Origin of the sequence: Desulfofundulus salinus, assembly GCF_003627965.1 — a bacterium.
GTDB lineage: Bacteria > Bacillota > Desulfotomaculia > Desulfotomaculales > Desulfovirgulaceae > Desulfofundulus > Desulfofundulus salinus.
Map to the genome: position 1 here is coordinate 511,514 of NZ_RBWE01000001.1, position 57,671 is coordinate 569,184.

Sequence of the window (57,671 nt, forward strand, 5' to 3'; positions counted from 1 at the left end):
AGTGCGGCAACTGCATGCAGAAGTGCAAGTTCGGCGCTGTGGAAAAGGCGTAAGCAAGCGCTGGCCGTTGGGGTGATACCATAAGGGAACGGTTAAAGGGGGGAAAGTTTTCAGTGGCCAATGTCACTTTAACCATAGACGGGAAAAAGGTGACCGTACCGGCCGGCACCACCGTGCTGGATGCGGCCCGGTCGGCGGGAATTTTCATCCCCACCCTGTGCCACGACCCACTTCTTCCTGGTTGGGGAGCCTGCCGGCTGTGCGTGGTGGAAATACCGGGTATGCGCAACCTGCCGGCCTCCTGCGTGACTACCGTGGCCGAGGGGATGGTGGTCCACACCGCCTCGGAAGCGGTAATTGAGGCGCGGCGTACCATTATCGATTTGCTGCTGGCCAACCACCCCCAGGACTGCCTGACCTGCGAAAAAAACGGCGACTGCCGTTTGCAGGATTATGCTTTCATGTACGGGGTTCGACAGACCAGCTTTCACGGCGAGAGGAAAAATTACCCCCTGGATGATTCCAACCCCTACATCATCAGGGATCAAAATAAGTGCATCCTGTGCGGCAAGTGCGTGCGCACCTGCCAGGCCGTGCCCGGGCGCAGCGTGATTGACTTCGGCTACCGGGGCTTTAACACCAGGGTGGTTACGGCCATGGACGTACCCCTGGGCGAGTCGGATTGTGTTTATTGCGCCCGCTGCGTGGCCGTCTGCCCGGTAGGGGCGTTGACCTACAAGCCCATGGCCGGGAAAGGGCGCACCTGGGAAATGCAAAAGGAACCCGTCACCTGCACTTTTTGTGAAAGCGGCTGTACCTTTGAGCTGAACATCAAAGACGGGAAAGTGATCGGCATTACAGCAAAAGAACCTGGCCCCGGCCGGCCCCTGTGCCTCAAAGGCCGCCTGGGCCTGGAGCTGCTCTACGTGGAAGAACCAATGACCCCCATGCTGAAAAAGGACGGCCGGTTTGTCCCTGTTTCCTGGGCTGAAGCCCTGGGATTGGAGGGCGTCGTGGCCAGGATGAAGGAAGTGGAAGGTAAGTAGACACCCATGGCGCTTTCGGCGCCACCACAGAGGTACGGCGCTGTTCTGAGTGAGGATGATAACAGTGATAAGAAATCATGCCGAAAGGGGGTACCTAAATTGGCGGAAGTCACCTTAACCATAGACGGGAAGCAGGTGACCGTACCGGCCGGCACCACCGTGCTGGATGCGGCCCGGTCCGCGGGAATTTTCATTCCCACCCTGTGCCACGATCCGGAACTCACCCCGTGGGGCGGCTGCCGCCTGTGCGTGGTGGAAATAGAAGGCATGCGCAACCTGCCGGCTTCCTGCGTCACCACTGTCACCAGCGGCATGGTGGTGCATACCGCCTCGCAGGCGGTAGTGGAAGCCCGGAAAACCATCATTGAGTTGCTTTTGGCCAACCACCCCATGGACTGCCTGACCTGCGGGCGAAACGGCGACTGCCGCCTGCAGGATTACGCCTACATGTACGGCGTCCGGGAGGCCGGTTTTGTTGGGGAGCGCCACAGTTACCCCATTGAAGATGATAACCCCTTCATAGTGCGGGACTTGAATAAATGTATCTTGTGCGGCAAGTGCGTGCGGGCCTGCGCCGAAATCCAGGGCAAAAACGTAGTGGATTTTGCCTACCGGGGTTTCAACACCAGGGTTACCCCGGCCATGGACAGTACCCTGGCCGGTTCCGACTGCGTTTTTTGCGGCAACTGTGTGGCCGTCTGCCCGGTGGGGGCCCTGCAGGAAAAGGGCCTGCGTGCGGCAGCCCGCACCTGGGAAGTCAAGAAGGTGCGGACCACCTGCCCCTACTGCGGCACCGGTTGCACCTTTGATCTCAATGTAAAGGACGGCCGGGTGGTGGGGGTAACATCCTGTGACGGTGAAGTCAACGGGCGGGCCCTGTGCGTGAAAGGCCGTTTTGGTTACGGCTTTATTCACCACCCCGACCGCCTCACCAGGCCCCTCATCAAGAGAAACGGCGTTTTTGAGGAGGCCACCTGGGAAGAAGCCATCAATTTGGTGGCCGAAAGGCTGGGGGCAATTAAAAAAGAATACGGTTCCGGCGCACTGGGAGTCCTGAGCTCGGCCCGGTGCACCAACGAAGAAAACTACTTGATGAGCAAGTTCACCAGGGCCGTACTGGGGACCAACAACATCGACCACTGTGCCCGTCTCTGACACGCGCCTACTGTCGCCGGTCTGGCGGCAGCCTTTGGCAGTGGTGCCATGACCAACCCCATCGATGATATTGGGGGAGCCGACTTTATCCTGGCCATAGGGACCAACACCACCGAGTCGCACCCAATTATCGGCCTTCAGGTGAAAAAGGCCGTGCGCAACGGCGCCACCCTGGTGGTGGTGGACCCCCGCAGGACAGAGGTGGCCGGTCTGGCCCACCATCACCTGCAGTTGAAGTCGGGCACGGACATCGCCCTTTTAAACGCCCTGGCCAATGTGATTATTTCCGAGGGCCTGGTAAACAAGGAATTTGTGGACACCCGTACCGAGGGGTTTGAAGCCCTGAAAGAGGCGGTGGCCAAATACACCCCCGAATATGTGGCGGAAATTACCGGTATCAGCCCCGATGTGATCCGGGAAGTGGCCCGGGGTTACGCCACGGCCAGAAACGCCACCATTCTTTATACCATGGGCCTCACCCAGCACATCTGCGGCACCGACAACGTCCTTGCCGTGGCCAACCTGGCCATGCTCTGCGGGCACATCGGCAAGCCCCACAGCGGCGTGAATCCCCTGCGGGGGCAGAACAACGTCCAGGGAGCCTGCGACATAGGCGCCCTGCCCAACGTCCTCACAGGTTACCAGAGCGTTACCCTGGAGGAAGTGCGGGCCAGGTTTGCCGCGGCCTGGGGGGTAGACGAGCTGCCGGCCACGCCCGGGCTTACCGTGGGCGAAATGATCGAAGCCGCCGCCCGGGGAGAAATCAAGGGGATGTACATCATGGGCGAGAACCCCGTGCTCTCCGACCCCGATGCGGACCACGTAGTTCACGCTTTAGAAAAGCTGGACTTTTTGGTGGTGCAGGACATCTTCCTTACCGAGACTGCCCGCCTGGCCGATGTGGTTTTGCCCGCAGCCAGTTTTGCGGAGAAGGACGGCACCTTTACCAACACCGAGCGGCGGGTGCAGCGGGTGCGCAAGGCCATTGAGCCCGTAGGGGAAGCCAAACCCGACTGGCAGATCATCTGCCTGGTGGCTACGGCCATGGGTTATCCCATGCAGTACGGTTCGCCGGCGGAAATCATGGAGGAGATTGCCCGCCTCACCCCCTCCTACGGCGGCATTTCCTACCAGCGCCTGGAGAGCGGCAGCCTGGTCTGGCCCTGTCCCGCCCCCGATCACCCGGGAACGCCCATCCTGCACGCGGGCAAGTTTGCCCGGGGGTTGGGCAAGTTCCACCCGGTAGAATACGTTCCCCCGGCCGAGCTGCCGGACGAAGAATATCCGCTCATCCTGAATACGGGGCGGCGGCACTTCCACTACCATACCGGGACCATGACCCTGCGTACCGGGGCCCTGGAGGAGTACTACGGCCGGGAGCACCTGGAGATCAATCCCGCCGACGCCCGGACCCTGGGCATTGCCGACGGCGACCGGGTGCGGGTTATCTCCCGCCGGGGACAGGTGGAAGTAACCGCCCGGGTTGTGGATACCGTGCCGCCCGGGGTGGTCTTTACCTCCTTCCACTTCCCGGAGGTGGCCATCAACAAGCTGACCAACACGGCCCGGGACCCGGTGGCCAGAATACCGGAGTTAAAAGTCTGCGCCGTGCGGGTGGAGAAGATCGCCTGAGAGCATTTAAATAGGGGACCCAGCTTTCACCAGGGCTGGGTCCTGTTTATCACGGACTTGTAAAAAGGTGCGCCGGTCACAAGTCACTGGCTTACGGCCGGCGCACCGCTTAGTTCGTCCAGGGGAGGGATTCATCTGAGGGAGGTATTTGCATTACTTGATCCCGTACCCGTGGGGTTGTTGCTGGTTGATGCCGGGGGAAGGGTGGAGTTTTTGAACCGGGTCGCCGAAGACCTCCTGGGTGTAGAAAGAAGTGCGGCTGCGGGGAGGCAACTTGGCGACGTATTACCTGCCGTCCTGGTGGAGCAGTTATGGCCGCAGGACGGTTCGCCTTTAGGCAGGAAGGTGGAAATAAACGGCCGGAAGGTGGCCGTGCAGGTCAACCCGCTGGTGGGGGAAGAGGGCGCCGGCGGGACGATGCTGGTTTTACAGGACATTTCCCTGTGCGAATCCTTGAGGGAAGCCAAGGAAGAGCTGGAAGCCATCTTTAACTCTTCTTACGACGAAATTTACGTTGTCGACGGCGAGGGCTACACCCGCAGGGTCAACAAAATTGGAGAAAGCTACTACGGGGTGGAAGTGGAAAAGATAATAGGCAAACATTACAGCGAAATGGAGGAGGAGGGTTATTTCAACCCATCCGTTTCGCGCCGGGTTTTTGAGGAAAGACGGCGGGTGACCATGGTCCAGCATACGAAGACGGGCAAGACTCTCATCGTTACAGGAAATCCGGTCTTTGACGATTCGGGCAGGATCACCCGTATAGTGGTCAACTCCCGGGATGTTTCCGAGCTGATCAATTTAAAGCAGCGCCTGGAAGACACCGAACAGCTGGTGGACAACTACCGCCGGCTGGTGATGTACCTGCGGCAGGAAAAGCTGGAAAACACAGAAATTATTGCGGCCAGCCCTCAAATGAAACAGGTCCTGGACCTGGTGGACCGGGTGGCCCAGGTGGATTCCACCATCCTGATTACCGGCGAATCCGGTGTGGGCAAGGGCGTTATTGCTTCCCGCATTCACAAGTTGAGCAGGCGGCATAAAGGTCCCTTTATCACCATCAACTGTGGAGCCATACCCGAGAACCTGCTGGAATCGGAGCTGTTCGGCTATGAGCCCGGGGCCTTCACCGGGGCCAGGCGTGAGGGGAAAAGGGGCCTAATTGAAATGGGTGACGGGGGAACCGTTTTTCTGGATGAGGTGGCGGATCTGCCTTTGAACCTGCAGGTCAAGCTGTTGCAGGTAATCCAGGAAAAAAAGTTAATGCGTGTCGGGGGAAGCCAGCAAATCGCGGTGAATGTGAGATTTATCGCCGCCACCAACCGCGATATTCAGAAGATGGTCAGGGAAGGATTGTTCCGGGAGGATCTTTACTACCGGTTGAATGTAGTCCCGGTCACCATTCCTCCCCTGCGGTATCGCAAAGAAGATATTGTGCCCTTGATTGAGCATTTCGTCAATAAGTTTAATCTGAAATATGACATGAATAAACATTTTTCACCGGAAGTCCTGGACGTACTGGTGAAATACCACTGGCCCGGTAATATAAGGGAAGTGGAAAACCTGGTGGAGCGGTTGATGGTTACCACCGACAGCAACCTTATTGAGACGGTGCATATTCCCGATTATATTATCAACTCCAGCGGCGAGCTTCCCGGCAGGGTATATGTGCTGGGGATATGCCCCTTGAAACAGGCCGTCGACGAGGTGGAAAGGCAGTTAATTATGCTGGCGTCACAGCGTTGCAAAACCACCTACGAAATGGCCAGCGCCCTGCAGGTCAACCAGTCAACCATTGTCAGGAAGATCCAGAAGTACCGCGTGTACCCCACGGGGAGCAAACAAAAGAAGCTCATGAAAAACACAAAATAATGCAATTGCGCATCATATATAATCCTGTGTTGCATTATCAAAAAGGGACAGAGTGCAGAGAAGTGCCCGGTATCCCGGTTTTGTGTTAATTTGGGAAAATGCATATTTGCATCCATTCATTTATAGTAAAAATTACAGAAGTCTTAAAAATGTTGCGCCAATTAAGATTATTAAGCCTGGCATGCTTCTTGCGCCCTTAAAGGGTAAAGCCTCCGGAGGGAAAGCTTCCGGGGCAAACCCTTAAGGGGAGTGATTTGATGAGCAAGCGGTTGAACAGTTTTGAACTGGCATGTAACCACGTCCTGTCGGCGGTGAAAAGGCTCAACCTCAACCCGGCGGTTTACGAAATTCTGCGCAACCCGGAGCGGGTACTGACGGCGGCCATACCGGTGAAAATGGATGACGGCAGCATCAAGGTTTTTACCGGCTACCGGGTGCAGCACTGCAGTGTACTGGGTCCTTTTAAGGGGGGAATAAGATTTCACCCGGATGTGGATATGGGCGAGGTGAAAGCCCTCGCCCTGTGGATGACCATGAAGTGCGCCGTACTGGGGCTGCCCTACGGCGGCGCCAAGGGTGGAGTGACCTGTGACCCCAGGGAAATGTCCCTCGATGAACTGGAAAGGCTGAGCCGGGGTTACATCAAGGCCATGTACCCGTTGCTGGGCCGGGAAAAGGACATTCCTGCCCCGGACGTTTACACCAACGCCCGGGTGATGACCTGGATGATGGATGAGTTTTCGGAGATCAAAGGGTATAACGAGTTTGGGGTTATTACCGGCAAGCCGCCGGTGGTAGGCGGATCCCTCGGGCGGGAAGAGGCCACGGCCAGGGGTTGTGTCATTGCCGTGCGGGAAGCGGCCGCGGCGCTGGGGATCAGCTTAAACGGCGCTGCCGTTGCCGTGCAGGGTTTTGGCAACGTAGGGAGCATTGCCGCCAGGCTGTTGCACGAAATGGGCTGCCGCATTATTGCCGTATCCGACTCTTCCGGCGGCATTTACAACCCCAGGGGGCTCGACCCGGTGGCGGTGCTTCAATTCAAGAAGAATACGGGAACCGTGAAGGGGTATCCGGGCAGCCGTCCCATCAGCAACGAGGAGTTGCTGGCCTTAAGCTGTGACATTCTCATCCCGGCGGCCCTGGAAAACCAGATTACCGAGCAAAACGCCCGCAATATTAAAGCCCGGATTATCGGCGAGGGGGCCAACGGCCCTACCACTCCCGGCGCAGACCGGATCTTGAATGAGAAAAAGATTTTTGTAATTCCCGATATTCTGGCCAATGCCGGCGGCGTAACCGTTTCCTACTTCGAGTGGGCACAGAATAATACCGGTTACTACTGGTCTGAAGAAGAAGTGAACCGCCGCCTGGAGGAAAAAATGGTGGCCGCCTTTAAAGAAGTTTATCAAATGTACAGGGCCCATAAGGATCTGAATATGAGGGATTGTGCGTACCTGGTGGCCGTGCAGCGCCTGAGCGAGGCCATGTGGCTGCGGGGATGGCTGGGCAAGGGTGCCGAATATAGTGATCAGAGGGAAGCTGTTCTGGCGTAAGAATCTTGAAAACCCGAGTCTGTTTGTTAGCTCGGGTTTTTTAGTTAAAACTAATGCGCTATGGCAATAATCAATGCCAATATGCATTAGCCAGGCTGGTGCGGTTTCGGGAGAAAAAACGAACCGTTCTTTTAATCCTTAATGCGGATGCGCATTTCTAATGTTTTTGTAAAATCACAAAAAGACAATAATTTGCCCAATTTCGCTATTTTGAACCGGGAATAGGGTTTGCAAGACCTGTTTTGTGCTTCTGCTTGTCGGTGAAAGGTGGTGAAATCCCGGAAAATTTGTACATTCAGGCACTGAACGAAATATCTGAAAAATTAGAGCATGCAGGAGGTTTTTAATAATGGCTCAGAAAGAAAGCTTTGCGCGGGTTTTAACCCGCAAAGACGTGCTGGCTCTGGCCTTTGGAGCCATGATTGGCTGGGGCTGGGTAGTCCTGGCGGGTACATGGGTTGAATCAGCCGGTTCCATAGGGGCAATGCTGGCCTTTCTCATTGGCAGCATTGTGGTTATTTTTGTGGGGTTAACTTATGCTGAATTGACACCGGCCATGCCCAAGGCGGGCGGTGAATTTGTGTTCAGTTTCCGCGCCATGGGCGTTACCCCTTCCTTTATATGCGGCTGGATCCTGGCCCTGGGTTACACTTCGGTGGTGGCCTTCGAGGCTGTGGCCCTGCCTACCGTGGTGGAGTATCTCATACCGGATTACAAGCACGGTTACCTCTGGACGGTGGCCGGATGGGATGTATATGCTTCTTGGGCGCTAGTAGGTATCATTGGTTCCATCATCCTTACCATAATTAATTATGTGGGCATTAAGCCGGCAGCATTTTTGCAGGGAGTGCTTACATTGTTAATTGCCGTTGTAGGCATTATGCTCATGACCGGTGCCCTGTTTAACGGAAATACCGGCTATTTGGAGCCCCTGTTCGTAGGCGGCATGAAAGGAGTTTTTGCCGTTTTAATCATGACTCCCTTCATGTTTGTAGGGTTTGACGTTATTCCCCAGGCAGCGGAAGAAATGAATATTCCGTTTAAGTCAATCGGGAAAATACTCCTCCTGTCCATTTTCCTGGCGGCTTTATGGTACATCATGGTCATTTTTAGCGTTTCCGTGGCGCTAACCGAGCAACAAATGCACGCTTCCAAGCTGCCCACCGCCGATGCCATGGCAGCCCTTTTTAAAGGCGGTTGGGCCGCCAAATTGCTGATCCTGGGCGGCATTGGCGGCATCATTACCAGCTGGAACAGCTTTTTCGTGGGTGCCAGCCGGGTGATCTTTGCCATGGCCAGGGCCAAGCTGCTCCCCGATTTTCTGGGCCAGCTGCACCCCCGGTACAAAACACCGGCTAACGCCATTTTGCTTGTGGGTGTGTTATCCACCCTGGCCCCCCTCCTGGGCCGCAAAATGCTGGTCTGGCTGGTGGATGCAGGCAGCCTGGCTACCATCGTGGCCTGGACCATGGTGGCAATATCATTTTTGATCCTGCGGTACCGTGAACCGGAGATGGAGCGCCCCTTCAGAGTTAGCTACGGCAAGCCGGTGGGGTTTTTGGCCGTAATTTTTAGCCTGGCCCTGATACTCTTATACCTGCCCGGCAGTCCCGCTGCCCTGGTGTGGCCCTATGAGTGGCTGATCTTCCTGGGTTGGTGCGCGTTGGGTGTGGTTTTCTACTTTTGGGCGCGGTCTTCCCACGCGCAAACCACAGCCATCATGCGGGAATTGTTGCAGGCTGAAAAGTAGCATGCCCTTGCGAGGGCCCTGGTTGGAACACCAGGGTTCCTTCGCGTTAATAAAATCGCCTGAAAAACTCCCGGACGGAGGTATATGAGTTTTTGGTTCCCCCCGGGCCGGGAGAAAAAATTAGCAGGAGGTTTTGCGTGTGATGCTTCAGAAAGTTACTGCCATACCCGGTCCCAGGTCAAATAACCTGCTGGAAAAGAAGAACAGATACGTCGCCAGGGGTATTTCCAATGCCACTCCCGTTTTTGTAGCAGAAGCAAAAGGAGCCCTGATCAAGGATGTGGACGGGAACGAATTTATTGACTTTTACGGCGGCATCGGCACCTTAAACGCCGGCCACTGTCCCGAGCCGGTGGTAAAAGCCATTAAAAGCCAGGCCGACAAGCTCCTGCACACTTGCTTTATGGTGACCATGTACGAGAACTATGTGGACCTGGCCGAAAAGCTGGCCGGTCTGTGCCCCGTTAAAGGCGAGAGCAAAAAGGTTATGTTTGCCAACAGTGGGGCGGAGGCGGTGGAAAACGCCGTCAAGATAGCCCGTTTTTACTCCAAAAAGCCGGGCATTATTGCCTTCGAGTGCGCCTTTCACGGCCGGACTCTGATGGCCATGAGTTTAACCAGCAAGGTGAAACCCTACAAGTTCGGCTTCGGGCCCTTTGCCCCGGAAGTGTACAAGGTTCCTTCCGCCTACTGCTACCGCTGTTACTACAATTCTACTTACCCGGAGTGCGGCCTGCACTGCCTGGAGAATTTCACCCGTTTCTTTGCCGCTGAAGTGCCGCCCGAAAATATCGCCGCCATGATTATCGAGCCCGTGCAGGGTGAGGGTGGGTTCATTGTACCCCCGCCGGAGTTCCTGCCGGGCCTGCAGAAGCTCTGCGAAAAGCATGGCATCGTCTTTATTGTGGATGAAGTGCAGACCGGTTTTGCCCGGACCGGAAAGATGTTCGCCGTGGAACACTGGGGCGTACAGCCCGACCTGATGACCGTGGCCAAGTCCATTGCTTCCGGGCTGCCCCTGAGTGGAGTGGTCGGCCGGGCGGAGGTCATGGACGCGCCCGATCCGGGTCACATCGGCGGCACCTACGGCGGCAACCCCATTTCCTGTGCCGCGGCCCTGGCCACCATTGACTACATGCAGGAGCAGAAGCTGGCGGACCGGGCCGCCAGAATCGGGGAAATGGCCCTGGGGCGGTTGCGGGCCATGCAGGAGAAATACCCCCTCATTGGCGATGTGCGCGGTCTTGGGGCCATGGTGGCCATGGAGCTGGTCAAGGACAGAAAAACCAAGGAACCGGCTAAAGACGAGACTGCCCGCATTATTCAGGAGTGTTACAAGCGCGGCCTGATCATTATCTCGGCGGGTATATTCAGCAATGTGGTGCGTATGCTCATGCCCCTGACCATTACGGACGAGCAGCTGGATCTGGGATTCTCCATTCTGGAAGAAGTGATGGCTGAAGTGGCCGGTTAAAAGCCACCTGTAATTAGGAAGGAGGCTCAAAATGTACGGTTTTTACGGCAGGTTACTGCGCCTGAACCTTTCGGACCGGTCCTTTGCGGTAGAGGAATTGCCGGAAAGCGTGTACCGGGACTACCTGGGCGGGAAAGGGCTGGGCACCTACCTGTTGCTGCGCGAGGTCGAACTGGGGATAGACCCTCTCTCCCCGGCCAACAAGCTGATTATCACCACCGGTCCCGCCACCGGCACGCTGCTGCCCGGGTCCAGCCGCTACGGAGTTTTCAGCAAGTCTCCCCTGACCGGCCTTTATGCCGAGTCGTACGCTGGCGGGCGGGTGGCCCCAGCCATACGCCGCACCGGCTACGACGCGGTGATTGTGGAAGGTGCGGCTGATGCGCCCGTGTACGTGGAAATCAGCGACCGGAACGTGATTTTCCACGATGCATCCCACCTGTGGGGCAAGGACACTTACGCCACGGAAGACGCCGTGCTGGCCGAGGTGGGGCAAAAAGGGGCCCAGGCCGTGGTCATCGGGCCGGCGGGGGAAAACCTGGTGAGGTTTGCCTGCATTGAAAACAACTACTGGCGCTCGGCGGGGCGCACCGGCATGGGTGCCGTAATGGGGTCCAAAAAGCTTAAAGCCCTGGTATTCCACGGGGAAGTCGACTGTGAGGTTGCCGACCCGGTCCTTTTGAAGGAGGCTGCCCGCCGCATCAGGGAAAAGGGCAGGGACAACCCGGGGGTTAAGGCTTACCAGACCTACGGCACCACGGTTATGGTAGGTACCATGAACGGCGCCAGGGCATTTCCGGCCCGTTACTGGTCCATGGGTACCGACCCGAAGTGGGAGAACTTGAGCGGTGATACGCTGCTACAAAATTTTGAAGTGCGGCCCAGGGCCTGCCCCAACTGCTTTTTGACCTGCGGCAAGCTGACCACCGTGAAGGAAGGAAAATATGCCGGCTTAAAGCTGGAAGGTCCCGAGTACGAAACCATATATGCCTTCGGCGGGTTGTGCGGCATTAACAGCCTGGACCAGGTCATTTACCTCAACGACCTGTGCGACAGGCTGGGCATGGATACTATAACCGCCGGGAACCTGGTGGCCTTGATGATGGAGGCCGGGGAAAGGGGCCGGGTAAAAGGTTATCCCGCCTACGGGGATGCTGAAGGAGCGGCCCGCTTGCTGGAGGATATTGCCTGCACTCGCGGCCCGGGGGAATTGCTGGCCGGGGGGATAAAACGCGTGGCCACTGAGCTGGGCCTGGAGGATCTGGCCATTCACGTCAAGGGGCTGGAGCCGGCCGGTTATGACCCCCGGGTGCTGAAGGGAATGGGACTGGCCTACGCCACCTCGCCCAGGGGCGCCTGCCACCTGCGGGCCACATTTTATAAGCCGGAATTAAGCGGGATGATCGACCCCTCCACCACCGAGGGGAAAGCCGCCCTCTTCATTGAATTTGAAAACCGGCTGACGGTTTTCAACACCATGATTTTCTGCGTCTTTTTCCGCGACCTGATCCAGTGGGACGACCTGGTGGCCATGATCAAGGGAACCACCGGCTGGGAGTACACCCGGGAGGAACTGGCCCGGCTGGCCAACCGGATTGTCACCGCCACCCGCCTTTTCAACACCAGGGAAGGCGCCACCCGGGCGGACGACATGCTGCCGCCCAGGTTTTTCAACGAGCCAATTAACGACGGCCGGGACATCATCACCAGGCAGGAACTGGATACCATGCTGGACGACTACTACCGCCTGCGCGGCTGGGATCAAAACGGCGTTCCGCAGGGGAATTAAAAGGCAGAATAACGCTACCCTGCCTTGTCCAACTAGAGATGTTCCATCCTCCACCACACCCCCGCCAGGGGGTGTTTTTTTTGCCGACAGGAATTTTCCCGGTGATACAGAATTAAAACAATTAGAAAAAATATTCTGGAGAGAAAGCCCATGCGGATGATCAGTAAATTTGTGGCTCCCGAAATTATTTTCGGCCTGGGGGCCTTGAGCCAGGTGGGTGAAAGCGCCCTGCGCCTGGGAGCGACCAAACTTTTTGTCATCAGTGACCCGGGGGTGGTGGCCAACCAGTGGGTTGACAGGGCCATCGCCCGGCTCAAGGAGGCCGGCCTTTCCTTTGAGATATGGTTTGAGGTGACCAGCAACCCGAAGGATTACGAGGTGATCGAAGGGGTCAAGCGCTACCAGGACACGGGCTGCGATGCCATTCTGGCCGTGGGAGGAGGCAGCCCCATTGACGTGGCCAAGGCCGTGGCCATCCTGGCTACCAACGGGGGAGTTATCCAGGATTATGAAGGGGTCAACAAGATCACCCGCCCCCTCCCGCCGTTGCTGGTTGTGCCCACCACGGCCGGTTCGGGGTCCGAGGTCACCCAGTTTGCCATTATCGTTGACACCCGGCGCAAGGTCAAAATGACCATTATTTCCAAATCCCTGGTGCCCGACATAGCCATTATCGACCCCGTGGTACTCCAGACCAAGGACGCCAGGCTGACGGCCGCTACCGGGCTGGATGCTTTAAGCCACGCCATCGAGTCCTTTGTATCCCTGGCCGCAACCCCCCTTACCGACGTAAATGCTTTGAATGCCATACGCCTGGTTGCCAGGTACCTGCGTCCATCGGTTGCCTGCCGCTCCAACCTGGAGGCCAAGTCGGCCATGGCCATGGCTGCTTTACAGGCCGGTCTGGCCTTCTCCAACGCCATTTTAGGGGCCACCCATGCCATGGCCCACCAGCTGGACGCGCAGCTGGATTTGCATCATGGAGAAACCAATGCCATCCTTTTGCCATATGTAATGGAATTTAACATGATCGCCTGTGTGGAAAAATTTGCCCGGATAGCCGAGGCCATGGGCGAGAATATTGCAGGACTGAGTACATGGGAGGCGGCGGAAAGGGCCATTCAGGCGGTACGCAGGCTGGCCCGGGATCTTGATATACCGGATAAAATTACCGTGGGGAACCTGTCGGAGGAGCGTATAAATAATCTTGCCCAAAACGCCCTGAAAGACGCCTGCATTATTACCAACCCGCGGGATGTAACCGAAAGGGATTTGCATAACCTTTTTGCTCTGGCGCTGAAGAGAGGGATTCAGGTTGATTGACGACAAAGCCAGGCTGATTGAGAATTTGACGGGGGTCAGGTCATCCAAGCTGAATTATTACGTGGAGTTAAAAAAACGCAACCGGGAAATTGTTATCCAGAACCGCCGCCTGGAGATCATCCACCAGTTGAGCCGGGATATCAATATTGATATGTCCCTGGAAATGATCGTGCAAAGGGTTTATGAAAACCTTCCCCTGGTTATTCCGTGTGATTTTCTGGGCCTGATCACGCTGGAAGGCAGTGAGCTGCGCCTGGTGGCCACGCAGCCTCCGCTGCCATGCAACGGCCTGGTGGTGCCCCGGAATTCGGTGCTCTGGGAGATCATTAGAAAACAGCAAGAACAGGTGTACCTGTGTATTGCCGGCGATGGGAAACTTCTTGAGGAGCTTCCCGTGCGGCAGTTCGAGCTCAACTGCCTGATCTTGGACCCCCTTAAGGTGAAGCAAAACATCATTGGTATGCTGGTAATCGGCACCCGGGAAAAGAATATCTACTCCCAAAATGATTTAACTTTTGCCCGGCAGCTGGCGGATCAGCTGGCCATCTGCGTCCAGAACCGCCGGCTTTACGAGGAAGTGGTCCAGGCCAAGCGGGAATGGGAGGAAGCCTTCCGGGCGCGGGTGCAAATGCAGGCTCAACTGGTCCAGTCGGCCAAGCTGGCGGCCATAGGTGAAATGGCCGCGGGAGTGGCCCACGAACTTAACAGTCCCATGACCGTGATCATTGGCAACGCCCAGATGCTGCAGCGTGAGCTTGTGCCTGAACACCCGGCTTCCCAGTTGCTCAAGGATATCGTTGCCTGCGGCCTGCGCTGCAAAAAAATAATCCAGAACCTGCTTACCTTTGCCCGCCAGGAACCGCCGGCGGTAGCTCCCACCGACCTCAATGAGGTGGTGGAAAGGGTGCTGAGCCTGGTTAAATATCAGATTAACCGGAACGGGATCAATGTCTGCACGGACCTGGCCCCGGACCTGCCCAGGGTGGCCGCCAACGGGCAGCAGCTTGATCAGGTCTTGATCAACCTGTTGCTCAATGCCCGGGATGCTTTAGAAGGGGTGGAAAGGGAAAGGTATATTCATATCCGCACCGGGGTGCGCAGGGATGAAAATGGGCGGCGTTGTGCAGCCGTGACTGTTCAGGATAACGGGCAGGGAATTTCCCCTGAAAATATGAGCCGGGTTTTTGATCCCTTTTTTACGACGAAAGAAGCTTCCCGGGGTACCGGGCTGGGGTTGAGCGTGAGCCTTGGCATTGCCCGGGCCCACGGGGGAACCATCGAAGTAGAGAGCCGCCCGGGGGAAGGAAGCACCTTCACGCTGGTCCTTCCTTTGGAGGAGGACCGGTCCTAGGTTTTTCATGTTTTAGTTCTAAATTCAGCCTGTTCCCGGAGGGATTATTTTGTCTTTACAGGCACGTATCCTGGTGGTAGATGATGAAGTGGAGGTAGGCACCTTTTTCCGTTGCCTGCTGGAAAGAAAAGGGTACCGGGTAACCGTAGCTACAAGGGGCCAGGAGGCCCGCGAGGCCATTAACGACCAGAAGTTTCACGTGGCGGTGGTTGATTTAAAGCTGCCCGATTTCGATGGCCTGTCCCTGCTCCAGGAGGTAAAAAAGGTGCAGCCCGGCTGTGAAGTCATAATCATGACGGGGTACAGCACCACCAGGACGGCTGTGAGGGCCATTCAACTGGGGGCTTACGATTACATTGAAAAGCCTTTCGAGGACATTTCGCAAATCGAGGCCTTGATCGATAAGGCCCTTGATTTTGCCGGTGGTGCTGAAGAGAGGAAAAAAAGGCTTTCCACCGCCGAATGGGGCCATATTGCCGCCCGGGCCGGAATAATTGTCGGGAACAGCCGGGCCATGAACCAGCTTCTTTCCGTGGCTTTTAAAATTGCCCGCAAGGATGTTAACGTCCTGATCCAGGGGGAAACCGGCACCGGCAAGGAAGTGCTGGCCCGCTTCATCCATGCGGCCAGCCACCGGAGCGACCGCCCCTTTATTCCCGTTAACTGCGGTGCGCTGCCGGAAAATCTTCTGGAAAGCGAGTTGTTTGGCCATGAAAAGGGTGCGTTTACAGGTGCCACCGGCCAGCGCAGGGGTATTTTCGAGCTGGCCAACCATGGCACACTATTCCTGGATGAAATTGGTGAGGCCAGCCTGTCCATCCAGGTAAAGCTCCTCCGGGTGCTGGAGACCGGGGAGTTTATGCGGGTGGGGGGAGAAAAACCCATTAAAACCGATGTCCGCGTAATTGCCGCCACCAATGTGGATCTGGAGCAGGCCGTCAGGGAAAAGAGCTTCCGGGAAGATTTATTTTACCGGCTTGACGTAGTGCGGCTGCATCTCCCCCCTTTAAGGGAACGCAAAGAAGATATTCCGGTGCTGGTCAATCATTTTTTAAATGAGCTTGCCGGACATGGAACAGGCCAGAGTATAAAAATCTCTCCTGAAGCAATGAAAATCATGATGCAATATTCCTGGCCGGGCAACGTGCGGGAACTGGTTAATGCCATCCACCAGGCCGCGGCCCTGTGCGACGGCACGGTAATTTTACCCGGGCACCTCTCCAACCGCATAACCGGTGCCTTGAACCGTTTCCCAAAGCCGGGGTCGGCGTCCCCGGATGATCGACCGGAAGGCTCGCCTTCTTTGGCCCAACTGCAAAACCTGGTGCATTCGGATGATTTCCTGGCCGGCCTCGAGGACGGGGAACTGCCACGGGTTTTTCATTTGTTAAAGGTACTGGAAAAAAGGGTGCTGGAAGTGATGTCCCGCAGGGGCCTGCCCTGCCCGCCTCCCGCAACCATTGAGGAAATGGAAAGGGAAGCCATCAATCAGGCCCTGGTTTATTCCCGCGGCAACATTACCCTGGCCGCCCGTATACTGGGTATCGGCCGGAATACCCTCTACCGGAAGTTAAAAGAAATGGAGGCTGGAGCAAAAAATAACCGGCTGTAAGGACCGCTTTCATACCGAAAGCGGTTTTTGTTTTAGAGCCGCTTCTTATTGAAACTGGCTGCTCCAAATTGGTCGGGCTTGCGTCCCGCAATGGAACACCGGCCAGTTCTGTTTGTGCATCGATAACCGAATTGAGTGACTTTTTAAACTGGCATGCATCTTGCCTTACAAGAATCGCAAAAATAAAAATCTTAAAAAGGGAGGGACAAATGCGGCTAGTCCGTATTCCTTCCCGCCACAAAAAACTTTTTGAGGAGGCGGTTTTAATGGCATTGGGTGAACAGGTTTACGGGTATTACATCCCCACGGTGAACCTCATGGGTATTGGGGCTCACAAAAAGGTCGGCGAACAGGTGAAAATTCTCGGCGGCAGGAGGGTGCTCATTGTAACGGATGCCTACCTGGCCAGGTCCGGCATGGCCGACCAGATTAAGGCGCAGGTGGAAGAGGCCGGCGCCGAGGCCGTTATCTTTGCCGGGGCCGAGCCCAATCCCACCGATATCAACGTCCATGACGGCTTAAAAGTGTTCCAGGAAAACCAGTGCGACATGATCATCTCCCTGGGCGGCGGCAGTTCCCACGATTGCGCCAAGGGTATCGGCATCGTAGCCACCAACGGGGGCAACATCCGGGATTATGAAGGCGTGGACAAGTCCAGCAAACCCATGCCCCCCTTCATTGCCGTGAACACCACCGCGGGGACGGCCAGCGAAATGACCCGTTTCTGCATCATTACCGATACCGACCGGAAGGTGAAAATGGCCATCGTGGACTGGCGGGTTACCCCCAACGTGGCCATAAACGACCCCCTGCTCATGGTGGGCATGCCCCCGGCTCTGACGGCTGCAACGGGGATGGATGCTTTAACCCACGCCGTGGAAGCGTATGTTTCGACCATGGCCACCCCGGTTACCGATTCGGCGGCGCTGATGGCCATGAAGTTAATTGCCGGCAACCTGCGCCAGGCCGTGGCCAATGGCCAGAACATGGAAGCCCGGGATAAGATGGCCTATGCCGAGTTCCTGGCCGGCATGGCTTTCAACAACGCCAGCCTGGGTTACGTCCACGCCATGGCCCATCAATTGGGCGGCTTCTATAACCTTCCCCATGGCGTGTGCAACGCCATCCTGCTCCCCCATGTCTGCCGTTTCAACCTGATTGCCTGCCCGCAGCGGTTTGCCGACATTGCGGTGGCTTTAGGCGAAAACATTGAGGGGCTTTCCGTGCGTGAGGCCGCCGAAAAGGCTATTTTCGCCATTCAGAAACTGTCGGAGGATGTGGGTATTCCTTCCGGTCTCGCCGGCCTGGGAGTGAAGGAGGAAGACCTGGCCATCATGGCCGAAAACGCCATGAAAGATGCCTGCAGCCTGACCAACCCGCGCCTGGCCACCCTGGACGATATAATTGACATCTACCGGCAGGCAATGTAAAATATAATCACTAGCTAATGATAGGAGAGCCAAATCTCTCCTATCATTTTTTAATAAAAGTGTCCTGTTATGATGCTGGTGCCCTGTTATGGAGCAGGTATGGCGTATCAAAATGGCGCGTTACTTTTGTATATGGCGAAGGCATGCGGCAGGATTTATGCAGGGTGGCATAAAAATTGTATAAGAGTTATGTATATATAAAAAAATTGTATAGTTAGGAAAAACAAAAAGATCAAATAAAAAAAGGGGGAAAAAGCGGTGTCCAAGTTCCTGCGAGTTAATACGACCACCGGGGAAGTCAAGTTTGAAGAAGTACCGGAAAAGTACCTGGCACTTGGGGGCAGGGCGCTCACGTCCCAGCTGGTTTTGGATGAGGTGCCGCCCACCTGTGATTCTCTCGGTCCCTACAACAAGCTGGTCATTGCCCCGGGATTGCTCTCCGGCACCAACGCACCGTCGTCGGGACGGCTGTCGGTAGGAGGAAAGAGTCCCCTCACCGGAGGAATTAAGGAAGCCAATGCCGGCGGTATTACTTCTCAAAAGCTGGCCAACCTGGGCATCAAGGCCATCATTCTTGAGGGTAAGCCCGCGGGCAGCGACTGGTACCTGTTGAAGGTAACTCCCGATGGGGCGGAGTTGCTGCCGGCCAATGATCTGGCCGGCAAGGGTACCTACGAGGTTACATCCATCTGCCGTGAGCGGTACGGTCAAAAGGTGGGCGTAATTACCATTGGTCCCGCCGGGGAAATGCTCATGCCGGCCGCAGGGGTGACCAACAACGACAGCGAAGGCAACAGCAGCCGTTATGCCGGCCGGGGCGGCCTGGGGGCGGTAATGGGCTCCAAGAAAATTAAGGCCATCGTCGTGGACAGCCCCACCACCTTTGATGCCCCGGTCAAAGAACCCGAGCGGTTTAAGGCGGCGGCCAGGAAGTTTGCCCAAATTTTACAAAACCACCCCGTAACCGGGCAGGGCCTGCCCAGCTACGGTACCAATGTGTTGATGAACATTATCAATGAAGCCGGTGCCCTTCCCACCAGAAACTTCCGCTTCGGCCGTTTTGACAGGGCCAGTGAAGTCAGCGGGGAGAAGCTGGCCGAAGTGGCCGTGGCCCGGGGAGGAAAGGCTACCCATACCTGCCACCCCGGTTGCGTCATGCGGTGCTCCAACGTGTATCCCATGCCCGACGGCAAGGTTTGTGCCCCCATTGAATATGAAACCGCCTGGTCCTTCGGCCCGAACCTGGAAATCGGCGACCTGGATGTTATAGCCAAACTGAACTACATCTGCAACGACGTGGGTTTGGACACAATTGAGACGGGGTGCACCCTGGGTGTGCTCATGGAGGCCGGCGTCATACCCTTTGGCGACGGTGAGGCTGCCATTAAAGCCTTAGAAGAAGTGGCCAAAGGTACGCCTCTGGGGCGGATTATCGGCAGCGGTTCGGCCAATGCCGGCCGGGTTTACGGTGTCACCCGCGTGCCCGCTGTGAAGGGCCAGGGCATCCCCGCCTATGACCCGCGGGCCTGCAAAGGTAACGGCGTTACCTACGCCACCACGCCCATGGGTGCCGACCATACTGCGGGTTACGCCGTAACGGCCAACATCCTCAAAGTGGGCGGTTATGTGGATCCCTTGAAGCCCGAAAGCCAGGTTGATCTCTCTCGGAACCTGCAGATTGCCACTGCGGCGGTGGACAGCACAGGGTTGTGCCTCTTTGTGGCTTTCGCCGTTCTGGATAATCCGGAAGGATTGCCCACCATTGTAGAAATGATCAATGCCCAGTATGGCCTGAATTTAACGCCGGATGACGCGCTCAACCTGGGCAAGCAGGTATTAAAAGTGGAAAGGGAGTTCAACCTCAAGGCCGGGTTTACCAGCGCCGACGACCGGCTGCCCGAGTTCTTCAGCCTGGAAGAACTGCCGCCCCACAACGTGGTCTTTGACGTCAAAGAAGAGGAACTGGATCAAGTATTTAACTTCTAATCAGGATGCAGGCAAGGCACCCCGGGGAGGGGTGTCTTGCCGCCTTTAAGTAAATAGTGGGGGTATGTTGTTTGCGGCTGGAAGTGCGAGTTTTCAGCGGACTGGAGAAATATATACCTGGGGCCCGTTTCGGCCGGAGTATAGAGGTGGAGTGTCCGGAAGGGACTACCGTGGCCGAACTTGTGGACAGCCTGGGCATTCCCCGGAGCCAGGTTTTTACGGTCCTGGTCAACGGGCGTCACGCGGCCATGGATGCCGTTTTGCAGCCCGGCGACCGTGTTTCCCTGTTCCCGCCGGTAGGTGGGGGATAAGTGAGATGAAGAGGTGTGAGGGAATAGTGAAAGAGCTGACCCGGGAACAACAGAAGCGCTACCAGAGGAACATCCTCCTCCCTGGCGTGGGCATGGAGGGGCAGAAGAAGCTGTTGCGCGGCGGGGTACTGGTGGTGGGGACCGGCGGGTTGGGTTCACCGGTAGCCTACTACCTCGCCGCCGCCGGGGTGGGGCATTTGGGTCTGGTGGATGCCGATGTGGTGGATTTGTCCAACCTGCAGCGGCAAATCCTGCACCGCACCGGCGATATCGGCCGGCCCAAGGTGGAATCGGCCAGGGATAAGCTGGTGGCTCTAAACCCGGACGTGCAGGTGGAGGTTTTCCCTGAGCGTTTGAGCGCCGCCAGTGCCGTGTCCTTGATCGAGAGGTATGACATTGTTGTTGACTGCACCGATAATTTTGCCACCCGTTTCCTGCTCAACGAAACCTGCCTGCGCCTGGGGAAACCCTTTATCTACGGCGGTGTACTGGCCTTTGCCGGGCAGGTGATGACCGTGATGCCGGGGGCGGGTCCCTGCCTGCGCTGTATTTTCCCGCACGAACCGGACCCGCACGTCCCCGGCTGCGCGGAACTGGGGGTTCTGGGGGCCGTGCCGGGTGTTATCGGTACCATCCAGGCCACGGAAGCCATCAAGTACCTCCTGGGGCTTGGCGATTTGCTGGTCGGCCGTTTGCTCACCTATGACGCCCTGTCCATGACCTTTTATGAAGTTTCCATAGATCGGGACTCCGGATGCCCGGCCTGTGGCTAAAAGGCGAGGTGACGGCGATGGCCAGAATAGAACTGCGGGCCTTTGGCCCGTTGATGAAGATTTTTTCCCAGCGGGGGTGGTCTTTACCGCTCCATGTGGAAATCGCTCCCGGTGATACCCCCGGGGTTCTCTTAAAGCGTCTGGAAATACCTGAAGAACAGGTGGAAGTGGTCTTTATCAACGGCCGGGTGGAAAAAAAGAGCCATCCTCTGCAAGACGGCGACCGGGTGGCTTTCGTCCCGCCGGGGATACCGTCCATTCACAGGGTCATGCTGGGGTTTTACGGCAAAAAGGCATAGTTCAAGTTCCTTTTGTGTACAACACCTTCACGGTGTTTTTTATTTGGGTACGGCAGGTTATCGGGGGCTGACCGGAGAAATTTTTAATTAACGTTATTTTCGGGGGGTACGTTCATGGCCAAGGAACTGGCGGTCAACCCCGGCAAGTGTATCGGTTGTTGCACCTGTGCCCTTACCTGTGCCATTACCCACCATGGGGAGTTCAACCTGACTAAAGCCTGTATCTGGATCACCAGGCATGAGTTTGACGGTACATTTGCCATTACCTTTTCATCCTGTTGCCGCGGCTGCAAAAAATGTGCTCTTGCCTGCCCCGCGGGAGCCCTGCGGGTGGTTGAAGTAGCCGGGGCGGCGGGATAGAGAGGGGGTTAATGCGTGTACGGTTACAGCGGCAAAATGCTGGATATCGACCTCACTGCCGGGAAAATAAGGGAACGCCCGGTGGAGCAGGATTTGGCCGGGGAGTATTTAAGCGGCCTGGGATTTAACGCCCGCCTGCTGTATGAAGAGATTCCCGCTGGTGCCGACCCCCTCGGTCCGGAGAATGTCCTTGCCTTTAATGTGGGAGTGCTGGTGGGGACGACGGTGCCCACTGCTTCCCGCACCGAAGCTTCCGCCCTTTCGCCCGCCACCGGCTTGTTTGGCACGGCCAACTCCGGCAACTTCTGGGGGAGCGAACTCAAGTTTGCCGGGTTTGACGGGGTGATCATCCGGGGAAAGGCTGAATCGCCGGTTTATGTATGGATCTGTGACGGCCAGGCAACAATTTTACCGGCGGGCCACCTCTGGGGGCGGGATGCCTGGGAGACGGTGCGTCAGATCCGTCGGGAACTGGGCGATGACGCCATCCAGGTGGCGGCCATTGGCCAGGCCGGTGAAAACCTGGTCCGCTTTGCCAGCATAGAAAACGGCCCCTTTGATGCCTGGGCCCGCACGGGGCTGGGGGCGGTAATGGGCAGCAAAAACCTGAAGGCCGTAGCGGTGCGCGGCCGGGGTGCCGTGCGGGTGGCTCACCGGAAGGATTTCCTGCAGGCGGTGGATGACACCCGTAAGGCCATCTTTTCTTCTCCCTTTTACGGTTCCTTTTCCCGCTTCGGCACCATGCTGGCCAGCCTGCCCTACCAGGAGTTCGGGGCCCTGCCGGGGCGCAATTACCAGCGCGGTGCCATTGACGGCTGGGTGGAAACCTGCAGCCGCAAGGTCCTGCCCAGGTACAGTACCCGCGGGGTGGCCTGTATGGCCTGCCCCATTGCCTGCGCCCACTGGGTGGAAGTAAAGGAAGGCCCTTACGCCGGTCTGAGACTTAAAGACCTGGAAGTTACACCGGTGATCGGCTTTGGAGCCGGGTGTGATATCAACAACCTGCCGGCCATCGCCATGCTTACCGAAACCTGCCAGCGCCTGGGCATGGATATGGTTTCCGCGGCGGCGGTGGTGGCCTTCGCCATGGAGATGTACGAAAAGGGGCTGATCGGGGAAAAGGATCTGGGCTTCTCCCTAAACTGGGGGGATGAACGGGCCACCATTTCCCTGCTCGACATGATTGCCCACCGCCGGGGCATGGGGGATTTGCTGGCCGAAGGCGTCAGGAGGGCGGCGCGGCATTTCCCCGGAGCATCAAGATATGCCGTGGAAGTCAAGGGGCTGGAGTGTTTCCTTTTAGATCCCCGGGCCCGCTGGTCCACCTGGACGCTGGGGTACATCACCAACGTACGCGGCGGGGATCACCTGCGCACCCGGAATCCGGTGGAAAATCTCCGTTACAACGAAAACCCCGTCCCTTACCTTACCGAGAAGTTTGGTTTCCCGGAGGAGATGTACGAACGTCTGGATATGCCGGACGAGTGGAAAAAAGAGATTTTTGATCCGGTTACCCGGGATGTAAACATACCTGAAATGTCCAGGTGGGCGGAGGATCTCATTGCCGTTTACAACGCCCTGGGCATGTGCATCCGCCCTCCCGTGCTGCATACCGTAGGTCCCACCCTTTTTGCCCGCCTGTATGCCAGCTTGACCGGCATTGATATTACACCGGCGGAAGTGATCAGGGCGGGAGAGCGCATCTGGAACCTCCAGAAGCTGTTTAACCTCCGCCACGGGGAAAAACCCGCCGATTCCGATTACCCCTCCCGTTTTTACGACGAGCCGGTGACGGCCGGTCCCGCCGCCGGGCGCAGGCTGGACCGCGAGAAGGTGCGGGAGGTTTTGAGGGAATATTACCTGGCCCGGGGGTGGGATCCGGATACGGGCGTACCCGGTGCGGCAAAGCTGGCGGAGCTGAATTTACTAAGGTAAATATTTAGCACCACCAAGAGAGGACGAAATGGCCGCCGTTTTGCACGAAGCGAGCGACATTGAGCCGAGCAGATGCCAAACTTAGCGAGACCGAGGGTGGAGGCGGGGCCGAGGGCATGGATGCCCGAGGCCGGCCCCTGAGGCATGGATGCCGAATGGGCCGGGAACCCCGCCGTAGCCCGAGGGCGAGCGATAGTTTGGCCTGCGAGGCGAACGGAGCGAGCGTGTGCAAACGGCGGGCAAGTACTATTTCAGGACAGGTTGGGATATGGACGATAGCCACCAAAGGAGTTGAAGGAGTTTGGAAATCTTCTGGCAGGGTCTTGTGGAGGCCGTTCGTTTGCTGGCGACAGGCGATCTCGAGGTTCTGGATATTACCTTACGCACTTTAAAGATCTCGGGTTTCGCTACGCTGATCAGTGTTTTAATTGGCGTTCCTTTCGGTACTCTGTTAGCCCTTACCAATTTTCCGGGACGCCGTTTTCTGGTCAGTGTGGTTAACTTTGGCATGGGCCTGCCGCCGGTGGTGGTGGGACTGGCGGTCTGGCTTACCTTTACCCGGTACGGGCCCCTGGGTTTTCTCGACCTTCTTTACACCCCTGCGGCCATGGTGGTGGCCCAGGCCATTATTGCTTCCCCTATAGTGGCCGGCTTTACCGTGGCCGCTATGCAGTCCCTCAACCCAAGGATTCCCCTGCAGATCCTGGCCCTGGGGGCTTCCCGGTGTCAATTGCTGTGGCTTCTGGTGCGGGAGGCCCGGCTGGGCCTGCTGGCGGCGGTGATGGCCGGGTTTGGCGGTGTGATTTCCGAGGTGGGCGCCTCCATGATGGTCGGCGGCAACATTGCCGGCAGCACCCGGGTGCTTACGACAGCCACGGTACTGGCAGTGGGCCAGGGCAAGTATGAGCTGGCCACCGCCTTAAGCATCATTTTGCTGCTCCTGGCCTACGGCATTACCGCCTTTTTAACCATGGCCCAGCAGCGCGGCAGCCATGCTTAAAGATCGGTGCGATGAGGGCGACGGGGGCGACCGCCGCCCTGACGCGTTGCCATATTAAGGAGAGAAAAGTGGATGAAGGAATTATTTCAGGCAGTTACCATTAAAGAGGCGCGGGAAATAGTTTTAAATCATGTATCCTTTCCCCGGGATGGGGAGAAAGTTTCATTGTTGTCCGCCCTTGACCGTTGTCTTTTGTACGATATGGTGGCCGTTGACGATGTGCCCGGCTTTGACCGTTCCACCATGGACGGTTTTGCCGTGCGGGCAAAGGATACCTTTGGCGCCTCCGAGGGCCTGCCCGCCTACCTGGAAGTGGCGGGGGAAGTCCTGATGGGTGTGGCGCCGGAAGGGGAGTTAAAGCCGGGCCAGGCCTGGCGCATTGCCACCGGCGGCATGCTGCCCGCGGGCGCCGACGCGGTGGTGATGGTGGAGCATACCGAGGAGCTGGATGAAAAGACCATTGGCGTTACCAGGCCCGTGGCGCCCGGGGAAAACGTCGTCCGCCGGGGTGAGGATGTCCAGGCCGGGAGCGTGGTGTTGCCGGCGGGGCACCGCCTGCGGCCGCAGGACCTGGGGATGCTGGCCGCAGCCGGGGTTGTTGCGGTGGAAGTAAGACGCCCCTTAAGGGTGGGTATCATCTCCACCGGCGATGAAGTGGTCTCCCCGGAAGAAAAGCCGGCTCCGGGCCAGGTGCGGGACATCAACTCTTATACCCTTTACGGCGCGGTGGCCAGCTGTGGCGGCGAACCCCGCCTGTACGGCATTGTCCGGGACGACTTTCACCAGCTGCAGGAACGGCTGGCCCGGGCCCTTTCTGAAAACGATATGGTGCTGCTCTCCGGGGGTAGCTCGGTGGGCACCCGGGACGTGGCGGCCCGGGTGATTGATTCCCTGGGGCGGCCGGGAATTTTATTTCACGGAGTTTCCCTGAAACCCGGCAAGCCCTCCGTGGGGGCGGTGGTGAACGGCAAGCCGGTCTTCGGGCTGCCCGGGCATCCCGCCTCGGCCCTGGTGGTCTTTGAGCTGCTGGTGGCCCCTTTGATTAGATCTTACAGTTACCCCCGGGAAAGCTTCTGGGAATTCCCCTTGAGGGCGCGGATAACCCGCAATTTGCGTTCCGCCGCCGGGCGGGAGGATTTCGTGCGGGTGAAACTGCGTTTGCAGGACGGGGAGCTTCACGCGGAGCCCGTGCTGGGCAAATCGGGCCTGATTACTACTATGGTTCGTGCCGACGGGCTGGCCCGCATCCCGGCGGGCAAAGAAGGTGTAGAAGCAGGCGAATGGGTGGAGGTCAAACTTTTTTGAGGAGTGATGGCGTTGTCTAAGGTCACGGGCAAACGGGACGTTTATCTGGACGACCGGCCCTGGGAAGAAGCCCTGGAAGAATACATGGCTTACCTTGAGCAAAAGGGGGCACTCAATCCCGGCCCGCCCGAGGTGGTGGCGGTGGAGGAGGCCCGGGGCCGGGTGACGGCGGCTCCCGTTTATGCACGGGTGTCTTCGCCCCACTACCACGCGGCGGCCATGGACGGCTATGCGGTCAAGGCTGCCCTTACCTTTGGTGCTTCCGAAACTGCTCCCAAACGGCTGGCTGTGGGCAGCGAGGCCATCATGGTCGATACGGGTGATCCCCTCCCCGAAGGGTGCGATGCAGTGATCATGGTGGAGGACGTGCATTTTGTGTCCTCCGGAGTCCTGGAGATCACCCAACCGGTTTATCCCTGGCAGCACGTGCGGCCCATTGGGGAAGATATCGTCGCTACGGAAATGATCGTTCCCGCCAATCACCGGGTGCGCCCGGTGGACATCGGGGGGCTCCTGGCCGGCGGGGTAACGGAAATTTACGTCCACCCCCGGCCGCGGGTGGCCATTTTGCCTACCGGCACCGAACTGGTGGAGCCGGGTCGGGAGCTGAGGCCCGGGGATATTATCGACTACAACAGCCGGATGCTGGCAGGCCTGGTGACCGGGTGGGGGGGCGTTCCGGTCCGCAAAAAAATCACCGCCGATGATTTTGAGGCCCTGCGCCGGTCCCTGCTGGAAGCCCTGCAGGAATCCGATATAGTGCTCATCAATGCCGGCTCTTCGGCCGGCAGCGAGGACTACACGGCGGAAGTAATTAGAAGCCTGGGCCGGGTGCTGGTGCACGGTGTGGCCACCAAGCCGGGGAAGCCGGTGATCCTGGGGGAAGTGGACGGGCGGCCGGTGATCGGGGTGCCCGGTTACCCCGTATCGGCCTACCTGTGTGCTGATTTGTTTGTTAAACCCATCATATACAAAAAGCTTGGTTCCGTCCCGCCCGCCCGCCGGAAAATTGAAGCCACCGTTTCCCGCAAGCTGGTCTCCTCCCTGGGCGTGGAGGAGTTTGTACGGGTTAAACTGGGACAGGTGGGGGACAAGATCATTGCCACACCCATATCCCGGGGAGCGGGCATTATTATGTCCCTGATCCGGGCTGACGGGATTGTGCGGGTGCCCCGGCTTTCCGAGGGTTACGGTGCGGGCCAGGCGGTGCCGGTGGAGCTCCTGCGTCCCCTGGAGGAGATCAAGGAAACCACCGTCATCATCGGCAGCCACGATATCGCCCTGGACGTCCTGGCCAATTACCTGCGCCGCCTTTACCCCCAGGCCAGCCTGTCCAGCGCCCATGTGGGCAGCCTGGCCGGTTTGAACGCCTTGAAAAGGGGAGAGGCCCACTGTGCCGGCACGCACCTTTTGGATGAGGAAACGGGGGAGTACAACGTTTCCTATATTCAGCGGCTGCTGCCGGACAGGGGAGTAGTGCTGGTCAACCTGGTCTACCGGGAGCAGGGGCTGATTGTGGCCAAAGGCAATCCCAAAGGGATCAGGGGGCTGGAGGACCTGGCCCGGCCCGGTGTCACCTTTGTGAACCGGCAGCGGGGGGCGGGTACCCGGGTTTTGCTGGATTACCACTTGAAACAGCTGGGGATCAGCCCGGACCAAATAAACGGTTACGAGCGGGAGGAATACACCCACATGGCCGTGGCGGCGGCCGTGGCCGGCGGGGTGGACGCGGGGTTGGGCATCCGGGCCGCCGCGGTGGCCCTGGGGCTCGACTTCATACCCCTGGCCGAGGAGCGTTACGACCTCTGTATCCCCCGGGAATACTGGGATACACCTTACATCCAGCGTTTGTTGACCGTAATGAACCTGCCGGAGTTCCGGAAAGAGGTACAGGCCCTGGGCGGCTACGACCTGCGGGACTGCGGCAAGGTCATGTGGGAACAGAAGTAAGAGGCAATCTTGATACGACCATGTTCCAGGGATATAATTCCGGGCCGGTATCCATAATTTGTCCGGCCTTCTTTCAGGGGAGAAGGATGAATGACTAAAGATGAATTACGTCTATTGCTTGAGGATGTGCAGAGCGGCCGCCTGGAAGTGGATGCGGCTTTAGACAGGCTCAAGACGCTGCCCTATGAAGACCTCGGGTTTGCCAAGGTGGATCACCACCGGGCCCTGCGCAAGGGTTTCCCGGAAGTGGTTTTCTGCCAGGGCAAAACCACGGATCAAGTAGTGGAGATTGTGCAGAGGCTTTGCGGGGGCAACCGGACCGTTCTGGCCACCCGGGCCGGCCGGGAGGTTTACGAGGCAGTACGGGCTGTTTTCAGCGACGCCGTTTATTCGGAACTGGCGCGCACTATTGTGGTGTACCGCGGGGAGCGCCCGCAGCCAAAGGGTAAAGTGCTGGTGATGTCGGCGGGGACCGCCGATCTTCCGGTGGCCGAGGAAGCGGCCGTGACTGCCGAAGTGATGGGCAACCATGTGCGCCGGTGTTACGATGTGGGAGTGGCCGGCATCCATCGTCTGCTGGACAAACTGGAGATGATCCGGTGGGCGCAGGTAATCATTGTAGTCGCGGGAATGGAGGGGGCCCTGGCCAGTGTGGTGGCGGGGCTGGCGGAGCAGCCGGTTATAGCCGTGCCCACCAGCGTCGGTTACGGGGCCAATTTTCACGGCCTGGCCGCCCTTCTCACCATGCTGAACAGCTGTGCTTCCGGCATTGGTGTGGTCAATATCGATAACGGTTTTGGTGCTGCCGCCCTGGCCAGCGCCATAACCCGCATGATGGTGGGGTCGGAATGATGAAAGTGGCGTACTTTGACTGTTTTTCCGGCATTAGCGGTGACATGTGCCTCGGCGCCTTGATTGGCGCGGGGGTGGATTTCGAACAACTGGTCGGGGAATTAAAAAAGCTGCCGGTGGAAGGTTACCGGTTACGCCTGGAAAAAGTGAAGCGCAATGGAATTTCGGCCATAAACTTCTTTGTAGACGTGGACGCCCACGGCCAGCCGGACAGGCATTTGAAGGATATTGAGGAAATAATTTCCCAAAGCTCCCTGCCCGAAGAGGTGAAAGAGAAAAGCAAAGCGGTATTCCACTGCCTGGCCCGGGCTGAAGCCGGGGTACACGATACAACCCCCGAGCGCATTCACTTTCACGAGGTGGGTGCGGTAGATGCCATCATCGACGTGGTGGGCACCGTGCTCGGGCTGCATCTGCTGGGCGTGGAAAAAGTCATCGTTTCACCCCTGCCCATGGGAAGGGGGCTTATCCGCTGCATGCACGGGCTGATCCCGTCGCCTGCCCCGGCTACGCTGGAGATTCTATCTGAAAGGAAAGTACCGGTCTACGGGACCGGCGTTAACGGTGAACTGGTGACGCCTACGGGGGCCGCCCTGGCGGCCACCCTGGGCGACGCCTTCGGGGAAATGCCCCCCATGACCGTTACCCGGGCTGGTTACGGGGCCGGAAAGAAAACTTTTAAGCACCCCAACCTGCTGCGCGTGATCATCGGAGAGGCTCAGGATAATTGTAAAAATACCATTAACCTTGCCTTACCCGGTGGTCAATTACATGGGCCGCCCAACCACCATGGACATAATTGAAACTCAAGAGTTTGTATCCTCTTGAGGTCATCACGCCGGCATTTGGGCCGGCACCTGTGGATGAGTCCAGGCAAGATACTAGTTTGCTTTACTCTGCCGCGTCGCTTTCAAAAACCCGGTAAAGGGAAGTAATGTAGTTTTCCCGGCGGGGTTTTACTTTAAATATTTCCTCAAAGGTGCCCGTTTTTACCATGCGGCCGTCCTTAAGCACGGCTATGCGGTCGGTGAGATAGGGCACCTCCGAAAAATCATGGGTTACAAAAATAGCAGCTATCCCCGTGTCTTTTAAAAGCCTGTCCAGTTTATTGAGAAGGGATAAGCGGGTGGGGAAGTCCAGGGCGGAAAAGGGTTCGTCCAGAAACAACACTTCCGGTTCCAGGGCAAAGGCCCTGGCCAGGCTGACCCTCTGGGCTTCTCCCCCCGAGAGCTGGTGGGAACGGCGCCCGGCCAGGTGGGCGATGCCCAGCCGCTCCAACCAGAGGCTTACTCTATTTTCTATTTCCTTTCTGGGAACTCCCCGTAACTTCAACCCGGCCGCCACGTTCTCATAGACCGTGGTATTTAAAAGAAGCGGTTCCTGGAACACCACGGCCACGCGCCGACGAATGGCCAGGGCGTTTCGGGGGGTGGCCGGTACGCCCCGGAATTCCACGGTTCCGCGGGTTGGTTTTAATAAAAGGGCCATTACCTGCAACAGGGTGCTTTTGCCGGCTCCATTTGGCCCGATCAGGGCGATGGTTTCCCTCTCATGAAGGGCAAAATGATCGATATTTAAAATTTCCCGGTTTCCCCGTTTGAACTGTAGATTGTGCACTTCTAAGATGGTGTTGTTCACTGGATGATCCCCACTTCTAAGAATTGCTCCAAACTTAATTAATGCAAAGCTTAAGGAGCCCGCCCTGCATTTATGGTTAAAAGGTTTAAGGCAGGGCGGGCGGTTTCATATCTATCTTTACTTCCCCAGTTCTTCTTCCTTTTTACCGGCATCGGGGAAGAATAACGGCTGGCCGTACTTGTCTACCCCGAACTTACCGATGATCTGCTGGGTTTCAGGTGAAATCATGAAGTCAACAAAAGCCTCTGCTCCCTCGGCGTTAACCTTGCCGAATTTTTCCGGGTTGACCTGCATCACGTGATAGATGTTCAGCAAGGTTCTATCTCCTCCGTATAAAATCTTTAACTTCAGGTGTTTCTGGTTGGCCAGGTAGGTGGCCCGGTCACTGAGGGTATAGCCTCCCTTTTCCGAGGCAATGTTTAGAGTATTGCCCATGCCCGTACCGGCTTCCTGGTACCATTTGCCGCCGGGGGTAATGCCGGCTGCTTTCCAGATGTCTATTTCTTTTTTGTGGGTGCCCGATTCATCCCCGCGGGAAATGAAAATATTTTGGGTTTGGGCGATTTTCTTAAAGGCTTGCACGGTGTTTTGGGCCGACTTGATTCCGGCCGGGTCATTTTCCGGGCCGACCACCACAAAGTCGTTGTGCATTACCAGCCGGTAGTTGATGCAAACGCCGCTGTCCACCAGTTCCTTTTCCGCTTTGGGGGCGTGCACCAGCAGCACGTCCGTTTCACCTTTTTTGCCCATTTCCAGGGCCTGTCCCGTTCCCACGGCAATGGTTTTCACTTTATAACCGGTTTTCTTTTCAAATTCGGGAATAAGTACATCCAGGAGACCGCTGTCCTGGGTGCTGGTGGTGGTGGCCAGAATTACGTCCTGTTTTTGCGGTTTTTCCCGGGCCGGCTGTCCTTGTTTTGCTTCTTTCTGTGCAGTATTGGAAGAGCAGCCTGCAATAAGCATGAGCGCAAGGAGAAGGGTTAATACAGGGGTAAGTATTCGCTTGAGCATTGTCATTCACCTCTTCAGGTATTAGATTGGGTTGTTTCAAAGGTAAGTGTTCAGTTAATCCGTTGCTCCGCGCCGGGAACAAGTTTCAAAGATCGCCTCTCTCACCTCCTGACCGCCTTAAGAACAGGCCGTACATAGCTGGATTCGCAGCCTGCTCGGACCTCAAGGCTTGTTCCAAAACAAAAAGGCTGTGCTCTGGCGAAAAAGGCAGAAGCACAGCCGTTTCCCGGGCGGTCAGGTGGTTATGCGTCCGCAGAAAAAAACTGTGTCCTGTGGGAAACAGAACACAGGTCTACCCCAAAAGTATAGCTGTGTTCTCCTTTCCGCACTGGGAGGCACGCCGGTTTCCCGGCATACCCTGTCGGCCCGAAAACCATAGCCCTGGCCACAGGTAATCGGGCTCGGAGAACGGTCATATTGTACTATTGCCAGGCTATCACACAATAAACTTATTCGAGGGAATGGAGCAAAATCCTGCCGGCATATAACTTTTTTCACGCCCACTTTCTGGAATCTAGAATAAAATATTTAAGAAAAGTGCAAAAGATCAGAAGGTTTTAGAGTGTTTATGTTGAATGAATAATCATTTATTAAAGTCAGGAGGGAGGATTTCCATGGCCCGGCAAGCTACACTACCCTGGCTGCGCTTTTATGAGGAAGGCGTGCCCCCAACCCTGGAATATCCGGATAAGACCATGCCCGAGTTGCTGGAACGCGCGGCAGTCGATTGGCCTGACCGGACAGCCATCATTTTCGCCGGTGTGGAGATCAACTACCGCACCCTGGCGGGTATGGTACACCGGTTTGCCGCTTCTCTGGCGGATCTGGGCGTCAAAAAGGGTGACCGGGTAGCCCTCATGTCGCCCAACTGCCCCCAGTATGTGGTCGGCTACATGGCCATTCAGAAAATCGGGGCGGTGGTGGTGCAGGTAAACCCCATGTACACCGAGCGGGAACTGGAGCATCTTCTGGTGGATTCAGGGGCTGAAGTAATCATTGCCTATGACGCCCTTTATCCTCGCCTTAAGTGTCTCCGGGGAGCGACTCCCTTAAAACACGTAATTTTATTTAGCCTGGGCCAGCCGCAGTGCGCGGCCGATCCGGATGTCCTGCAGGCGGAAAAAATGATGGCCGGTGCCCCGCCCAGTCCGCCGGTGGTAAAGATCAATCCCGTGGAGGATCTGGCGGTACTGCAATATACCGGCGGCACCACCGGCATACCCAAAGGGGCCATGCTTACCCACCGCAATGTGGTGGCCAACGCCCTGCAGATGGTGGCCTGGTTTGCCGGCTGTCAGTACGGGCAGGAGCGGGTACTTTCGGTGCTTCCCTTTTTCCACGTCTACGGTATGACCGTGGCCATGAATTTTGCGGTGGTTATTGCGGCCACCCAGATCATTTTGCCCCGCTTTGAAATAAACCAGGTTCTTGAGTGTATCAATGCCTACCGGCCCACCCTTTTTCCCGGCGTTCCCACCATGTACGTGGCCTTTAACAACCACCCCGAGGTTAAAAAGTATGACGTACGTTCCATCAAGTATTGCATCAGCGGCTCGGCGCCTTTGCCCGTGGAGGTGGCGGAAAAGTTTGAAGAACTAACCGGCGGTTACCTGGTGGAGGGCTACGGCCTTTCGGAAACCTCCCCGGTGACCCATTGCAACCCCCTGCGGGGAAAACGCAAGGTGGGTAGCATCGGCCTGCCCCTGCCGGATACCCTGTGCAAGATCGTGGACCCGGAAACAGGTGATCGGGAGTTGCCTCCAGGGGAAGCCGGTGAGCTTTGTATCAAGGGACCCCAGGTGATGAAGGGTTACTGGAATATGCCCGGGGAGACGGCCCATGCCCTGCGGGACGGCTGGGTTTATACCGGGGACATAGCCAGGATGGACGAAGAAGGCTATTTCTATATTGTGGATCGCAAGAAGGACATGATTATTGCGGGCGGATTTAATATCTATCCGCGGGAGGTTGAAGAAGTTTTGTTTGAACATCCCAAGGTGCTTGAGGCAGTGGTGGCCGGGATACCCGACCCCTACCGGGGAGAAACGGTGAAAGCCTTTGTAGTTTTAAAACAGGGGGAGAAGGCTACGGAACAGGAACTGATCCAGTATTGCCGCGGTAAGCTGGCGGCCTACAAGGTGCCGCGGCAGGTAGAATTCAGGGACAGCTTGCCTAAGACCGTTGTGGGTAAGGTGTTGCGCCGTTGCCTGCGGGAGGAGGCACTGGCCAGACAGAAGAAATAGTGTTCATAAGATTTATCCGCGGTGGCAGGGATCGGCTGTCCTTTGTAGAAGTTATAAATATATATAATCTTTTGCATGGGAGATGGAGAGGATGGCCGAAGCCAAAAAACAACAAAAAGAAGTGGTTATTACTTTAAACGGCGTGGAGCTTGTAATACCGCCGGGGGCCAGAGTAAAAGATGTGGCCGCGGCCGCCGGGGTCGAAATTCCTGCCCTAAAAGTGGACCCGGAAAAATGTAAGGGCTGCCAGATGTGCACTAAAGCCTGTGAAACGGGCGCCATTTCGGGCAACAAAAAGGAGCCCCATTCCATTGACCAGGCCCTGTGTATCCGCTGCGGTGAATGTCTGGCAAAGTGCAAGCTGGGAGCCATTGTTCCTGCTTAAAGGTAAAATTCAAACCAGGCCTTTGTGGGGGGCCTGGTTTTTAGCTGCCCGTTAGCCCGGTCAAAAAGCAAAGGAGGTGAAAAGGGTGAAAGAAAAACAAAACATTTCCGTGGAGCCCCGGGTATTGGAAGCCGTAAAGCAGGCCGCGGTTGGCGGCCGGTTGACCTGTACGGCGGCTCGCCGGCTGGCCGGGGAACTTAACGTGCCGGTACGGCTGGTGGGGGCGGCCTGCGACGCCCTGGGGATCAAGATCAAAGCCTGTGAGCTGGGTTGTTTTTAGGGCAAAATAATACGTTCCCCATGGGTATAAATATTCAACCTCTCCCCCCGGGCAAATCCCACCACGGTAATGCCCATCTCACTGGCCATTTCCAGGGCCAGGTCCGTGGGCGCACCCCGGGCAATGAGGATGGGGATGCCCATGCGGGCCACCTTGACCAGGATTTCCGAAGAAACGCGGCCGCTGAAAACCAGAAGTTTATCCTTTAATTCCATTCCATCCAGAAAAGCGCGGCCAAAAATTTTATCCACGGCGTTGTGACGGCCGATGTCCTCGTAAAGCAGCAGGCGTTGGCTCCCGGAATACAGGGCAGCACTGTGGGTGCCGCCGGTGGTTTGAAACAGAGCGGCATTTTCTTCCAGTTCCCGGCTGAACTCAAGTATTGCACCGGCCCTGACGACCAGGGGCGAGGTTACCGGTGATATACCCCGGGCATCATTGACAAAATAAAAAGAAGAGCGACCCCGGCCGCAGCAGGTGGTGATGTAACGCTTTAAAAAATGCTGGCGGGTGGGAACCGGCCCGGAAGTTTCCACCCAGATCAGTCCTTCCTCGGGCCGGATAAAGATATCCTTTAAGTCCGTGCGCCTCTGGAGGATGCCTTCGGAACAGAGGAAACCCACCGCCAGTTCTTCCAGGTTGCCGGGGGAACAGACCAGGGTAACCAGTTCCTCGTCGTTTAAAAATAAAGTAACCGGGACTTCCCTTGCCACTTCATCTTCAACGGTCACCATACGGTCGCCGGTTACTTTTTTCACCATGACGGTGGTGGTTTCAGGTACGGCCATGGGTTTAACCTCCTTTACTCATTAAACCCATTTTATCTTTCCTGGTCTTTTGCTTCAACTGTAAAGGCAGTGTTGCAAACGTTTTTGTGTCCCGACCTTACATGCGATGGAGGTGTTGGCCATGTGGCGGGTAGGTATTCTCACGGCCAGTGACAAAGGGTCCCGGGGTGAACGGGAGGATAAGAGCGCGCAGGTGATCCGGGATATGGTGGCCGGCATCGGGGGAGAAGTGGTGTCTTACCGTATTGTGCCTGATGACCTGGATGTCTTGAAGGAAATACTCATTAAAATGGCCGACCAGGAGAAGCTGGACTTGATTTTAACCACCGGGGGTACAGGCTTCAGCCCGCGGGATAACACCCCCGAGGCGACCCGGGCGGTTATTGAGCGGGAAGTGCCGGGTATTCCCGAGGCGATACGCTACGAAAGCCTCAAAAAAACGCCCCGGGCCATGCTGAGCCGGGCGGTGGCCGGCATCCGTCACCAAACGCTCATCATCAACCTGCCGGGCAGTGCTAAGGCAGTACGGGAATGCCTGGAGGTAATATTGCCGGCCCTTTCCCACGGGTTGGAAATATTGACCGGTCGGAGTGGGGAGTGCGGGGCGGACTAAGGGGAGTTCTGCCCGCGGTAAAAGCTTACGGCCGGATCATTGAGCTTTTCTGTGTAAAACGTGACCAATATCTAAGCGCCCTGGCGGGTGTTTTTGTTTTGCATGTATAAAGTATTTTTTTTGTGGGGAAAATGTTTCTAGGAAGGCTAAGAAATGTTTGGGCAAGAAGTAATGATAATAGCTCAATGGCGGGAGAAAATGCGAGATAATATCAGGTAATTTGCCTTGAGCGGTTAAAAAGGGGGATTAAGTCTTTTGAGGGCAGTTGCTTTTTGCCCTTCCCCCTTTATATTATAATACTTGGTATTAGCACTCGGTTTAAATGAGTGCTAACAATAGAAGAAAACAATCTCTTATAAGGAGGGGTTTTAGGTGAGGATTAGACCATTAGGTGAACGGGTGGTTGTCAAGCCGCTGCCCAGCGAGGAGAAGACCAAGGGGGGCATTGTGCTGCCTGAAACCGCCAAGGAAAAGCCCCAGGAGGGGGAAGTGGTGGCGGTAGGTCCCGGCCGCCTGCTGGAAAATGGCACCCGTGTACCTATTGATCTCAAAGTCGGGGACAGGGTTTTGTTCTCCAAGTATGCCGGTAACGAGGTCAAGATAGATGATGAAGAATATCTGATCATGCGCGAAGCCGACATCCTTGGGGTTATTGAAAAGTAAATGGTGCTTTGGAACGCGTGATCAAAATATCTAAGGAGGTCGAGGAAATTGGCTGGTAAAGAGATTATTTTCCGGGAAGAAGCACGCCGTGCCCTGGAAAGAGGCGTAAATGCTCTGGCTGAAGCGGTGCGGGTTACCCTGGGACCAAAGGGCCGCAACGTGGTGCTGGAGAAGAAGTTTGGTTCTCCCATGATCACCAACGACGGTGTGACCATTGCCCGGGAAATTGAATTAACCGATCCCTTTGAGAATATGGGCGCCCAGCTGGTTAAAGAAGTAGCCACCAAGACCAATGACGTGGCCGGTGATGGTACCACCACTGCTACTGTGCTGGCCCAGGCCATTGTGCGGGAAGGTCTAAAGAACGTAGCAGCTGGGGCCAACCCGATGATCGTCAAGCGGGGCATTGAAAAGGCGGTAGAAAAAGCCGTAGAGGCAATCAAAGCGGCCGCCAAGCCGGTGGAAAGCAAGGCTGCCATTGCCCAGGTAGCTTCCATTTCGGCCAACGATCCGTCCATCGGCGAATTGATCTCTGAAGCCATGGAAAAGGTGGGCAAGGACGGTGTAATTACCGTCGAGGAATCCAAGGGTATCGGCACCACCCTGGAAGTGGTGGAAGGGATGAACTTCGACCGGGGTTACATATCTCCGTACATGATCACCGATACCGAGAAGATGGAGGCCATTCTCAACGATCCTTACATCCTCATTACCGACCGGAAGATCAGCGCCGTGGCCGATCTGCTGCCCATTCTGGAAAGGATCGTCCAGGCCGGCAAGCCGCTCTTGATCATTGCCGAGGATGTGGAAGGCGAGGCCCTGGCCACCCTGGTGCTGAACAAGCTGCGTGGCACCCTGTCCTGCGTGGCCGTCAAGGCTCCCGGCTTTGGTGACCGGCGCAAGGCCATGCTGGAGGACATCGCCATTCTTACCGGAGGTACTGTAATCAGCGAAGAGCTGGGCTTGAAGCTGGATAAGGCTACCATCGACATGCTCGGCCGGGCCTCCAAGGTACGGGTGAAGAAGGAAGAAACCATCATTGTCGGCGGTGCCGGTTCCCAGGACAAGATTAATGCCCGGATCGCCTCCATCAAGAAGCAAATCGAAGAAACTACCTCCGACTTTGACCGGGAGAAGCTGCAGGAGCGTCTGGCCAAGCTGGCTGGCGGCGTAGCGGTGATCCAGGTTGGCGCAGCCACTGAAACTGAAATGAAGGAGAAGAAGCTGCGTATCGAGGACGCCCTGAACGCCACCCGGGCTGCCGTGGAGGAAGGTATTGTCTCCGGTGGCGGCGTGGCCTATGTGGCAGCCATCAAGGCTTTGGACAATATCGAAACCAGCAGCCTGGATGAAAAAGTCGGTGTGGACATTGTACGCCGGGCCCTGGAAGAACCCCTGCGGCAAATTGCCAACAACGCCGGTGCGGAAGGTTCCGTAGTGGTGGAAAAGGTCAGGGCCCTGCCCGATGGTATGGGCTTCAACGCCTTGACTGGCGAGTATGTGAACATGATTGAAGCCGGTATTGTGGACCCGGCCAAGGTCACCCGGTCTGCCCTGCAGAATGCCGCTTCCATTGCCGCTATGATTCTGACCACTGAAACCCTGGTGGCGGAAAAGCCGGAAAAGGAAAAGGATACCGGCATGGGTGGCGGAATGCCTCCAATGTAAGGTAAAACGAACATTGAAAAGCCCCCGTGTTCCTTGCGCGGGGGCCTTTTATTTTCCGGGCAACCTTTTTGTCGGAAAAATTTTCGCCACTCACCCGGTACCTATGTGGGAAAAATTTTTTATAAGCCGGGAGGAAAAAGAGAGTTTATGTAGCAGTAGTAATCCCGGGGCCGGCTTTTCATTTTAATGATTTCCCACCGTTTCCGGGGGTATGTTATTTCCGGGGCTTCTTTATACCTTAGGAGGTTGGTTGCATGCGCCTTTTTAATGACGTGACGGAATTGATCGGGGCAACGCCCCTGGTCCGCTTGCAAAAGATAGCTTCCGATCTGCCTGCTGCTGTTTTGGCCAAGCTGGAGTATTTTAACCCCGGTGGCAGCGTTAAAGACCGGATTGCTTACAACATGATCCGTGAGGCGGAGGAAAAAGGATTAATCAACAAGGATACCGTAATCATCGAGCCTACAAGCGGCAATACCGGCATTGGCCTGGCCATGGTTTGCGCGGCCCGGGGTTACCGGCTGGTGCTGACCATGCCTGAAACCATGAGTCTGGAACGGCGCAGGCTTCTCGCCGCTTACGGGGCCGAAGTGGTTCTTACCCCCGGGAACGAGGGCATGGCCGGGGCCGTACGCAAAGCCCGGGAACTGGCGGCCTCCCATCCCAATGCCTTTATGCCGCAACAATTTGCCAACCCGGCCAACCCGGCCGCCCACCGGGCCACCACCGCCGAAGAAATCTGGCGGGATACCGGAGGGGAAGTGGATTTCTTTGTGGCCGGTGTTGGTACTGGAGGTACCATTACCGGGGTAGCCTCCGTTCTGAAAGCCCGCCGTCCCTCCCTGAGGGCGGTGGCGGTGGAACCGGCCGCCTCACCGGTGCTTTCCGGCGGGAAGCCCGGCCCGCACAAAATTCAGGGCATCGGCGCGGGCTTTGTACCGGAAGTAATAGATATGGCTTTGCTGGACGAGATTGTAAAGGTGGCCGATGAAGATGCGCTGAACACCGCCCGTCGTCTGGCCCGGGAGGAGGGCCTGCTGGTGGGTATTTCTTCGGGGGCGGCCGTCTGGGCGGCTTTACAGGTGGCCGGCCGGCCGGAAAACCGGGGTAAGACCGTGGTGGTTTTGCTCCCGGACACCGGGGAGCGTTATTTGTCTACCGGGTTGTTTGTATAGGCTCACTTGTGTGAAAACCAGAGGTTTATTCCGGTCGTAAAAGCCGGGTTGTTAGCCCGTGGGGCGACTGGTATTTTGACAATAGTTGTCCGGGGTAAAGCTTCCGGATTTGCCCGGTGGAAGTTCACTTGCCTGGCAGGAATCTCTGCTTGATTGGTAGAATATGAAGGGCAGTCCTGGTTGTTCAAAGTAGGAGACTTGATGAATGAGCATGCCTCAAAAAGCGCCAGAATATCGCTCCCTTGAAGAGGGGCCAGGGTCATTAACCACCGGCCTGGAGCGCCCCTTTGTCAATCCCTACCTGGCCATCCTGATGGGGGTGGTGGGAGCCGCCTTTTCTTCCATCTTTACCAAACTCGCCATGGCTCCACCTCTGGTCATTGCCTTCTACCGGTTGGGGTTTACCGTGCTCATGATTGCTCCCATTGCCCTGACCAGGGGACGGGAAGAACTGCGCTCCATGGGCCGGCGTGACATAATGCTGGCCTGCCTTTCCGGCGTGTTGCTGGCATTGCATTTCACTGCCTGGATTACTTCCCTTGAGTACACATCCATTGCCAGCTCCACCGTGCTGGTCACCATGCAACCCTTATTTGTGGTTTTAGGTGGCTACCTTATCTTTAAAGAAAAAATTGCCCGCACGGGGCTTGTGGGGGCATCCCTGGCTTTAACCGGCAGCATTATTGTGGGTGTGGGTGATTTTCAGATCGGTGGGCAGGCTTTCTGGGGAGATATCCTGGCTTTTGCCGGGGCCATTTTTATTGCCGGCTATGTATTGATCGGGCGCGGTTTACGGCACCGCCTGTCATTATTCCCGTACATTTTTGTTGTTTACGGGGCCAGTACCGTGACTTTGTTCCTGGGTGCGCTGCTCACCGGTTTGTCCTTTTTTCCTTACCCGCCCTTCACATGGCTGTGGTTTTTCCTCCTGGCCCTGGTGCCCACCATTTTCGGGCATACCATTTTTAACTGGGCCCTGCGTTATGTCAAGGCTGCCGTGGTCTCAGTGAGTATACTTGGCGAGCCGGTGGGGGCAACCATTCTGGCTTATATCATTTTTCACCAGGTACCTTCACCCTTACAGCTTGTGGGCGGGGCGATTATTATCACGGGTCTGGCCATTTTTATCCGGGCGGCAGCAGAAAAATAGATTATTCTATTTTGCGGCTGTGGGGGGCGTTCTGTGAATGGGCTTCATTTATTATCCACCAAAGCGGGCTGGGTTGGTACTGCCTGGGGTAAGCAGGGGCTGCTGGTCCTGACATTTCCCCGTCCAAGCCGGGAGGAAGCCCTGACTGCCCTGCAGGATGAACCAATGCCTGTAAAAATTAATGAAACCAGCGAGCCTGCCGTAAAAAGGTGGCCTCTGATCCTGGAAGAAAGGCTGAACCATTACTTCCAGGGCCGGCCGCTTTCCTTTGCGGATATTCCCGTGGATCTTTCCTGGTGCACCCCTTTTGTGGCCCGGGTGCTGGATTTTGTACGGCGCATCGGGTACGGTGAATTATGGTCGTACCAGCAGGTGGCGGCAGCCGTCGGGAATCCCCGGGCCGCCCGGGCCGTGGGCGGGGCTTTGGGGGCCAACCGGGTTCCTCTGGTCATTCCCTGCCACCGGGTAATCCGCCGGGATGGATCACCCGGCGGTTTTAGCGGCGGCCTGCCCTTAAAACTGCAGCTATTGCAACTCGAAGGCGTACGACCCGGCCCCACCGGGCGATACCAATTGACAAATGGCCCTACATGCGTTAATATAAGTAATGCGCCGGTTAGTCAAGTGAGACAACAGAAAAGTGCTGGTGTGGCTCAGGGGTAGAGCAGCGCACTCGTAATGCGCAGGTCGTCGGTTCGAATCCGACCACCAGCTCCAAAAAAGCTAGACGCCGCAAGGGTTTGCGGCGTTTATTGTTTCTGGCGAAACCGGCGAAATTAGCGAAATAGGGATAATTTGGGGATAGTTCACTTTGAAATGACTGGAGGTCATGGTGTGGTAAAACTTGACATTAAGTAGAATCGTGTTATATTACATTGTCTTGCTTCTTTCGGAAAGGAAAATAAAATATAGATATCGTATATTAACTTTTGGGTGCAGGTATCTTGTTTGCGGACATGGCTTTGGTACCGGTGGTTATGGATCTTCAGGGGCTGAATTTTTCGCTGGTCGGAAATTTTCTGTGTTCTGGCGGTGTTGAATCAGCCTTTTAAGTGTTAAATTAAAAACTTTACTGTCTTTATTGTGTTAAAGGCAAACCACTCGAAAGGGTGGGGCGCAAAGCCATGGGTCTGCAGCCCTAAAGGGTATGACTGCCAGGCTGCCGCGATAAAGGTATTGATTGTTTTCTTTTTAATGATGTTTTGTTGCGGCAGCCTGGTCAGGCTGTCGTTCCTGCTTATAAAAGTATGTTTATCCATTTGGGGTATAGAGGTCGACTCTAACAGAGCCAATGGCTGGGACGTTTGCTGGCAGTATTGTGGCAATTGAAAGGGCATAGGGCCGGGAGGGGCTGAAAGGCAGAAGGGTGGTGAAAAAATGCAACGGTGTCTTGAATGCGCAAAGAAAGAACCGGACCGTCCTTGTGTGGAGTGCCAGTATTTTGTCCAGCTAAGCCCCCTTCGGCGGGTGCCTTCGCCGCCTGTCCGGGTGTTACTGGAAGATGAGCATGGCAGGCAGTATCCGGCTCGCATCCTGGTGTTAAATACCACGGAGTTTGGGCTGGAAACGGAAGCTCCTGTTCCGGGGCGGTATGTAATCAGGCTGCAGGAAAACTTGTGGGTCGAGGTGGCCGGGGTACCGTTCAAAGGGAAAAATAACGTCCACGTTTTTGATATCCTGTGTGTCCACCGGAAGCAGGGGACTGCCCGTCGTCTTAGCAGGGAGGAGTATCAGTTGCTGGCCGGAAGCGCCGGCGAGCTAATACAGGAGATTTCCCGGCACTTGCCGGAGCACCTTCAGGACCTGGTCAGGGAGAAACTGCTGGCTGAGGTGGAGAAATCCGAACTAATTAACGCTCTCAGGGTGGGGAAGGTGATGAAATATGAAGGAGGGCGCTTCCGCTACCTTTCGGGCCAGGCTGACCTGGACCTGCCTATGGAAGAAGCGGAAAAACTGATGCGCCAGGCTATCCGCCAGGCCGAACACCGCCGCGAGGTGATCATTAGCGCTGACGGGCAAAAGGTGTTTGACCTTCACGGCGTGCCCTTCGACCACAGGAGCGGTGGACTGCTGGCCTTTGACATCACCGAGGTGATTGAAAAGGAGAGAAAGATGCACCAGCAGGAGATGCAGGCTTACCGGGAGGCCATAGCGGCGGTAACGGGGGGCCGGTTATACCTGGTGAATAGTGGAGAAATGGAAAAAGTGATCTCAGAAGGGACGGAACTGGCCAGGGGTGAGGTCCGGCAGACCCATGACATTCCGGAAGCCCGCCGGGCAATGCGGGAAGCCTTGCCTGTTCTCGACAGCCGCAGGCAGCATGCGATTGCCTTGTGCTTGACAGAGGCGCTGGCCAATGCTCTCAAACATGCAGGGGGCGGTTGCTGGCAAGCCAGGCAGTCAGGGGACACCGTCAGGATTATCGTTCAGGACCGGGGTCCGGGAATCAAAACCAGCGAATTGGCCCGGGCAACGCTGATGCAACATTATTCAACCAAGAATTCCCTGGGGTGTGGATTTACCCTGATGCTCTACTATGCGGACCACCTCTACCTTAATACAGGACCGTCAGGTACCGCCCTGGCCCTGGACTTTGGCGTTGTGCCTGCAGGTAGGTTAAAACCGGACAAGACCAATGAAAGAGGGTGATTTTGTTGCTGAAAGTGGATGTTTACGTTGACCGGGGGGTGTGCCGGGTAGTGCTGAACGGTGAATTGGACGTGGAAACGGTAGCACAATTGCAAGAAGTTGTTGGGAAGGTGGAGGAACACACACTGGAAGTTGACCTCTCGGGCGTTTCTTTCGTTGATTCCACCGGTTTGAAAAGTTTGCTGGACATTAGCAACGACTGGCGGCAAAAAGGAGGCCAGATGCTGATTTTGAGGCCGCAACCTGATGTGGCGGAGGTGATGCGGCTGGTAGGGCTGGACAGGCTCCTGGCGCAAAACACCGCTCCGGGCGGAGAAGAGAGGTAGGAGCAGGATGGGAGAAGTGATTACAGGGAATGGAAAAATACTAAGGGCTTACGGGTTGGAAGTTAGTGGGTGTAGCCTGCCTGCCGAACAGGTCGGGGGAGATTTTTTTGAGTTTATTTCCTGCGACGAGAGAACCGTATTTACCGTCATCGGAGACGTAATGGGTAAAGGATTCCATGCGGCCCGGCTGATGGAAACAATCCGCCATATGCTCCGGGAGTGTATCAGGATTAATCCCCATCCTCTGGAGGTGGTGCGCCGGTTAAACAGGGTGGGAGGGGATGAACTGCGGAAATGCGGGGCTTTTGCCACCCTATGCCTGCTGTGTTACGACGGGATAGCTGGACGACTCACCTGTGTCAATGCAGGGCACCACCCTCCCCTCCTTCTATCTGACGGCAAGGTGAAAGTGGCCCGGTGCCGGGGAGTCGCCCTGGGCCTGCTGGAAGATTACCTTGGGTCAGGGGAGGAGGAATTTTTTCTTGCCGACGGAGATGCGGTGGTGCTGTATACCGATGGACTTGTGGAGGCCTGTGGACCGGGCGAGCAAAGGTACGGGCAGGAACGATTGAAGGAGATAGTTCGCCTTCAGAATGGTGCTGATGCAGACAGGATGAGACAAAACATTTTATCTGACCTGGAGACATTTACCCGCGGTTTTTCCCAAAAGGATGACGTGACACTGGTTGTTATGAAGGTGACGGGAAAGGCAGGTGAAAGGGGTGGAAATTAGAGTCCAGCAAAAGGAAGGGATGGCGATCCTGGAGGTGGAGGGCGAACTGGATTTCAGCAATGTGGAGCAGTTGCAACAGGAAATTCAGCGACGGACGGAAGAAGTGGTGGAGATAGATCTGCAGGGACTCCGGTTCATAGACTCTTCCGGGGTGGGGATGCTTCTGAGTCAGGTCAGACACCTGTACAAGCAGGGGCGTACCTTGAGAATTGTTCGTATCCCCGATTTTATTCGAGAAGACCTGGATGTAATAGGTTTTTTTCAAGTACTGGAAGCTCTTAAGACAAATCCCAACGCTTAGCAGGAGGTGGGTTCCTTATGAAATATAAAGAAACTATCCGGGGCTCCCCCGCAGCAACAGCGAGTACAGTGGACAATGCTTTTCCGGATGGAGAATCGGTGGGTCCATATGCTTTTGTGAAACAGGGGCGCCTTGTTGTATGGCACCGGCCGGAGGGACCTTACCCGGTGGTGGTACCTTGTCCGGGGGTAAGGCTGATTGTTAACGGCCGGGAGTGCACTCAACCCACCCCCGTATCCATGAAGGATACGGTGCGGGTGGAAACGGTGGAAGAGCGTAGAGAAGGGAGCTGGTCTGTATCCGTTTCTTCCGATGGTCTACAAGCGATATTGCGAACGCGCCCTGCGGTGGTAGTTCACCGGGAACTGCCGGATCTCCCGCCTGCCAGGGTACTGCAACTGAAGGTAGTGGAACGGGAAGAACGTTTTCCCCCACTCACATGGGACGAACTATTGCGGGAGTTGTCCCGGCTGGGAATTAACTATGGCGTAGACTGGGAAGCTTGCTTTCGTGTTACATCCTGCGCTGAAGAGGAGGTGGTTATCGCCCGGGGTATTCCTGCGGAACCGGGAAAAGACAGCCGGGTAGAATTGCTTTTTTCTTCTAATTCCAAGGTACCGGTACCGGCGGGGGAAAACGAAGCGGTGGATTTCCGGGAACGCTATGTTTTTACTTCGGTGGAGGCGGGAGACGTCCTGGCTGTCAAACACCCGCCTGAGCCGGGTCGTCCCGGCACCAGCGTCAAGGGTGAGGTAATTGTGCCGCCGTCGCCCCGGGACTTCATCCTTTCGGTAGGCGAAGGGGCGGTGCTTACCAGGGATGGTGATCGGGCCGTAGCGGCCCGGCCTGGACGTCCTGTGGCCTCCCGCTGGCGCAACTTAGTAAAGGTAAGTGTGTTACCTGAGCTGGTGCATGATGGTGACGTAGACCTTGCTTCAGGTAACATTGTCTTTAAAGGAGATATCCTGATTGCCGGTAATGTGGCAGAAGGGATGGTGGTAGAAGCGGGCGGGAATGTCAGGGTGGGAGGGTTGGTCTCCGGCGCGAGGGTTCAGGCCACGGGTTCCGTCCTGGTTGGGAGGAATATCCTCTCATCAATAGTGATTGCTGGAGGAGCCCCTGCTTTCCTGCAAATAATGCTGCCACAGGTTCATACCCTGGCGGCTGGTTTGCAGGAGATGACCATGGCTATCCGGCAGTTACTGGGTCACCCGGCGTTCAAGCAGGGCGATCTTAAACGCGGTATCGGCCCCCTGGTAAAGTTGCTCTTGGAGGGGAAGTTTCGCCACCTTCCCGCTGCCGCAAGTACTTTCAAGAAGCAGGTTGAAACCATGCCCCCGGGAATGGTCGCTGAAGGCCTGGAAGAGTTTATCCGGGAAATCGAACGGGCGCTGGTTCGTTCTCCTCTGGCCGTGCGTGACCTCCGGGAGATCGAAACATTGGCCCGACGAGCCGGGGAATGGGAACAGGCCTTTGCGTCCCCGCCGTCTGCAGAAAGTGATGTGGTGGCGTCAAGCGTCCACAATTCTACCGTTGTAGCTACCGGCGATGTCCTGGTGGTGGGGAGTGGTTGTTATAATTCCCGGATCCAGGCTGGTAAGAAAGTGACTGTATCCGGGGTATTTCGTGGTGGCGAGATACAGGCTGGCGGGGATGTGCATGTGGGAGAGTTGGGGTCCAGAGGTGGGGCCACTACGAGGGTGGTGACTGGCCCGGCAGCCGTGGTAACCGTAGGATATGCCTTTGAGAACGCTTCTATAGTGGTGGGCGGCCGGGTTTATCGTTTTGATAGGGAGGAAAAAGGCATCCGCCTCTGGTTGGATAAAGAAGGGAACCTCAGGTCCAAAGGAATTCCAGCTTGGGAAATTGCAGATCTGCCGCAAAACCGTCGCTGATTCTGCTGGATTACTGGCAAGAACGCCACGAAGATCTACAAACGCCATAGAAACAAATGGCATTAGCAGAAAGCCGGGCGCCATTTTTTTGCGCCCGGCCTGAAGGTTTTTACTGGGCCTGGTAGGGGAAGAAGCCCTTGCCGAAGAACAGCAGGATCAGAATCAAGAAGAGAATGAAGGAGAAGTGGCCGTAGTAGTAGTAGCCGGGATCAGGAGCCATATAGTTGCCTCCTTTCTATTCTAGTATGTTGTTGGTTTCAATAATAGGGTATGAACGAAGCCTGAAAAAGGTGCAGGGCTACCAAAAAGATGGAAATTGGTTCCACCAACTTGTTTAATGGATAAGATGGGGATTCCAAAAGCTCAGTACCGTGGTATAATAAGATTGGTATATAATAGGTTAAAAAGAGAGGAAAAGCTCCGGAAGACACCCGGTCACCCCGGCAACCTGCACGGAGCGCTCATGAGGTGGTGGGGGTTCCTTGATATCGCGGGTGGAGTATCATTTTTATCTTTACTTTCCGGAAGGGGCAGAGCAAATGGGTACCTATTTTGCCAGCCGCCTGCCGGGGGTAGGAAAGGTACCGTGGTTTATTTGTGAAACTCTTTCCTGTTTGTTTGATGACCTGGGAGAGATTAATCCCGACTATCCCGGTCTTAAGAAGATGTCAGAGCATTTTGTCCTCTCCATGTTCGGCAGCGATGGCCAACCGGTGGGGTTCTGCGTATTTATCCCGGAACGATTGGACTTAATTCAAATTGATATTATACTGATCAAAAAAGAGTTGCGGGGAAGGGGACTGGGCAGGTTACTGCTGGGTTACCTGGAGCAGGCGTTGGAACAGGGCACTATTTTATATGTCAGACAGGTAACCAATACAGGCAGGAAATTTTTCATCCGTTGTGGCTTTGCTCGAGATGTGCAACTATTTAAGGTATTAAGCCACAATAATCGTCTGCTCAAAGAAAAAACCTGCTATACGCCGGCCGTTTATGCCTGCGTATAGTTGGCCAGTATCCGTCGCCACCATAAATTTACATCAAAATCTCCTTGACTTTTGGGAACGGGGTTGTTATAATAACAAATGCTGACGGAGCAGGGGCGTACCGGGAAAAGGTTTCGTTCCTGTGCGCAGCAGCATGTGGTGGATGTAGCTCAGTTGGTTAGAGCACCAGGTTGTGGCCCTGGGGGTCGTGGGTTCGAGTCCCATCTTCCACCCCACGCTGGGGCGTAGCCAAGCGGTAAGGCAGCGGGCTTTGGACCCGCCATTCGTTGGTTCGAATCCAGCCGCCCCAGCCAAACAAGGCAGTAGTAGTTGGTCGCATGGGGCAGTTATTCTGCCAGCGGCCAACTATAATTTTATATTTACGGAATTAAGTGGGCCATTAGCTCAGCTGGTAGAGCACCTGACTTTTAATCAGGGAGTCGGAGGTTCGAGTCCTCCATGGCTCACCAGTTTTTATGCGGGCGTGGCGGAATGGCAGACGCGCCGGACTTAGGATCCGGTGGGGCAACCCGTGGGAGTTCAAGTCTCCCCGCCCGCACCAAAAACAGAAAAATCAATGGCCTGCGTTGCTGGAATAAAATACCACCGGCTGCGGAAAAAGTATGGTCCGGTGGTATTAAAAAGGCACGCAAGCCACACCGGATTCAGCCTCCTTCGGTTACCCGTTACGTAAAAACCTGGGTAGCGAAGGAGGTTTGCTTTTTATGGTGGACTGTCGATCCAGTTCCATGGCTTGCTTTCTGCAACGTAATGCTGTAGGATGAGTATAGTGTGCACAGCAGTGTTCGGGCAATTACCATTATACGGGGAGTGGTGTGGATACTCATCCATCCGGGGCAGGACCGGGTGGTTGATATACTCTCCCGGTTTGTTCCAATGTTTCAATCCATATCTAACGCAACACGAATTACCGAAAAGGAGGGGGTGTGGGTCCACTATCATGGATAAAGAAAAACTGGTGCCGTACTATGAAGAGCTGAAGCAAATTGGTTTGCAGGAGCTTCTGGAAAGTATGAGCCTGGCTCTGGGGCTGGCGGTAATGGCCACATATCCGGACGGGCGTCCGCTGACCGAACCGTCCAGCCAGTGTGCTTTCTGCACCCTGCTCAACACCAGCCCGGAAGGACGGGCCAGATGTGCGGATTCGCGTGCGAGCTCCGCCAGGATTGCTGTGGTTGCGGGGAAGGAAGTCATCCGCACCTGTCACGCCGGGCTGGTACACCTGGCGGTTCCCCTGCGGGTGGCCGGAGAAATCGTGGCTGTAATGCTGGGCGGCAACGTGGCCCTGCGGCTGCCGGCGGAGGAGGCAGTGGTGCGGCTGGCCCGGGAAACTGGCCTTGACCCGGGAAAACTCCAGGCGGCAGCCGGAGCAATACCCATCTGGCCGGAAGAACGGCTCCGGGCAGCCATGGGGCTGGCACAGGCAGTAACGGGCACCGTGGCCCGGCTGCTGCACGCCAGGCAGGAACTTCAAAGGAAGGTGGACGAGCTTACCACTCTCTTTGAATTCACCCGGACGGTTACCAGCAGTATTCAGGTGACCGAAGTGGCGCAGCAGGCCCTGGAAGCCGTGCTGGGGTTGACCGGGGCCACCAGCGGGTCGGTGGTAATGTTGAATGAGGTGATGCCGGGGGTCACGGAAAGCGAAACGGCGGCTACCCTGGAGTCCTGCAACGAGTTCCGGGTCGTGCCTGCAGGCGAAATAGTCGCCGCCGTTGAACGGGAGGCCCGCGCCGCACACTTTGACAGCCGTCCCGAAGGTAGCACGCCTGAAGAGAAGCGGCCGGCGGTAGCCATACCTCTTACGGTTGGGGGTAAGGTAACGGGCGTACTCACCATAGCGGGCAGGCCGGAAGGTGCGCATTTCACCGAAGATGAGACCGTTTTTTTAACTACCCTGGGCACCGGCCTGGGGCTGGCGCTGGAAAACGCCCGCCTGTTCCGCCAGCTGCAGGTAAGGGCGACCATGCTGGAACGGTTAATCGAAGTGGGTCAGGTGGTATCGAGCAGCCTCGATGTGGATCTGGTACTTCAGTCGGCTCTGGAGAATGTAAGGGACGTGCTGGGTGCACAATGGTGTGCGCTGCGGTTGCTTGACGAGGAGACGGGCGAACTGGTGCTGAAAGCCGGCCTGGGCATGAGCGCGGAGCTGCAGGCCAGGGCAGGCCGTATCCGGCCGGACGGTACCCTGCTGGGCAGGGTGCTCCAGACGGGAAGACCCGCCGTAGTGGAAGACTTGGCCGCCAGCGGACCCGGTACGCACCTGCCCTACTATGCGGCCGAGATGCGGGCTGTGGCCGTGGTGCCGGTGAAGGTGGGTGGAAGGATCCTGGGCACGTTGAAGGTTTACTCCCCCGTACCGCGGCGCTGGAGTAAAGATGAAGTCAGTTACCTGGCGACCATTGCGGGCCAGACCGGGCTGGCGCTGGAGAATGCCCGTCTCTACTCGTCGCTGCGGGAGTATTATTCGAGCGTCGTGCAGGCGCTGGCGGCGGCACTGGAGGCCAGGGACGTTTATACAAAGGGTCATTCTGTGCGGGTGGCGAATTGGGCGCGGGCATGTGCCCGCGTGCTGGGACTTGGCGCCGGAGAACAGGAACAGGTTTACCTGGCCGGGCTTTTACATGATCTGGGTAAGATCGGCGTGCGGGAAGACATCCTGCTCAAGCCGGGGCCCCTTACTACGGAAGAAAGAAGGGAGATGCAGAGCCACCCCGAGGTGGGGGCCAGGATCCTGGAACCGGCCAGATTTCCGGCGGCGGTCATTGCGGCCGTACGGCACCACCACGAGGACTTTGACGGCGGTGGTTATCCCGCCGGTCTGGTGGGAGAAGAGATTCCTCTCCTGGCGCGCATTATCCGTGTGGCCGATACTTACGATGCCATGACGTCCGCCAGGCCCTACCGGCAGGCCTTTACTCCCCGGCAGGCGCGGGAGGAACTGCGGCGGTGGGCGGGCCGGCAGTTTGACCCGCGCGTGGTGGAGGCTTTCCTCCAGATCCCGGAAGATGAAATGGTAGTTAATACCAATGGGGGGGGGGGTAGCTACTCTGCTGTTTCTACCGGCAGGTGTTGCTTCCTTCGCTGATTATGAAAAGTCGAAGGGAAAACAGAGAGAACCGGGAGCAGGCGGCAGCCGGGCTATAGCTGCAGGAGTGCCCGGGGCGTGCCCGGCCAGAAATCCCGGTGCGTGATTTTGCTCTGCTCCAGGAAAGCAGTCCGGTTGGGGCAATTGCCTTCACCGGATTTCAGCTTTCTGAAATCGTGGTTTGGGCGTACCTGAACAATTCTTTGCCATTCCCGCCGTTTTCCGGGTAAACCGCCAGGCCAAAGCGCCACCCTTTTTCAGCCACCCATTCCTGCAGCTTTTTTATTACTGTGGCTGCTCCTTCCTTATCTGTTAAGGGAAGTACCAGCGCCAGGAGGTTATCATCAAGCATCAGTACCTCGTCAATTTCACGCAGCTTTTTCTGCAGAATCCTCTTTACACTTGCTGTGTTGAACCTGCCGGCTGCTGTTCTCTGCGCCAGTACCAGGGAAAATTTTGAATTTCCTCTCTTGGCGCGGTTAATTTCTAATCTAAGCAACCTTTCTAAAATTTCGCGGGGGTTTTCGCTGTGTCCAATAAGCCTTTCTACCCGCTGCAGTAATTGTTCGGAGCTGAAAGGCTTGCAAAGGTATTCGATGGCGCCCACCTGGATGGCCTGCTTAACCGTGGATATCTTTGCTTCAACAGTCAAAATCATTACCGGAACGTGACGGTAATGCGGAATGGCCTTTATTTTTTCTATAGTGGTCAGGCCATCGATACCGGGCAGGTTAATGTCTATAACAATAAGATCAAATGGATCAAGCCTTTCCCTTATTTTGACCAGAGCTTCTTCCCCGCTGACCGCTTCTGCTACTTCATAACCGTTGTTTTCTAAAAGCCTCCTGGAATAAAACCTGGTTAACGTAGAGTCTTCCACCAGAAGTATTGATCCTTTGCTACGGCTCAAAAACCCCACCCCGTCTCACTCCTGTAATTCTAGATTAGATAACAGGGCCTTTTTTCTACATCAAAACAAAAAATTCCTGCATTAGAAAATATAGATCCTGTCTTATCCGGAGGAGGTTCGCATTTTACGGCGAAAGACTATAAAGGCAGGTGACAACCATGAGCCTCTTAAATAAATTTGATCATCTGAAGAAAATTCTGGAGAATCTGGGTGGTTGTCTGGTGGCCTTTTCCGGGGGGGTAGACAGCACCTTACTGCTTAAAGTGGCCCATATGGTTCTGGGGGAGGAAAAAGTTCTGGCGGTTACGGCTACCTCCGATATTTACCCCGCGGAAGAGGTGGAAGAAGCGAAAGATCTGGCCCGTTTGATTGGTGCAAAACATCTTGCTATAGCAACAAAGGGTTTGGACAACCCGGTGTTTGCCACCAACCCTCCGGACCGGTGTTACCACTGCAAGAAAGAAGTGTATGCCAGATTATGGGAAGAGGCCCGCATCCACGGCTTAAATTGCGTGCTCGACGGCCTGAATGCCGATGATACGGGCGATTACCGGCCGGGCATAAAAGCCGCAAAGGAAATGGGGGTTCGCAGCCCTCTGCAGGAAGCAGGTTTGACTAAAGGGGAGATCCGCGCGCTATCCCGCCAGCTGGGGTTGCCCACTGCCGGCAAGCCGGCTTCTCCCTGCCTGGCCACCAGGTTCCCCTACGGCACCCCCGTTACCCGGGAAGGACTGGCACGGGTGGCAGAAGGGGAAAGGTTTTTACGGCAGCTGGGCATTCCGGAGCTGAGAGTCAGGGACCACGGCAACCTGGCCCGGATAGAGGTGCCAAAGGATTATCTTGCTTTTATTATCCAGCGATCCGGTGAAATTAGTGAAAAATTAAAGCAACTGGGATATACCTATGTAACGCTGGATATACAGGGCTTCCGGAGCGGGAGCATGAATGAGACTTTAAACCTGTAGTGCCGGCTTTAATCCGGTTACATCACTTAATTTTTAAAGAGCATCCACTCAGCTCCAGCAGGTGGGCCAGGCACGGGAATGATCTGCCGGAGCGGCGGGGTCCGGGTTATGCTCACGGCTTTTGATCAGCTGATAAAATCCTTCTATCACTTCATCCAGCGGTTCGGTATTTTTGAGCTCCTTGAGCCACCTCTGTGGGATGGCCTCAAAGCCGTAATAGGTTCCAGCCAGGCCGCCGGTTACCGTACCGGCGGTATCCGTATCATCCCCCCGGTTGACTACCGTAATAAGGGCATCTTCAAAACTTTCCGTATTCAAAAAGCACTGCAGCGCTGCGGCCAGGGTATCCAGGGCGCTGCCCCGGGGGACAACCTCCGGTGCACCCTTCTGGATGTGGCGGATAATATACCAGAAAAATTTGCTCGGCTGGATGCCCACCTGCTTGCAGTATTGATCCGTCAGGTGCAGGGCCCGGGTTACTGCTTCCCGCCGGTTTAAATGCCGCTGGGACCCCAGCAGGTAGATCAGCAGGTTGTAAAACAGGCAGCAGGCAGCGCCCTCCTGGCTGTAATGGGTCATGTAAGCTATTTCCACCGACCATTTGGCCATGGCCGGAAGGTTGTGCCAGTAACCGAAGCTCACCGGCAGGGTGCGCATCAGCCCTCCGTTGGAGTCGAGCTTGTTCAGGGCCTGGGCGGTAAGGCGGGAGGCTTCCTGCCAGTTGCCCGTGCGAAGGAAATTGCGGAAAGACATTAAAGTGGTGTTGCCGATGTCCTTGGGCCTGGACTGGTACCAGCGGATGAAGCGGCGACCGATTTCTTCAATGGGGGAGACGGGGTTGGCCAGGATGCCCCGGGCTACCGTCAGGGTCATCTGGGTATCATCGGTGTATTCCCCGGGTTCTAAATTCAGCCAGCCGCCGCCGACCATATCCTTCAGGACGCCGTACTTTTCGCGGATTTCGCCGGCACTCATCAGTTCCACCGGGCCGCCCAGGGCATCCCCTACTGTGGCACCGTAAAAGGCTCCCTTAATTGTGTTTTTCACCGCGGTCACCTCCCGTAAAGATAGCGGTAAACCTGGTAGTTCCAGAGTACTTTACGGACAAACTCCCTGGTTTCAGCAAAAGGGATCTGGTCCAGTTTGCTTTTTTCGCCCGTCCAGCGCTGCTGTTCCAGCCATTTTTGCACGTTTCCCTGCCCGCCGTTATAGGCAGCCAGAACCAGGATGGTGTCCCGGTTAAAAGTCCGGTACAGGTCGGCTAAATACCAGGTGCCAATGCGAATATTGAATTCCGGATCATACAGCAGGTCCGGGTGGTAGCAGGGCAGGCCCATTTTTTCAGCCGCCCAGGTTCCCGTTTCCGGCATTACCTGCATCAATCCCCGGGCACCCCGGCGGGATGTGGCCCGGGGATTAAAGTTGCTCTCGGTTTTAATCACCGCCGCTACCAGGTAAGGATCCAGCCCGCGGCCGGCGGCATACTCCATTACCGTTTCCCGGTAAGGGAAGGGGTAGATGAGCCGGCCCAGGTGATCGATGTTCAGGATTGCCAGCAACGTTAAAATGAAGAAAAATAACCGCACCTTGAAGCCTTTACTCCTCTTCAAGTGTAAAGACAAGCAGTCATCACTCCAAAAATTTGCTTGCGGGCAGTTGCAACACGGATGTTTTCATACTATATACAAGCAATTCGCCCTGTAAGTCCAGGTTCCTGCACTGAGGATAAATGAGTGAGGGGGACGGATTGGCCGGCCCCGTAGCCGCTGGAGCATAAATTACTGCAATTTGAATAGCCCCAGCAAGATTAATATGCATCCGGGCAGGGCGGAGAACTGGCGGCCAAGAGCGGTGGCACCAAACCCCCGGCCGGCCAGCAGGCCCGCATAAGTGGTAATTATATGCCCGGCGCCAACTAAAAGGGCGGTGAGCACCAGGTCGAAACCAAGCATGGAAAAGGCAAAGCCGGCGCCGAAGGCGTCCAGGGCCAGGGCCAGGCCCAGCAGGATGGCCTCCCCGGCAGAGATCACGCCCGAGCGGTCCAGGTCGGCCCGGTGGGGTTCCCGCAGTACCTGGACCATTACCCCAAGGGTGCGGATCCTTATTTGGACCACCGTTTGGGGTTCCTCTTCACAGTCAGACGGTCCAACTCCTTTTTTCCCTTCCCTGAGAGCCTGGAACATTATCCAGAGCCCGATGAGGATTAAGATGATCCCGCCCAGGCGCCGGGCGAAGCTTATGGAGATGGCCTGGGCCACCAGGTTCCCGGTGATCATGGAAAGGCTGATGGCCGTCACCGACATGAGGCTGATGATCAGTACGGAAGAAAAGGGCAGCCGGATACCCCTTACCCCGTAGGCTACCCCGGCTGCGAAGGCGTCCATATTCAGGGCGAGTGCAAAGATGAGGATGGTGAATAACTCCACTGACCAGTCCCTCCCGGGTGGTTTTTAAAGTCTCCTAACCATTTGTATGGGAGGAACGGCCGAATGGTGATTTTAAAAGCCCAGGTTACTTCTGGCATCCGGGACAAAAGTAGGCGCTGCGGCCGCCCAGGCGCAGGCGTTCGATAGTTTTGCCGCACCGCATGCAGGGCCGGCCGCTTTTGCCGTAAACCCTTAGTTTTTCTTGAAAGGTACCGGCCTGTCCCGTGCCGTCCACATAGTCCCTCACGCTGGTACCCCGGCTGGCAATTCCCTCTTCCAGCACCTCCCGGATGGTTTGGAAAAGGGCCTCCACTTCCCCGGGAGTGAGGGTGTTTGCCTGTCTTGAGGGGTGCAGCCCCGCCCGGTGGAGGGCTTCATCTACGTAGATGTTGCCCAGGCCGGAAATAAATGTCTGGTCCAGTAAAAGGGTTTTTAAACGGGTGCGCCGCTTTTTTAATTCCTTTTTGAAAAAATCTATGGTAAATTCCCCGCTTAAGGGCTCCACCCCCAGGTCTTTCAACCCGCTGACGGTCTTGAACTCCTTTGCCGGCACCAGCCAGAAGCGGCCGAACTGGCGCATATCGGTAAAGCGCAGCTGGTGGCCGTTGTTCAGGTGAAAAATCAGGTGGGTGTGTTTTGACCGGGGTTCATCCGTGGCGGTGTAGACCAGTCGCCCCGTCATGCGCAGGTGCACGACCAGCATCAGCCCCCGTGAAAGGGAGATTAAAAGGTACTTGCCCCGGCGGCCCACGTCCAGGATCCTTTTGTCCACCACCAGGTGGCAGAATTCCTCCGGTGAGGGTGTCTGGATGATTTTGGGGAGATAGATATTTACACCGCAGATGGTGAGACCGGGCAATTTTTCCTTCAGGGTGCGCTTGACCGTTTCTACTTCCGGTAATTCAGGCATCTGCTTCGCTCCTAAATTTTTTTCACCTCGTACCAGTTTGGCCCCAGCTTCATGTCTACCACCAGCGGGACGTCCAGCACCAGGGCGTTTTCCATGTGCCGCCGGACCAGTTCGGAAACCTCCGGCAGTTCCCCGGCAGGCATGTCGAAAATCAATTCGTCGTGCACCTGCAGGATCATCCTGGTGGCCAGTCCCCGCTCCTTTAATTCCCGGTGGATACGCACCATGGCCAGCTTGATGATGTCGGCGGCGCTGCCCTGAATGGGTGTATTGATGGCGGTACGCTCGCCAAACATGCGCACGTTGCGGTTGGCGCTAAAGAGATCCGGCAGGTAGCGGCGCCGGTTTAAAAGAGTGGTTACGTAGCCCTTCTCCCTGGCCTGCTGGATGGTGCGCTCTATAAAAGCCTTTACCCCTGCGTAACGGGCAAAGTAATTTTCAATGTATTGCCGGGCTTCCTGGCGGGAGACGTTAATGTCCCGGGCCAGGCCAAAATCACTGATGCCGTAGACAATACCGAAGTTGACCGCCTTGGCCCGGCCCCGCATATCGGCCGTTACTTCGGTAATGGCCACGCCAAAAACCTCGGCGGCCGTGCGGGTGTGGATGTCCTGGCCCTGGCGGAAGGCTTCCAGCAGGTTGGGATCCCCGGACATGTGGGCCAGAATCCGCAATTCGATCTGGGAGTAATCGGCGGTAAGGATCAGGTTTCCCTCCCGGCGGGGGATGAAAACCCTTCTGATTTTGCGTCCTTCCTCCATGCGGATGGGGATGTTCTGCAAGTTGGGATCGGAGCTGGATAGCCGTCCGGTAGCCGTTACCGTCTGGTGGAAGGTGGTATGCAACCGGCCCGTTTCGGGATTGATCAGGGCGGCCAGGCCGTCAACGTAGGTGGATTTTAATTTCATCAGCTGGCGGTATTCCAGTACCAGAGGAACAATGGGATGAGCGCCGGCCAGTTCCTCCAGCACGGAAGCATCGGTGGAATAACTTGTTTTGGTTTTTTTGATTACGGGCAATTCCAGCTTTTCAAAAAGGATGTAACCCAGCTGGCGGGTAGAGTTGATGTTAAATTGTTCCCCGGCCAGCTGGTAAATCTGCTCCGCTATAGCGGCGAGCTTTATCTCCAGTTCCCGGGACATTTCTTCCAGGTATTGTTTATCCACGGCCACCCCGGTCATTTCCATGTCGGCCAGGACGGCTACCAGGGGCAACTCTACTTCGTAATACAACCTTTCCATTTCCGCCAGGCGCAGCTTTTCGGCCAGCAGTTCCGACAGGCGCCAGATGACGTCGGCCCGGGCCGCCAGGGCTTCCTCACCCCGGGCGGGCAGGACAACTTTTAAATGTTCCAGGGCCAGGTCCGCGAGTTCCTGGTTGGCCGAGGCGGGATTGAGCAGGTACGCAGCCACCATGGTATCAAAAGCCAGGTTGTTTAAGGCGAGGCCGTGCTTTTGTAAAAGCCACAGGGCGCTCTTGCCGTCATGGAGGAGCTTTTCTGTATCGGGGTCGCGGAAAATCCTGGCCAGGGCATCCAGGGCTGCCGGGTTGCTGGCCGGGTCCCCCGGTTCCAGGTAAAAGATTGATAGATAGGGTGCTTCCGGACTGTCCCCGGGGGCTTTTAATCCCAGGGCCGCCGCCACTATGCCTTCCTGGCGGCTCCCGCTCAAAGCTATAGCCACCCGGCCCGCGCGCCGGCACAGTTCCACCAAACGGGATAAATCTTCCCGGCCGGTGAGGTGCCGGAAGGTTACCCGGTAGGTTTCCACCTCCCGGGCAGGTTGCCTGCCTTCAGCTTCTTCTTTTTCCCCCAGCTCTTGCCTGATGACCCGGATTAAGGTTTTAAATTCCAGCCTGCTGAAGAGGGATAGCAACTGATTATAATCCGGCCCCGGCCAGCGAAAAGCATCCAGGTTAATCTCCAGGGGTACCTCCCGCTCAATGGTGGCCAGTCGTTTGGATAACAAAGCCTGCTCGTGATACTGGCGTATTTTATCCCGCTGACGGGCGGGCAGGTCGTCCACATGGGATACCACTTCTTCCAGGCTGCCATATTCCTTAAGTAAGGCTTTAGCCGTTTTGGGACCAA

The 57,671-nt window shown here is 56.4% G+C and carries 49 protein-coding genes, 5 tRNA genes and 2 riboswitches (2 of these 56 running past the window's edge); of the genes, 45 read left to right on the plus strand and 9 right to left on the minus strand.

Annotated features, from left to right (window positions below):
* The 23 genes from nuoF to larC form a co-directional block, all read left to right on the plus strand.
* On the plus strand, nt 1-53 hold the 3' end of the coding sequence (gene nuoF, locus D7024_RS02670; protein ID WP_121450411.1) for an NADH-quinone oxidoreductase subunit NuoF. Its footprint begins 1,900 nt before the window's first position; the window shows 53 of its 1,953 coding nt (coding positions 1,901-1,953); its start codon lies beyond the left edge, outside the window; its stop codon occupies nt 51-53.
* Between the two features lie 60 nt (nt 54-113).
* Nucleotides 114-1,046, plus strand: a complete 933-nt coding sequence (locus D7024_RS02675; protein WP_121450412.1) for an NADH-quinone oxidoreductase subunit G — start codon at nt 114-116, stop codon at nt 1,044-1,046.
* 99 nt (nt 1,047-1,145) lie between these two features.
* Nucleotides 1,146-3,833 (plus strand): formate dehydrogenase subunit alpha, encoded by a 2,688-nt coding sequence (gene fdhF, locus D7024_RS02680; protein ID WP_207666881.1) that lies wholly within the window; start codon nt 1,146-1,148, stop codon nt 3,831-3,833.
* A 135-nt stretch (nt 3,834-3,968) separates the two neighbouring features.
* On the plus strand, nt 3,969-5,705 hold the full coding sequence (locus tag D7024_RS02685; RefSeq protein ID WP_121450414.1) for a sigma 54-interacting transcriptional regulator: 1,737 nt from the start codon (nt 3,969-3,971) through the stop codon (nt 5,703-5,705).
* A gap of 257 nt (nt 5,706-5,962) precedes the next feature.
* Complete coding sequence (locus tag D7024_RS02690) at nt 5,963-7,258, plus strand: Glu/Leu/Phe/Val family dehydrogenase (protein WP_121450415.1); 1,296 nt, start codon at nt 5,963-5,965, stop codon at nt 7,256-7,258.
* 349 nt (nt 7,259-7,607) lie between these two features.
* Nucleotides 7,608-9,008, plus strand: coding sequence for an APC family permease (locus tag D7024_RS02695; RefSeq protein ID WP_121450416.1), 1,401 nt, complete (start codon nt 7,608-7,610; stop codon nt 9,006-9,008).
* Nucleotides 9,009-9,150: 142 nt separating this feature from the next.
* Nucleotides 9,151-10,482: a 4-aminobutyrate--2-oxoglutarate transaminase gene (gabT, locus tag D7024_RS02700; protein ID WP_121452429.1), complete on the plus strand. Its 1,332-nt coding sequence runs from the start codon at nt 9,151-9,153 to the stop codon at nt 10,480-10,482.
* 31 nt (nt 10,483-10,513) lie between these two features.
* Nucleotides 10,514-12,271, plus strand: a complete 1,758-nt coding sequence (locus tag D7024_RS02705; protein ID WP_121450417.1) for an aldehyde ferredoxin oxidoreductase family protein — start codon at nt 10,514-10,516, stop codon at nt 12,269-12,271.
* A gap of 150 nt (nt 12,272-12,421) precedes the next feature.
* Nucleotides 12,422-13,594, plus strand: a complete 1,173-nt coding sequence (locus D7024_RS02710) for an iron-containing alcohol dehydrogenase (protein ID WP_121450418.1) — start codon at nt 12,422-12,424, stop codon at nt 13,592-13,594.
* Nucleotides 13,587-14,945 carry a sensor histidine kinase gene (locus tag D7024_RS02715; protein ID WP_121450419.1) on the plus strand — a complete coding sequence of 453 codons (1,359 nt, stop codon included), beginning with the start codon at nt 13,587-13,589 and terminating at the stop codon, nt 14,943-14,945. Before D7024_RS02710 ends, D7024_RS02715 begins: the two co-directional genes overlap by 8 nt.
* A gap of 49 nt (nt 14,946-14,994) precedes the next feature.
* Nucleotides 14,995-16,557 carry a sigma-54-dependent transcriptional regulator gene (locus D7024_RS02720; protein WP_121450420.1) on the plus strand — a complete coding sequence of 521 codons (1,563 nt, stop codon included), beginning with the start codon at nt 14,995-14,997 and terminating at the stop codon, nt 16,555-16,557.
* 266 nt (nt 16,558-16,823) lie between these two features.
* Nucleotides 16,824-17,987 (plus strand): iron-containing alcohol dehydrogenase, encoded by a 1,164-nt coding sequence (locus tag D7024_RS02725; protein WP_121452430.1) that lies wholly within the window; start codon nt 16,824-16,826, stop codon nt 17,985-17,987.
* Nucleotides 17,988-18,245: 258 nt separating this feature from the next.
* The gene (locus D7024_RS02730) at nt 18,246-19,973 is read left to right on the plus strand and encodes an aldehyde ferredoxin oxidoreductase family protein (RefSeq protein WP_121450421.1); all 1,728 of its coding nucleotides are present in this window, start codon (nt 18,246-18,248) and stop codon (nt 19,971-19,973) included.
* 71 nt (nt 19,974-20,044) lie between these two features.
* A complete protein-coding gene (locus tag D7024_RS02735; protein WP_121450422.1) occupies nt 20,045-20,284 on the plus strand; it encodes a MoaD/ThiS family protein in 240 nt (79 codons plus the stop codon).
* A 5-nt stretch (nt 20,285-20,289) separates the two neighbouring features.
* On the plus strand, nt 20,290-21,057 hold the full coding sequence (locus tag D7024_RS02740) for a HesA/MoeB/ThiF family protein (RefSeq protein WP_121450423.1): 768 nt from the start codon (nt 20,290-20,292) through the stop codon (nt 21,055-21,057).
* 17 nt (nt 21,058-21,074) lie between these two features.
* Entirely contained in the window at nt 21,075-21,356 is a 282-nt protein-coding gene (locus D7024_RS02745; RefSeq protein WP_165859246.1) for a MoaD/ThiS family protein, read from the plus strand.
* A 114-nt stretch (nt 21,357-21,470) separates the two neighbouring features.
* Nucleotides 21,471-21,716 carry a 4Fe-4S dicluster domain-containing protein gene (locus tag D7024_RS02750; RefSeq protein ID WP_121450425.1) on the plus strand — a complete coding sequence of 82 codons (246 nt, stop codon included), beginning with the start codon at nt 21,471-21,473 and terminating at the stop codon, nt 21,714-21,716.
* 15 nt (nt 21,717-21,731) lie between these two features.
* Entirely contained in the window at nt 21,732-23,651 is a 1,920-nt protein-coding gene (locus D7024_RS02755) for an aldehyde ferredoxin oxidoreductase family protein (RefSeq protein ID WP_121450426.1), read from the plus strand.
* Between the two features lie 301 nt (nt 23,652-23,952).
* Nucleotides 23,953-24,651: an ABC transporter permease gene (locus tag D7024_RS02760; protein ID WP_121450427.1), complete on the plus strand. Its 699-nt coding sequence runs from the start codon at nt 23,953-23,955 to the stop codon at nt 24,649-24,651.
* A 72-nt stretch (nt 24,652-24,723) separates the two neighbouring features.
* On the plus strand, nt 24,724-25,956 hold the full coding sequence (locus tag D7024_RS02765) for a molybdopterin molybdotransferase MoeA (RefSeq protein ID WP_121450428.1): 1,233 nt from the start codon (nt 24,724-24,726) through the stop codon (nt 25,954-25,956).
* A gap of 6 nt (nt 25,957-25,962) precedes the next feature.
* Nucleotides 25,963-27,906, plus strand: coding sequence for a molybdopterin biosynthesis protein (locus D7024_RS02770; protein WP_121450429.1), 1,944 nt, complete (start codon nt 25,963-25,965; stop codon nt 27,904-27,906).
* 90 nt (nt 27,907-27,996) lie between these two features.
* A complete protein-coding gene (larB, locus tag D7024_RS02775) occupies nt 27,997-28,758 on the plus strand; it encodes a nickel pincer cofactor biosynthesis protein LarB (RefSeq protein ID WP_121450430.1) in 762 nt (253 codons plus the stop codon).
* Nucleotides 28,755-29,561: a nickel pincer cofactor biosynthesis protein LarC gene (larC, locus tag D7024_RS02780; protein WP_243113666.1), complete on the plus strand. Its 807-nt coding sequence runs from the start codon at nt 28,755-28,757 to the stop codon at nt 29,559-29,561. The genes larB and larC overlap by 4 nt, the downstream gene beginning before the upstream one ends.
* 88 nt (nt 29,562-29,649) lie before the next feature.
* Here larC and D7024_RS02785 read toward each other — a convergent pair whose 3' ends face one another.
* Together D7024_RS02785 and D7024_RS02790 are read right to left on the minus strand one after the other, a co-directional pair.
* Nucleotides 29,650-30,396 (minus strand): ABC transporter ATP-binding protein, encoded by a 747-nt coding sequence (locus D7024_RS02785; RefSeq protein WP_121450431.1) that lies wholly within the window; start codon nt 30,394-30,396, stop codon nt 29,650-29,652.
* Between the two features lie 117 nt (nt 30,397-30,513).
* On the minus strand, nt 30,514-31,407 hold the full coding sequence (locus D7024_RS02790) for an ABC transporter substrate-binding protein (protein WP_121450432.1): 894 nt from the start codon (nt 31,405-31,407) through the stop codon (nt 30,514-30,516).
* Between the two features lie 300 nt (nt 31,408-31,707).
* Nucleotides 31,708-31,826: riboswitch (molybdenum cofactor riboswitch) on the minus strand.
* A gap of 195 nt (nt 31,827-32,021) precedes the next feature.
* Here D7024_RS02790 and D7024_RS02795 point away from each other — a divergent pair.
* The 3 genes from D7024_RS02795 to D7024_RS02805 all read left to right on the plus strand — a co-directional run bounded on the left by D7024_RS02795 (nt 32,022) and on the right by D7024_RS02805 (nt 34,315).
* Entirely contained in the window at nt 32,022-33,650 is a 1,629-nt protein-coding gene (locus D7024_RS02795; RefSeq protein WP_121450433.1) for a long-chain-fatty-acid--CoA ligase, read from the plus strand.
* 91 nt (nt 33,651-33,741) lie between these two features.
* On the plus strand, nt 33,742-34,035 hold the full coding sequence (locus D7024_RS02800) for a 4Fe-4S binding protein (RefSeq protein WP_243113667.1): 294 nt from the start codon (nt 33,742-33,744) through the stop codon (nt 34,033-34,035).
* A gap of 85 nt (nt 34,036-34,120) precedes the next feature.
* Entirely contained in the window at nt 34,121-34,315 is a 195-nt protein-coding gene (locus D7024_RS02805; RefSeq protein WP_121450435.1) for a hypothetical protein, read from the plus strand.
* Here D7024_RS02805 and fdhD read toward each other — a convergent pair.
* Nucleotides 34,312-35,103, minus strand: a complete 792-nt coding sequence (fdhD, locus tag D7024_RS02810) for a formate dehydrogenase accessory sulfurtransferase FdhD (protein WP_121450436.1) — start codon at nt 35,101-35,103, stop codon at nt 34,312-34,314. The two genes, D7024_RS02805 and fdhD, sit on opposite strands and share 4 nt — an antisense overlap.
* Before the next feature lie 121 nt (nt 35,104-35,224).
* On the opposite strand from fdhD, the gene D7024_RS02815 reads away from it, so the two are divergent.
* The 18 genes from D7024_RS02815 (at nt 35,225) to D7024_RS02900 (ending at nt 50,371) form a co-directional block, all read left to right on the plus strand.
* Nucleotides 35,225-35,716, plus strand: a complete 492-nt coding sequence (locus D7024_RS02815) for a MogA/MoaB family molybdenum cofactor biosynthesis protein (RefSeq protein ID WP_121450437.1) — start codon at nt 35,225-35,227, stop codon at nt 35,714-35,716.
* Nucleotides 35,717-36,088: 372 nt separating this feature from the next.
* Complete coding sequence (gene groES, locus D7024_RS02820) at nt 36,089-36,379, plus strand: co-chaperone GroES (RefSeq protein WP_207666882.1); 291 nt, start codon at nt 36,089-36,091, stop codon at nt 36,377-36,379.
* Nucleotides 36,380-36,427: 48 nt separating this feature from the next.
* Nucleotides 36,428-38,047, plus strand: a complete 1,620-nt coding sequence (gene groL, locus D7024_RS02825) for a chaperonin GroEL (protein ID WP_121450438.1) — start codon at nt 36,428-36,430, stop codon at nt 38,045-38,047.
* Nucleotides 38,048-38,301: 254 nt separating this feature from the next.
* Nucleotides 38,302-39,222 (plus strand): cysteine synthase A, encoded by a 921-nt coding sequence (cysK, locus tag D7024_RS02830; RefSeq protein ID WP_121450439.1) that lies wholly within the window; start codon nt 38,302-38,304, stop codon nt 39,220-39,222.
* 211 nt (nt 39,223-39,433) lie between these two features.
* Nucleotides 39,434-40,372, plus strand: a complete 939-nt coding sequence (locus D7024_RS02835; RefSeq protein WP_435374069.1) for a DMT family transporter — start codon at nt 39,434-39,436, stop codon at nt 40,370-40,372.
* A gap of 33 nt (nt 40,373-40,405) precedes the next feature.
* A complete protein-coding gene (locus D7024_RS02840; RefSeq protein ID WP_121450440.1) occupies nt 40,406-41,035 on the plus strand; it encodes a methylated-DNA--[protein]-cysteine S-methyltransferase in 630 nt (209 codons plus the stop codon).
* Nucleotides 41,015-41,089: transfer RNA gene (locus D7024_RS02845), tRNA-Thr, on the plus strand. The genes D7024_RS02840 and D7024_RS02845 overlap by 21 nt, the downstream gene beginning before the upstream one ends.
* Before the next feature lie 364 nt (nt 41,090-41,453).
* Nucleotides 41,454-41,539, plus strand: a riboswitch (cyclic di-GMP riboswitch).
* Between the two features lie 210 nt (nt 41,540-41,749).
* The gene (locus D7024_RS02850; protein WP_121450441.1) at nt 41,750-43,021 is read left to right on the plus strand and encodes an ATP-binding protein; all 1,272 of its coding nucleotides are present in this window, start codon (nt 41,750-41,752) and stop codon (nt 43,019-43,021) included.
* A gap of 14 nt (nt 43,022-43,035) precedes the next feature.
* Nucleotides 43,036-43,347, plus strand: a complete 312-nt coding sequence (locus D7024_RS02855; protein WP_243113818.1) for an STAS domain-containing protein — start codon at nt 43,036-43,038, stop codon at nt 43,345-43,347.
* 7 nt (nt 43,348-43,354) lie between these two features.
* Complete coding sequence (locus tag D7024_RS02860; protein WP_121450442.1) at nt 43,355-44,080, plus strand: PP2C family protein-serine/threonine phosphatase; 726 nt, start codon at nt 43,355-43,357, stop codon at nt 44,078-44,080.
* Nucleotides 44,070-44,381, plus strand: a complete 312-nt coding sequence (locus tag D7024_RS02865) for an STAS domain-containing protein (RefSeq protein ID WP_243113668.1) — start codon at nt 44,070-44,072, stop codon at nt 44,379-44,381. Before D7024_RS02860 ends, D7024_RS02865 begins: the two co-directional genes overlap by 11 nt.
* Nucleotides 44,382-44,398: 17 nt before the next feature.
* Nucleotides 44,399-46,276 (plus strand): flagellar assembly protein A, encoded by a 1,878-nt coding sequence (locus D7024_RS02870; protein ID WP_121450444.1) that lies wholly within the window; start codon nt 44,399-44,401, stop codon nt 46,274-46,276.
* A gap of 539 nt (nt 46,277-46,815) precedes the next feature.
* Nucleotides 46,816-47,283 (plus strand): GNAT family N-acetyltransferase, encoded by a 468-nt coding sequence (locus D7024_RS02875; RefSeq protein WP_165859247.1) that lies wholly within the window; start codon nt 46,816-46,818, stop codon nt 47,281-47,283.
* A 138-nt stretch (nt 47,284-47,421) separates the two neighbouring features.
* Nucleotides 47,422-47,498 (plus strand) — tRNA-His (locus D7024_RS02880).
* A 3-nt stretch (nt 47,499-47,501) separates the two neighbouring features.
* A tRNA-Gln gene (locus tag D7024_RS02885) sits at nt 47,502-47,576 on the plus strand.
* Between the two features lie 80 nt (nt 47,577-47,656).
* Nucleotides 47,657-47,732 (plus strand) — tRNA-Lys (locus tag D7024_RS02890).
* Nucleotides 47,733-47,740: 8 nt separating this feature from the next.
* Nucleotides 47,741-47,824 (plus strand) — tRNA-Leu (locus D7024_RS02895).
* Nucleotides 47,825-48,223: 399 nt separating this feature from the next.
* Nucleotides 48,224-50,371: an HD domain-containing phosphohydrolase gene (locus D7024_RS02900; RefSeq protein WP_121450446.1), complete on the plus strand. Its 2,148-nt coding sequence runs from the start codon at nt 48,224-48,226 to the stop codon at nt 50,369-50,371.
* A 160-nt stretch (nt 50,372-50,531) separates the two neighbouring features.
* On the opposite strand, the gene D7024_RS02905 is transcribed toward D7024_RS02900, so the two are convergent.
* Nucleotides 50,532-51,290 (minus strand): response regulator, encoded by a 759-nt coding sequence (locus D7024_RS02905; protein WP_121450447.1) that lies wholly within the window; start codon nt 51,288-51,290, stop codon nt 50,532-50,534.
* A gap of 149 nt (nt 51,291-51,439) precedes the next feature.
* Here D7024_RS02905 and larE point away from each other — a divergent pair, with 149 nt between their 5' ends.
* Complete coding sequence (gene larE, locus D7024_RS02910) at nt 51,440-52,246, plus strand: ATP-dependent sacrificial sulfur transferase LarE (RefSeq protein WP_121450448.1); 807 nt, start codon at nt 51,440-51,442, stop codon at nt 52,244-52,246.
* A gap of 48 nt (nt 52,247-52,294) precedes the next feature.
* Here larE and D7024_RS02915 read toward each other — a convergent pair whose 3' ends face one another.
* From D7024_RS02915 to polA, 5 genes are all read right to left on the minus strand, one after another.
* Complete coding sequence (locus D7024_RS02915) at nt 52,295-53,293, minus strand: ADP-ribosylglycohydrolase family protein (protein WP_165859248.1); 999 nt, start codon at nt 53,291-53,293, stop codon at nt 52,295-52,297.
* 5 nt (nt 53,294-53,298) lie between these two features.
* Nucleotides 53,299-53,832, minus strand: a complete 534-nt coding sequence (locus D7024_RS02920) for a lytic transglycosylase domain-containing protein (RefSeq protein WP_341466938.1) — start codon at nt 53,830-53,832, stop codon at nt 53,299-53,301.
* Nucleotides 53,833-54,024: 192 nt separating this feature from the next.
* Entirely contained in the window at nt 54,025-54,672 is a 648-nt protein-coding gene (gene ytaF, locus D7024_RS02925) for a sporulation membrane protein YtaF (protein ID WP_121450451.1), read from the minus strand.
* 85 nt (nt 54,673-54,757) lie between these two features.
* Nucleotides 54,758-55,582 (minus strand): DNA-formamidopyrimidine glycosylase, encoded by an 825-nt coding sequence (mutM, locus tag D7024_RS02930; protein WP_121450452.1) that lies wholly within the window; start codon nt 55,580-55,582, stop codon nt 54,758-54,760.
* Between the two features lie 11 nt (nt 55,583-55,593).
* Nucleotides 55,594-57,671 carry the 3' portion of a DNA polymerase I gene (gene polA / locus D7024_RS02935; protein ID WP_121452434.1) on the minus strand. It continues 589 nt past the right edge of the window, so 2,078 of the gene's 2,667 nt are visible here — the last part of the coding sequence; the start codon falls outside the window, past its right edge; its stop codon occupies nt 55,594-55,596.

Coding starts and splice junctions, on each gene's coding strand:
- D7024_RS02900 (WP_121450446.1), top strand. CDS start 48,224: ATGGATAAAGAAAAACTGGTGCCGTACTATGAAGAGCTGAAGCAAATT.
- larC (WP_243113666.1), top strand. CDS start 28,755: ATGATGAAAGTGGCGTACTTTGACTGTTTTTCCGGCATTAGCGGTGAC.
- D7024_RS02750 (WP_121450425.1), top strand. CDS start 21,471: ATGGCCAAGGAACTGGCGGTCAACCCCGGCAAGTGTATCGGTTGTTGC.
- D7024_RS02770 (WP_121450429.1), top strand. CDS start 25,963: ATGGCGTTGTCTAAGGTCACGGGCAAACGGGACGTTTATCTGGACGAC.
- D7024_RS02705 (WP_121450417.1), top strand. CDS start 10,514: ATGTACGGTTTTTACGGCAGGTTACTGCGCCTGAACCTTTCGGACCGG.
- D7024_RS02790 (WP_121450432.1), bottom strand. CDS start 31,407: ATGCTCAAGCGAATACTTACCCCTGTATTAACCCTTCTCCTTGCGCTC.
- D7024_RS02765 (WP_121450428.1), top strand. CDS start 24,724: ATGAAGGAATTATTTCAGGCAGTTACCATTAAAGAGGCGCGGGAAATA.
- D7024_RS02800 (WP_243113667.1), top strand. CDS start 33,742: ATGGCCGAAGCCAAAAAACAACAAAAAGAAGTGGTTATTACTTTAAAC.
- mutM (WP_121450452.1), bottom strand. CDS start 55,582: ATGCCTGAATTACCGGAAGTAGAAACGGTCAAGCGCACCCTGAAGGAA.
- D7024_RS02850 (WP_121450441.1), top strand. CDS start 41,750: ATGCAACGGTGTCTTGAATGCGCAAAGAAAGAACCGGACCGTCCTTGT.
- D7024_RS02710 (WP_121450418.1), top strand. CDS start 12,422: ATGCGGATGATCAGTAAATTTGTGGCTCCCGAAATTATTTTCGGCCTG.
- D7024_RS02795 (WP_121450433.1), top strand. CDS start 32,022: ATGGCCCGGCAAGCTACACTACCCTGGCTGCGCTTTTATGAGGAAGGC.
- D7024_RS02835 (WP_435374069.1), top strand. CDS start 39,434: ATGCCTCAAAAAGCGCCAGAATATCGCTCCCTTGAAGAGGGGCCAGGG.
- D7024_RS02870 (WP_121450444.1), top strand. CDS start 44,399: ATGAAATATAAAGAAACTATCCGGGGCTCCCCCGCAGCAACAGCGAGT.
- larB (WP_121450430.1), top strand. CDS start 27,997: ATGACTAAAGATGAATTACGTCTATTGCTTGAGGATGTGCAGAGCGGC.
- D7024_RS02860 (WP_121450442.1), top strand. CDS start 43,355: ATGGGAGAAGTGATTACAGGGAATGGAAAAATACTAAGGGCTTACGGG.
- gabT (WP_121452429.1), top strand. CDS start 9,151: ATGCTTCAGAAAGTTACTGCCATACCCGGTCCCAGGTCAAATAACCTG.
- fdhD (WP_121450436.1), bottom strand. CDS start 35,103: ATGGCCGTACCTGAAACCACCACCGTCATGGTGAAAAAAGTAACCGGC.
- D7024_RS02745 (WP_165859246.1), top strand. CDS start 21,075: ATGGCCAGAATAGAACTGCGGGCCTTTGGCCCGTTGATGAAGATTTTT.
- D7024_RS02815 (WP_121450437.1), top strand. CDS start 35,225: ATGTGGCGGGTAGGTATTCTCACGGCCAGTGACAAAGGGTCCCGGGGT.
- larE (WP_121450448.1), top strand. CDS start 51,440: ATGAGCCTCTTAAATAAATTTGATCATCTGAAGAAAATTCTGGAGAAT.
- D7024_RS02695 (WP_121450416.1), top strand. CDS start 7,608: ATGGCTCAGAAAGAAAGCTTTGCGCGGGTTTTAACCCGCAAAGACGTG.
- cysK (WP_121450439.1), top strand. CDS start 38,302: ATGCGCCTTTTTAATGACGTGACGGAATTGATCGGGGCAACGCCCCTG.
- D7024_RS02725 (WP_121452430.1), top strand. CDS start 16,824: ATGGCATTGGGTGAACAGGTTTACGGGTATTACATCCCCACGGTGAAC.
- D7024_RS02875 (WP_165859247.1), top strand. CDS start 46,816: ATGGGTACCTATTTTGCCAGCCGCCTGCCGGGGGTAGGAAAGGTACCG.
- D7024_RS02690 (WP_121450415.1), top strand. CDS start 5,963: ATGAGCAAGCGGTTGAACAGTTTTGAACTGGCATGTAACCACGTCCTG.
- D7024_RS02740 (WP_121450423.1), top strand. CDS start 20,290: ATGAAGAGGTGTGAGGGAATAGTGAAAGAGCTGACCCGGGAACAACAG.